Origin of the sequence: Enterobacter cloacae complex sp. 2022EL-00788, from assembly GCF_026627565.1 — a bacterium.
Classification (GTDB): Bacteria; Pseudomonadota; Gammaproteobacteria; order Enterobacterales; family Enterobacteriaceae; genus Enterobacter; species Enterobacter pasteurii.
Genome location: NZ_JAPNMC010000014.1, coordinates 57,672 through 113,546, shown reverse-complemented (window position 1 = coordinate 113,546; position 55,875 = coordinate 57,672). Strand labels below are relative to the sequence as shown.

59 protein-coding genes and 2 pseudogenes (1 of these 61 cut by a window edge) are annotated in these 55,875 nt (G+C 53.3%); 37 read left to right on the top strand and 24 right to left on the bottom strand.

Translation table 11 applies throughout. The features are described 5' to 3' along the window. Positions 1–5: 5 nt before the first annotated feature. Entirely contained in the window at positions 6–572 is a 567-nt protein-coding gene (locus OWK27_RS19660) for a recombinase family protein (RefSeq protein ID WP_020689228.1), read from the top strand. A 13-nt stretch (positions 573–585) separates the two neighbouring features. Here OWK27_RS19660 and OWK27_RS24390 read toward each other — a convergent pair whose 3' ends face one another. The 3 genes from OWK27_RS24390 to OWK27_RS19650 form a co-directional block, all read right to left on the bottom strand. After that, positions 586–681, bottom strand: coding sequence for a YnaM/YnfT family protein (locus OWK27_RS24390; protein ID WP_353418899.1), 96 nt, complete (start codon positions 679–681; stop codon positions 586–588). Positions 682–1,039: 358 nt separating this feature from the next. After that, a complete protein-coding gene (locus tag OWK27_RS19655; RefSeq protein WP_267591032.1) occupies positions 1,040–1,390 on the bottom strand; it encodes a hypothetical protein in 351 nt (116 codons plus the stop codon). Positions 1,391–1,584: 194 nt separating this feature from the next. Beyond that, positions 1,585–1,812 (bottom strand): hypothetical protein, encoded by a 228-nt coding sequence (locus OWK27_RS19650; RefSeq protein WP_071993718.1) that lies wholly within the window; start codon positions 1,810–1,812, stop codon positions 1,585–1,587. Positions 1,813–1,847: 35 nt separating this feature from the next. Here OWK27_RS19650 and OWK27_RS24305 point away from each other — a divergent pair, with 35 nt between their 5' ends. After that, a complete protein-coding gene (locus tag OWK27_RS24305; RefSeq protein ID WP_319796355.1) occupies positions 1,848–2,126 on the top strand; it encodes a YnfU family zinc-binding protein in 279 nt (92 codons plus the stop codon). A gap of 245 nt (positions 2,127–2,371) precedes the next feature. On the opposite strand, the gene OWK27_RS19640 is transcribed toward OWK27_RS24305, so the two are convergent. Further along, complete coding sequence (locus OWK27_RS19640; RefSeq protein ID WP_047352218.1) at positions 2,372–2,590, bottom strand: cold shock domain-containing protein; 219 nt, start codon at positions 2,588–2,590, stop codon at positions 2,372–2,374. A 283-nt stretch (positions 2,591–2,873) separates the two neighbouring features. On the opposite strand from OWK27_RS19640, the gene cspF reads away from it, so the two are divergent. Next, positions 2,874–3,086, top strand: a complete 213-nt coding sequence (gene cspF, locus OWK27_RS19635; protein WP_072058474.1) for a cold shock-like protein CspF — start codon at positions 2,874–2,876, stop codon at positions 3,084–3,086. Positions 3,087–3,136: 50 nt separating this feature from the next. Here cspF and OWK27_RS19630 read toward each other — a convergent pair whose 3' ends face one another. From OWK27_RS19630 to pspF, 4 genes are all read right to left on the bottom strand, one after another. Continuing rightward, the gene (locus OWK27_RS19630; RefSeq protein ID WP_194385742.1) at positions 3,137–3,811 is read right to left on the bottom strand and encodes an SOS response-associated peptidase; all 675 of its coding nucleotides are present in this window, start codon (positions 3,809–3,811) and stop codon (positions 3,137–3,139) included. Between the two features lie 204 nt (positions 3,812–4,015). Then, positions 4,016–4,981 carry a putrescine export ABC transporter permease SapB gene (gene sapB / locus OWK27_RS19625; RefSeq protein WP_148419688.1) on the bottom strand — a complete coding sequence of 322 codons (966 nt, stop codon included), beginning with the start codon at positions 4,979–4,981 and terminating at the stop codon, positions 4,016–4,018. Further along, the gene (gene sapA, locus OWK27_RS19620) at positions 4,978–6,618 is read right to left on the bottom strand and encodes an ABC transporter substrate-binding protein SapA (RefSeq protein ID WP_148419689.1); all 1,641 of its coding nucleotides are present in this window, start codon (positions 6,616–6,618) and stop codon (positions 4,978–4,980) included. The genes sapB and sapA overlap by 4 nt, the downstream gene beginning before the upstream one ends. A gap of 88 nt (positions 6,619–6,706) precedes the next feature. Further along, the gene (gene pspF / locus OWK27_RS19615) at positions 6,707–7,684 is read right to left on the bottom strand and encodes a phage shock protein operon transcriptional activator (RefSeq protein WP_176610173.1); all 978 of its coding nucleotides are present in this window, start codon (positions 7,682–7,684) and stop codon (positions 6,707–6,709) included. Between the two features lie 166 nt (positions 7,685–7,850). On the opposite strand from pspF, the gene pspA reads away from it, so the two are divergent. From pspA to OWK27_RS19540, 15 genes and pseudogenes are all read left to right on the top strand, one after another. Further along, a complete protein-coding gene (pspA, locus tag OWK27_RS19610) occupies positions 7,851–8,519 on the top strand; it encodes a phage shock protein PspA (protein ID WP_267591031.1) in 669 nt (222 codons plus the stop codon). 49 nt (positions 8,520–8,568) lie between these two features. Then, on the top strand, positions 8,569–8,793 hold the full coding sequence (gene pspB / locus OWK27_RS19605) for an envelope stress response membrane protein PspB (RefSeq protein WP_148419692.1): 225 nt from the start codon (positions 8,569–8,571) through the stop codon (positions 8,791–8,793). Beyond that, complete coding sequence (gene pspC, locus OWK27_RS19600; RefSeq protein ID WP_148419693.1) at positions 8,793–9,152, top strand: envelope stress response membrane protein PspC; 360 nt, start codon at positions 8,793–8,795, stop codon at positions 9,150–9,152. The genes pspB and pspC overlap by 1 nt, the downstream gene beginning before the upstream one ends. A 12-nt stretch (positions 9,153–9,164) precedes the next feature. Beyond that, positions 9,165–9,389, top strand: a complete 225-nt coding sequence (pspD, locus tag OWK27_RS19595) for a phage shock protein PspD (protein WP_148419694.1) — start codon at positions 9,165–9,167, stop codon at positions 9,387–9,389. 184 nt (positions 9,390–9,573) lie between these two features. Then, positions 9,574–11,271 (top strand): sugar phosphorylase, encoded by a 1,698-nt coding sequence (locus tag OWK27_RS19590; RefSeq protein WP_277932185.1) that lies wholly within the window; start codon positions 9,574–9,576, stop codon positions 11,269–11,271. A gap of 13 nt (positions 11,272–11,284) precedes the next feature. Further along, on the top strand, positions 11,285–12,577 hold the full coding sequence (locus tag OWK27_RS19585; RefSeq protein WP_148419696.1) for an ABC transporter substrate-binding protein: 1,293 nt from the start codon (positions 11,285–11,287) through the stop codon (positions 12,575–12,577). Between the two features lie 21 nt (positions 12,578–12,598). After that, complete coding sequence (locus OWK27_RS19580) at positions 12,599–13,480, top strand: carbohydrate ABC transporter permease (RefSeq protein WP_193355284.1); 882 nt, start codon at positions 12,599–12,601, stop codon at positions 13,478–13,480. Next, entirely contained in the window at positions 13,467–14,309 is an 843-nt protein-coding gene (locus OWK27_RS19575) for a carbohydrate ABC transporter permease (protein ID WP_120158286.1), read from the top strand. The genes OWK27_RS19580 and OWK27_RS19575 overlap by 14 nt, the downstream gene beginning before the upstream one ends. Positions 14,310–14,337: 28 nt before the next feature. Continuing rightward, positions 14,338–15,390: a zinc-dependent alcohol dehydrogenase gene (locus OWK27_RS19570; protein WP_267591030.1), complete on the top strand. Its 1,053-nt coding sequence runs from the start codon at positions 14,338–14,340 to the stop codon at positions 15,388–15,390. Positions 15,391–15,407: 17 nt separating this feature from the next. Then, positions 15,408–16,196 (top strand): annotated as a pseudogene (locus OWK27_RS19565) (sugar phosphate isomerase/epimerase family protein). A gap of 11 nt (positions 16,197–16,207) precedes the next feature. Then, entirely contained in the window at positions 16,208–17,266 is a 1,059-nt protein-coding gene (locus OWK27_RS19560) for a Gfo/Idh/MocA family protein (RefSeq protein ID WP_267591029.1), read from the top strand. Further along, positions 17,260–19,539, top strand: a complete 2,280-nt coding sequence (locus OWK27_RS19555; protein WP_267591028.1) for a glycoside hydrolase family 65 protein — start codon at positions 17,260–17,262, stop codon at positions 19,537–19,539. Before OWK27_RS19560 ends, OWK27_RS19555 begins: the two co-directional genes overlap by 7 nt. Beyond that, positions 19,529–20,194 carry a beta-phosphoglucomutase gene (gene pgmB / locus OWK27_RS19550; RefSeq protein WP_193355279.1) on the top strand — a complete coding sequence of 222 codons (666 nt, stop codon included), beginning with the start codon at positions 19,529–19,531 and terminating at the stop codon, positions 20,192–20,194. Before OWK27_RS19555 ends, pgmB begins: the two co-directional genes overlap by 11 nt. 13 nt (positions 20,195–20,207) lie before the next feature. Beyond that, a complete protein-coding gene (locus tag OWK27_RS19545; protein WP_176611208.1) occupies positions 20,208–21,290 on the top strand; it encodes an ABC transporter ATP-binding protein in 1,083 nt (360 codons plus the stop codon). A 65-nt stretch (positions 21,291–21,355) separates the two neighbouring features. Continuing rightward, positions 21,356–22,270 carry an OmpG family monomeric porin gene (locus OWK27_RS19540; RefSeq protein ID WP_176610180.1) on the top strand — a complete coding sequence of 305 codons (915 nt, stop codon included), beginning with the start codon at positions 21,356–21,358 and terminating at the stop codon, positions 22,268–22,270. 33 nt (positions 22,271–22,303) lie between these two features. On the opposite strand, the gene OWK27_RS19535 is transcribed toward OWK27_RS19540, so the two are convergent. Further along, complete coding sequence (locus OWK27_RS19535; protein WP_176610181.1) at positions 22,304–23,314, bottom strand: LacI family DNA-binding transcriptional regulator; 1,011 nt, start codon at positions 23,312–23,314, stop codon at positions 22,304–22,306. 155 nt (positions 23,315–23,469) lie between these two features. Between OWK27_RS19535 and OWK27_RS19530 the strand changes: the two genes are divergently transcribed. The 3 genes from OWK27_RS19530 to tyrR all read left to right on the top strand — a co-directional run bounded on the left by OWK27_RS19530 (position 23,470) and on the right by tyrR (position 27,569). Then, positions 23,470–24,867 (top strand): YcjX family protein, encoded by a 1,398-nt coding sequence (locus tag OWK27_RS19530; protein ID WP_148419706.1) that lies wholly within the window; start codon positions 23,470–23,472, stop codon positions 24,865–24,867. Continuing rightward, positions 24,864–25,916 carry a YcjF family protein gene (locus OWK27_RS19525; protein ID WP_267591027.1) on the top strand — a complete coding sequence of 351 codons (1,053 nt, stop codon included), beginning with the start codon at positions 24,864–24,866 and terminating at the stop codon, positions 25,914–25,916. Before OWK27_RS19530 ends, OWK27_RS19525 begins: the two co-directional genes overlap by 4 nt. A gap of 111 nt (positions 25,917–26,027) precedes the next feature. After that, positions 26,028–27,569, top strand: a complete 1,542-nt coding sequence (tyrR, locus tag OWK27_RS19520) for a transcriptional regulator TyrR (RefSeq protein ID WP_148419708.1) — start codon at positions 26,028–26,030, stop codon at positions 27,567–27,569. A 34-nt stretch (positions 27,570–27,603) separates the two neighbouring features. Here the strand turns inward: tyrR and tpx are convergent, their stop codons facing one another. After that, positions 27,604–28,110 (bottom strand): thiol peroxidase, encoded by a 507-nt coding sequence (gene tpx / locus OWK27_RS19515; RefSeq protein ID WP_176610182.1) that lies wholly within the window; start codon positions 28,108–28,110, stop codon positions 27,604–27,606. Between the two features lie 106 nt (positions 28,111–28,216). Between tpx and ycjG the strand changes: the two genes are divergently transcribed. Next, on the top strand, positions 28,217–29,182 hold the full coding sequence (gene ycjG, locus OWK27_RS19510; protein ID WP_267591026.1) for an L-Ala-D/L-Glu epimerase: 966 nt from the start codon (positions 28,217–28,219) through the stop codon (positions 29,180–29,182). On the opposite strand, the gene mpaA is transcribed toward ycjG, so the two are convergent. Next, a complete protein-coding gene (mpaA, locus tag OWK27_RS19505; protein WP_267591025.1) occupies positions 29,173–29,886 on the bottom strand; it encodes a murein tripeptide amidase MpaA in 714 nt (237 codons plus the stop codon). The two genes, ycjG and mpaA, sit on opposite strands and share 10 nt — an antisense overlap. 183 nt (positions 29,887–30,069) lie before the next feature. Between mpaA and OWK27_RS19500 the strand changes: the two genes are divergently transcribed. The 5 genes from OWK27_RS19500 (at position 30,070) to dbpA (ending at position 36,151) form a co-directional block, all read left to right on the top strand. Further along, complete coding sequence (locus OWK27_RS19500; RefSeq protein ID WP_242172599.1) at positions 30,070–31,686, top strand: peptide ABC transporter substrate-binding protein; 1,617 nt, start codon at positions 30,070–30,072, stop codon at positions 31,684–31,686. A gap of 402 nt (positions 31,687–32,088) precedes the next feature. After that, complete coding sequence (locus tag OWK27_RS19495; RefSeq protein ID WP_267591024.1) at positions 32,089–33,219, top strand: methyl-accepting chemotaxis protein; 1,131 nt, start codon at positions 32,089–32,091, stop codon at positions 33,217–33,219. 90 nt (positions 33,220–33,309) lie between these two features. Then, positions 33,310–34,293, top strand: a complete 984-nt coding sequence (gene zntB, locus OWK27_RS19490; protein WP_148419714.1) for a zinc transporter ZntB — start codon at positions 33,310–33,312, stop codon at positions 34,291–34,293. 280 nt (positions 34,294–34,573) lie between these two features. Beyond that, positions 34,574–34,720 carry a hypothetical protein gene (locus tag OWK27_RS19485; RefSeq protein ID WP_324291176.1) on the top strand — a complete coding sequence of 49 codons (147 nt, stop codon included), beginning with the start codon at positions 34,574–34,576 and terminating at the stop codon, positions 34,718–34,720. 57 nt (positions 34,721–34,777) lie between these two features. Continuing rightward, positions 34,778–36,151 (top strand): ATP-dependent RNA helicase DbpA, encoded by a 1,374-nt coding sequence (gene dbpA / locus OWK27_RS19480; RefSeq protein WP_267591022.1) that lies wholly within the window; start codon positions 34,778–34,780, stop codon positions 36,149–36,151. Between the two features lie 43 nt (positions 36,152–36,194). Here dbpA and ttcA read toward each other — a convergent pair whose 3' ends face one another. Together ttcA and OWK27_RS19470 are read right to left on the bottom strand one after the other, a co-directional pair. Next, positions 36,195–37,130: a tRNA 2-thiocytidine(32) synthetase TtcA gene (ttcA, locus tag OWK27_RS19475; protein WP_267591021.1), complete on the bottom strand. Its 936-nt coding sequence runs from the start codon at positions 37,128–37,130 to the stop codon at positions 36,195–36,197. A gap of 38 nt (positions 37,131–37,168) precedes the next feature. Then, a pseudogene (locus OWK27_RS19470) lies at positions 37,169–37,417 on the bottom strand (tyrosine-type recombinase/integrase); the annotation flags it as partial. 585 nt (positions 37,418–38,002) lie between these two features. On the opposite strand from OWK27_RS19470, the gene OWK27_RS19465 reads away from it, so the two are divergent. After that, positions 38,003–38,134, top strand: a complete 132-nt coding sequence (locus OWK27_RS19465) for a hypothetical protein (RefSeq protein ID WP_255517716.1) — start codon at positions 38,003–38,005, stop codon at positions 38,132–38,134. A 143-nt stretch (positions 38,135–38,277) separates the two neighbouring features. On the opposite strand, the gene OWK27_RS19460 is transcribed toward OWK27_RS19465, so the two are convergent. Then, the gene (locus OWK27_RS19460) at positions 38,278–39,174 is read right to left on the bottom strand and encodes a LysR family transcriptional regulator (RefSeq protein ID WP_267591033.1); all 897 of its coding nucleotides are present in this window, start codon (positions 39,172–39,174) and stop codon (positions 38,278–38,280) included. An 86-nt stretch (positions 39,175–39,260) separates the two neighbouring features. Here OWK27_RS19460 and OWK27_RS19455 point away from each other — a divergent pair, with 86 nt between their 5' ends. The 3 genes from OWK27_RS19455 to OWK27_RS19445 all read left to right on the top strand — a co-directional run bounded on the left by OWK27_RS19455 (position 39,261) and on the right by OWK27_RS19445 (position 40,797). Continuing rightward, entirely contained in the window at positions 39,261–40,031 is a 771-nt protein-coding gene (locus OWK27_RS19455) for an NAD(P)H-dependent oxidoreductase (RefSeq protein WP_267591020.1), read from the top strand. A 142-nt stretch (positions 40,032–40,173) separates the two neighbouring features. Then, a complete protein-coding gene (locus OWK27_RS19450; RefSeq protein WP_003856931.1) occupies positions 40,174–40,371 on the top strand; it encodes a hypothetical protein in 198 nt (65 codons plus the stop codon). A gap of 3 nt (positions 40,372–40,374) precedes the next feature. Next, positions 40,375–40,797, top strand: a complete 423-nt coding sequence (locus OWK27_RS19445) for a GFA family protein (RefSeq protein WP_267591019.1) — start codon at positions 40,375–40,377, stop codon at positions 40,795–40,797. Positions 40,798–40,831: 34 nt separating this feature from the next. Here OWK27_RS19445 and ompC read toward each other — a convergent pair whose 3' ends face one another. Then, positions 40,832–41,941, bottom strand: a complete 1,110-nt coding sequence (ompC, locus tag OWK27_RS19440) for a porin OmpC (protein WP_267591018.1) — start codon at positions 41,939–41,941, stop codon at positions 40,832–40,834. 388 nt (positions 41,942–42,329) lie between these two features. Then, complete coding sequence (gene nifJ / locus OWK27_RS19435; RefSeq protein ID WP_267591017.1) at positions 42,330–45,854, bottom strand: pyruvate:ferredoxin (flavodoxin) oxidoreductase; 3,525 nt, start codon at positions 45,852–45,854, stop codon at positions 42,330–42,332. 271 nt (positions 45,855–46,125) lie between these two features. Here nifJ and OWK27_RS19430 point away from each other — a divergent pair, with 271 nt between their 5' ends. Beyond that, a complete protein-coding gene (locus OWK27_RS19430; protein ID WP_148419747.1) occupies positions 46,126–46,392 on the top strand; it encodes a DUF333 domain-containing protein in 267 nt (88 codons plus the stop codon). Position 46,393: 1 nt separating this feature from the next. Here the strand turns inward: OWK27_RS19430 and hslJ are convergent, their stop codons facing one another. The 4 genes from hslJ to OWK27_RS19410 form a co-directional block, all read right to left on the bottom strand. Beyond that, positions 46,394–46,831 (bottom strand): heat shock protein HslJ, encoded by a 438-nt coding sequence (gene hslJ / locus OWK27_RS19425; RefSeq protein WP_148419748.1) that lies wholly within the window; start codon positions 46,829–46,831, stop codon positions 46,394–46,396. A 123-nt stretch (positions 46,832–46,954) separates the two neighbouring features. Continuing rightward, positions 46,955–47,083, bottom strand: coding sequence for a DUF2474 domain-containing protein (locus OWK27_RS19420; protein ID WP_017693358.1), 129 nt, complete (start codon positions 47,081–47,083; stop codon positions 46,955–46,957). Beyond that, complete coding sequence (gene cydB, locus OWK27_RS19415) at positions 47,083–48,093, bottom strand: cytochrome d ubiquinol oxidase subunit II (RefSeq protein ID WP_267591016.1); 1,011 nt, start codon at positions 48,091–48,093, stop codon at positions 47,083–47,085. The genes OWK27_RS19420 and cydB overlap by 1 nt, the downstream gene beginning before the upstream one ends. A 5-nt stretch (positions 48,094–48,098) precedes the next feature. After that, complete coding sequence (locus tag OWK27_RS19410; protein ID WP_267591015.1) at positions 48,099–49,493, bottom strand: cytochrome ubiquinol oxidase subunit I; 1,395 nt, start codon at positions 49,491–49,493, stop codon at positions 48,099–48,101. Between the two features lie 392 nt (positions 49,494–49,885). On the opposite strand from OWK27_RS19410, the gene OWK27_RS19405 reads away from it, so the two are divergent. From OWK27_RS19405 to patD, 3 genes are all read left to right on the top strand, one after another. Beyond that, positions 49,886–50,074 carry a cold-shock protein gene (locus tag OWK27_RS19405; RefSeq protein WP_148419751.1) on the top strand — a complete coding sequence of 63 codons (189 nt, stop codon included), beginning with the start codon at positions 49,886–49,888 and terminating at the stop codon, positions 50,072–50,074. A gap of 82 nt (positions 50,075–50,156) precedes the next feature. Then, entirely contained in the window at positions 50,157–51,581 is a 1,425-nt protein-coding gene (locus OWK27_RS19400; protein WP_176610235.1) for a PLP-dependent aminotransferase family protein, read from the top strand. 139 nt (positions 51,582–51,720) lie between these two features. After that, on the top strand, positions 51,721–53,145 hold the full coding sequence (gene patD / locus OWK27_RS19395) for an aminobutyraldehyde dehydrogenase (RefSeq protein ID WP_176610236.1): 1,425 nt from the start codon (positions 51,721–51,723) through the stop codon (positions 53,143–53,145). A 36-nt stretch (positions 53,146–53,181) separates the two neighbouring features. Here patD and OWK27_RS19390 read toward each other — a convergent pair whose 3' ends face one another. Genes OWK27_RS19390 through OWK27_RS19380 form a run of 3 tightly spaced genes read right to left on the bottom strand, consistent with a single transcriptional unit; the run spans position 53,182 to position 54,075 of the window. Further along, a complete protein-coding gene (locus OWK27_RS19390; RefSeq protein ID WP_003856955.1) occupies positions 53,182–53,364 on the bottom strand; it encodes a DUF1869 domain-containing protein in 183 nt (60 codons plus the stop codon). A gap of 3 nt (positions 53,365–53,367) precedes the next feature. After that, positions 53,368–53,721, bottom strand: coding sequence for a DUF1971 domain-containing protein (locus OWK27_RS19385; protein ID WP_267591014.1), 354 nt, complete (start codon positions 53,719–53,721; stop codon positions 53,368–53,370). A 27-nt stretch (positions 53,722–53,748) separates the two neighbouring features. Further along, positions 53,749–54,075 carry a DUF1971 domain-containing protein gene (locus OWK27_RS19380; RefSeq protein WP_148419755.1) on the bottom strand — a complete coding sequence of 109 codons (327 nt, stop codon included), beginning with the start codon at positions 54,073–54,075 and terminating at the stop codon, positions 53,749–53,751. Between the two features lie 244 nt (positions 54,076–54,319). On the opposite strand from OWK27_RS19380, the gene OWK27_RS19375 reads away from it, so the two are divergent. Further along, the gene (locus OWK27_RS19375) at positions 54,320–54,493 is read left to right on the top strand and encodes a GhoT/OrtT family toxin (protein WP_148419756.1); all 174 of its coding nucleotides are present in this window, start codon (positions 54,320–54,322) and stop codon (positions 54,491–54,493) included. Positions 54,494–54,579: 86 nt separating this feature from the next. After that, a complete protein-coding gene (locus OWK27_RS19370; protein WP_252003780.1) occupies positions 54,580–55,338 on the top strand; it encodes an alpha/beta fold hydrolase in 759 nt (252 codons plus the stop codon). A 32-nt stretch (positions 55,339–55,370) separates the two neighbouring features. Here the strand turns inward: OWK27_RS19370 and OWK27_RS19365 are convergent, their stop codons facing one another. After that, positions 55,371–55,875: the final stretch of a virulence factor SrfC family protein gene (locus OWK27_RS19365; RefSeq protein ID WP_252003779.1), read on the bottom strand. 1,670 nt of this gene lie beyond the right edge of the window; 505 of the gene's 2,175 nt are visible here — the last part of the coding sequence; its start codon lies off the right edge, out of view; the stop codon is at positions 55,371–55,373.

The following is a 55,875-nucleotide window of genomic DNA, read 5'->3' as shown; positions in this document are numbered from 1 at the left end:
AAAATATGCAAATTGGCTATGTAAGGGTGTCAACAAATGACCAAAATACGGATCTTCAGCGGCAAGCGCTCGAACGCGCAGGATGTGAACAAATTTTCGAAGAAAAAATGAGCGGAACAGTGGCTAACAGGCCAGCGCTGAAAAAGCTTCTTAAGACGCTGAAAGAGGGAGATACGCTGGTTGTGTGGAAGCTTGATCGCCTTGGGCGAAGCATGAGGAACCTGGTATTGCTGGTCGACGAACTACGGCAGCGTGGCATCCACTTCAAAAGTCTTACGGACAGCATCGACACTTCCAGCCCAATGGGGCGGTTTATCTTTCATATCATGTCAGCTCTGGCCGAGATGGAGAGGGAGTTAATTGTGGAGCGCACCCGCGCTGGGTTAGCCGCAGCTCGTGAGAAAGGGCGAATTGGTGGCAGGCGCCCGAAGCTGACAGAAGAGCAATGGGCACAGGCAGGGCGACTGATTGAGAAAGGCGTCGACAGAAAGAAGGTGGCGATCATTTATGATGTAGCATTATGCACTCTTTATAAGAAATTCCCAGTGAATAAGGCTGTTACTGAGACTTGACTACATATTACAGTTAATCAGGATTGTTAGATACACTGATTCCTATTTTTACCAAACTGAATGTCATTAAAGCCAGAACTAAAGCTACGATAGTAAAGGTGATTAGCATTTCCATGAGTACCTTTTCTGATTAGAGTATATTTTGGACAGCAGGAATCTTCGAACGTTCCGAACAGTAAAAAATGTGACGGAAAGGAGATGGAAGGGGATTCAGTTCCGAAATCCATCGAATGCAATGCGAGTTATGGTTGGTAACCCTAATGTGATAAATCAGAACCAATCATCTGCGAAGTGACTGAATGAACGCTAAAAAACTATTCTTGCGAACGAGTTTAAGTATACTGGTAGGCTGCTCTTATCAAGAGATTGACATAAAGATATAATTAGAAGCAAGAGAAAGTTATGACAAATACATAAGCCATAAAAACATCACATATTCAATATCTTGTCTGTTTTTTTATGCTAAATCACTGTAGATGTGATTTTTTCTCTTTGAGTCTGGATACAAAGGAAAGCGTCTTTTCTTTAGGGGAAATCATTAAAAAAACCGTAGTGGGTTTTTTCTCTAATTTCCTGATTCTATTAAGTTTACCATAAAGTCTTTGTTTTAACTTGTCTGCACCATCTTTTTCAGACTCCCACTCTAAGACTGCTTGGTTTTCCAACCCAATGTATGTGTTTACTGGAAATTTAACTCCTCTTTCAGACTTATCTGAGTATTCGCGGTCATGTAAGAATTTTAAAATTAGAACAGGGGGGGGGTGATCAAACTCATTCGTTTCAATAATTATTAATACCTTGTAACTTATGATTTGCATAAGGGTCTCGTGTGCATGATTAGCCGAATGAAGCGGTGTGTTGGTTAAATATACAATATTACTTGTTTTTTTGATTTAACGGATTCTATCGTATGCAATCTTAAAAAAAAGCCTGCGTTTAGCAGGCGGTAATAATGAACACTGCTATTGTAATTATGATTTTTTACACTGGTATTGCCTGTGTATCTGGGATATTAAAGATACTTCTGGGCTGCATCTAGTATTTCCTGAGAAGTAAGTTCTCGATCTGATGCAACATAGACAACTTCATGGTCACCTGTTAAAGAGGGAAAACCGGCTGACATGATCTGAAGGTTTACCTCTTCTCCATTAGGATATTCTTCGCGTATTGACGTCACGCCTTTTAGTACAGTGATAACTTTACTTGGTTTACCATTAAAGAAAATGATTACTTTTTTCATATATCCAACTGTATTTGAAAGCTTTTTGAGATTCGATGCTGTTCAAAAGGGTTTGGCTTATTCACGTTATGTCACCTCTCTCGAAATTAAAACAAGCATTATGCCGCCTTTACGTGTACTGTAGCGGTCCATTTGAACTGGAGAAGTCTATGACTGCACGTAAAAACACTCATTCCCGCCGAAATTATTTAGTAAAATGCCCTTGTCCAATCTGCTCAAAAGATTCCGAACATAGTTACAATCGTGTACAAAAGGGGGCTCAGTTGTTGTGCCCATACTGCAGCGCTTTGTTCAAATCTTCTCAGCGATTCTAAAAAAACAGTAATACAATAAATAAGAAGTGATGCTTTTGGAGGCTGCCTAACCTCTTACGCACTTTAATGTTTTATAAGCAGTTAGCTTCTGCTTTTAGACTGTTCATGCAGCAGACCTGCATTTCATCACATCGGTCAGCAAACTTCATGGTAAGTAAATATGCTGGCCTGTTGTAATGATGTGCGTACCGACTAATCATTGGCCTCTGATAAAATCATGCTGGCTTAAGTAATCCATTTAAAAATCATCTATCGCAGAGCGTTACATTGGCAGCGGTTGGCCCTTTAGTGCCAGCTATGATAGCGAATTTGACTTTTTGTCCTTCAAAGAGAGTATTAAATTTTTCTCCCTGCAGAGAAGAAGTGTGAACAAGAACGTCTTTACTTCCATCGAGTGGGGAGATAAAGCCAAATCCCTTATCGTCGTTAAACCACTTAACAAGACCGATTATTTTAGATGACATATAACCTCTGTTTGAAAATTTCAAACTAACAAGCTCATGAAAAGAAATATATGATGGTACACGTATAGACTCAAGAGGAGGTGATATCAGAGATAACGCCTGGTTATGAGGGTAGCTTTTGAAAATTTAGATTCATCATCGCAACGAATCAGCCAAACCATTAAGGCACGTGTTGAATGAATAAGCAAATTTTATTTTAGCCTTCCAGAAGGCCGTTAAAATAAGAATAGCTATTTCTAACTGGTCCTGTATAGTCAAATCTTTATTATAAATAGGAAAATAGTTGTCTCGTAAAATGACAGGAATCGTCAAAAGTTTTGACTTCAAGAGTGGAAAGGGGTTAATCATCCCATCAGATGGCAGAAAAGATGTTTTTTTACATGTTTCCGCATTAAGCAATAGCGAAAGCCAAACGTTAAAGCCTGGTGTTCGCGTTGAATTCTATCGTATAAATGGGCTTAGTGGTCCTATGGCTGCAAATATATTTCTTTCGTAAAATAAGATAATGCTGGATCAGATATAAGTGCACATCAAAAGTACATCAGATCATATATCTATTTGATCTATCAATTTTCTCCCCTGATTTTTTACATTTCCCACTTCACGGGTCACTGCATGCCAGGTAAACATCTCAGCTGGCACAGAGCCGTCAGATGCAATCTCTTCCGCTTCTTTCCCGCCTATATCCTGGCGCGTCCATTCCCGGGCCGCTTCCGGCGACAGAACCAGTGGCCGTCGGTCGTGAATGTCGACCAGTCCTTTGTCAGCTGCAGACGTTACTATCAGAAAGCCTTCTGCATCATCGCCGCGCTCGAATGGTGTACTGCCGATCGCCGCCATGAAAATGGGCTGGCCATCTGCCCGGTGAATAAAGTAGGGCTGTTTCTTGTCGCCTTCCTTTTTCCATTCGAACCATCCATCGGCGAAGCAGATCGCACGGCCATGCTGCCAGAGGGGCTTAAACATCCTGCTGGTTGCAGCGGTTTCGACACGCGCATTAATCAGTGGCGGTTTATCCCACCACCCGGGCGCGTAACCCCAGAAAACAGGATCGAGGTGCAACTGCTCGTCTCGTTCGCTCAACAGCAGGACTTTAGTACCGGGAGCCACGTTGTACCGACCAATAGGTTCAGGGTCATAGGCAATGTCACGATCAGCTCCGTCGGCCAGGTAAGCCAGATACTCTTCACGGGTTTGAGCTTGTGCAAAACGTCCGCACATTATTACCTCCAGTCGTCAAACTGAAAGTATAGAAGAAACGAAGAGGGGGCGAAATCGATAGCTCCAACAGCCCATGTTTCGATTGAGACTGTTGGAGCAAAAAAAACAATGTGTACAAGTTTGCGTATTAAAACTCAAAATAGATAGCAGATTTATTATCTATCACATTGATTTAAAATGAAAATACATGTATTCCTATAGCCGCTATCGTAAGGCATACCATTCCTTATGCTTCAACGGGTTGGCCATGGCACCCAAAATATCGGAAACAACGTTAACAATGATGACCAGGGAGCCAATCACCATCACCCCGGCGGAGATAGCCGCATAGTCCTGCTGGCGGATCGCATTAATCATCCAGCGCCCAAGGCCCGGCCAGCTGAAGACCATCTCGGTGATCATTGCCAGCGTCAGCATGGTTGAGAATTGCAGCCCGAGACGCGGAATAACCGGCGGCAGCGCGTTGTGCAGCACGTGGCGGCGTAAAATCGTCAGGCGAGACAGGCCGCGCGTGGCGGCGGCTTTTACATAGTTTTGGTCAAAGACGTCAATGGTGCTGATACGCATCAGGCGGATCACTTCGGTCGTCGGCGCGACGGCCAGCGTCAGGACCGGCAGCACCATGTGGCGCAGGGCGCTCACGATCATCTCATCGCGCCAGACTGAATCTGAAAGCCAGGCGTCAACGATGGCGAACCCGCTCACCGTTTGCACGTTATAGAGCAGATCGAAACGGCCGGCCACCGGCAGCCAGCCTAGCGTCAGCGAGAAGAAGAGGGTGAGCAGCAGCGCCAGCCAGAAAATGGGGATGGAGAAGCCAATCAGGGCAAGGGCGCTGATAAACTTATCCTGCCATTTATTGCGATATATTCCTGCCAGCATCCCCACCGGAATGCCTACGATAAGGGCAAAGCCGAAGGCCAGAATACAGAGCTCCATGGTGGCCGGAAAAACGACCTTCAGCTGCTCGGATATGAGCTGTCCGTTGATGCTGGACACGCCGAAATCCCAGTGTAGCAGGCCGTTAAACCAGAACAGCCAGGCGTCCAGGAGCGAAGAGCCCTGAAGCGGGGCGTGAGGGGTAAAGTAGCTAAGGCTGAAGCCGACAAAGGTTAGCAAGAACAGCGTGACCAGCAGCAACAGCAGCCGACGCAGGGTAAATATAATCATGGTTTCTTCACCTCTTGTTCTTTCTCACGGGTTACGCCCGCGAAGGAGGCATTACCAAACGGGCTCAGTACCAGCCCTTTAATATCGTAACGGTAGGCCTGAAGGCGCAGGGAAGAGGCAAGCGGCAGCACGGGGAGTTCTCTGGCCAGAATATCTTGCGCTTCGTCGTAGGCTTCTATGCGCGAGGCAAGCTGCTGTGAGGCCAGCGCTTTTTGCAGTACGGCATCAAATTCCCGGTTACACCAGTGGGCGTAGTTGGTCTGGGAGTTTATCGCCGCACAGCTCAGCAGCGGACGGAAGAAGCTGTCCGGGTCGTTACTGTCCGTAGACCAGCCGGCCAGGGTTAAGTCGTGATTCATGTCCATCAGGCGCGCCTCCTGGAAGCGGCCTTCAACAGGAACGATGATCACCTTCACGCCCACCTGCGCCATATCAGCCTGCAATAGCTCGGCGGTTTTCAGCGGGCTGGGGTTCCAGGCCTGGGAGCTGGTAGGCACCCACAGTTGCAGCGTCAGGTTTTCCGCCCCCAGCGCCTTAAGCTGTTCTCGCGCTTTCGCCGGATTATATTCCGTGATCTTCGCCTCGCCGTCGTAGGCCCACGAGGCGCGCGGCAGAATAGAGGCGGCGGTTTCCGCGGTACCGTAATAAATCGACTGCATCAGACGCTGGTTATTGATCGCCAGCGCCAGCGCATGGCGCACGGCCGGATTATTGAGCGGCGGCTTATCGGTGTTAAACGCCAGATAGGCAATGTTCATCCCGGGACGCAGGGTCAGGCGCAGGCGAGGATCGTCACGCAGAATGGTCAGCTGGCTGGCCGCAGGCCAGGCAAGGACGTCACACTCGCCGGTTAGAAGCTTGGAGAGCCGGCCGGTGCCGCCTGAACCCAGATCGACTATGACCTGCGGCATAAGCGGCTTGCCGCGCCAGAAGCGCTCGTGACGCTGCAGGCGAATGTATTGTCCTGCGCGGTACTCGCCCAACTGGAACGGACCTGTACCCACAGGCTCTCGGTCGAGGCGTTCCTGACGCCCCGTCTTCGTCAACCGATCCGCATATTCGGCAGACATGATGGAGGCATAGTGCGTCGCCAGGTGCCAGAGAAATGAGGCGTCCGGGCGCGTCAGGCGAAACTCAACCGTGTGGTTATCCAGCTTGCGGACGCTTTTAACCGTATCGGCGAACTGCAGGCTGTCGAAATAGGGGAAGTTGTCGCCATTGACGTTATGCCACGGATGATTGCGGTTGAAAATGCGCTGGAAGGTAAAAACCACGTCATCCGCGTTGAGCTTGCGGGTTGGAGTAAACCAGGGTGTGTGCTGAAAGGCGACATCATCGCGCAGGCGGAAGCGGTAGGTCGCACCGTTATCCATCACTTCCCAGCTTTCGGCAAGCTCAGGCACCAGCCGATAGGTATAGGGATCCACATCGAGCAGGCGATCGTAAAGCTGCGCGGCCAGCGTATCGACAATCAGGCCGCTGCCCGCTTTTTGCGGATTAAAGGTATCAACTTGCCCGCTGACGCAATAGACGAAACCGCTATCGCGGATATCAGGGGGCACAGGACGTTCGGGCGCAGCAAAGGCCAGATTGCTGAACAGACCGAGTGCAAACAGGGACGATAAAACCAGGCGCATATTTTTTAAGGTTTTTAGATTCGATCTGCAAAGTGTATCGCACTTACGCCTGCTTCGTAAAAATGTCTGGGGATAAGTGCTGATAATGTCAGCGCATTTGATGCTTTTTGAGCAATGCCCTTAGCTGATGGTAGGTCAGCCCCAGAAGTTCAGCCGCCCGTTTCTGGTTATATTTCGCCTCTGTCAGGCTTTGCTCAAGCAACTGCTGTTCCTGATGGTGCTGATATTGACGCAAATCGAGCGGTAACGTCGGGCCTTCATGCAGCGCAGCCGGTGCCGGGGGCGGTTTAACGCTGCGCTTGAAGGGATCGAGAATAATGTTGTCCAGCTCGGTGTCGCTGCTCCCGTGACGGTAAACGGAGCGCTCCACGACGTTTTTCAGTTCCCGAATGTTGCCCGGCCAGCGGTAGCCGAGCAGGGTCTCGGTGGCCTGTTCGCTGAAGCCGGGGAACAGCGGCAGCCCCAGCTCCCGGCACATCTGAATCGCGAACTGATCGGCCAGCAGCATAATATCGCTGCGTCGCTCGCGCAGCGGCGGCAGCTGCACGACGTCAAAAGCCAGCCTGTCCAGCAGGTCGGCGCGGAATTTGTCCTCTGCCACCATTGCGGGAAGATCGGCATTGGTGGCGCACACGAGGCGAACGTTCACCTGCAGAGGCTGGCTTCCGCCAACGCGCTCAAGCTCGCCGTACTCGATGACGCGCAGCAGCTTTTCCTGCACCAGCATCGGCGCGGTTGCCAGCTCGTCAAGGAAGAGGGTGCCGCCGTCGGCACGCTCAAAACGGCCCGGATGGCGTTTTTGCGCGCCGGTAAAGGCACCGGCTTCGTGCCCAAACAGCTCCGTATCGAGCAGATTCTCGTTCAGCGCCGCGCAGTTCAGCGAAATAAAGGGGCCGTCCCAGCGCCCTGACAAATAGTGCAGTCGGTTGGCGATGAGTTCCTTCCCCGTTCCGCGCTCGCCGATAATCAGCACCGGTTTGTTGAGGGGCGCAAGGCGGGAAACCTGCTCAAGTACTTCCAGGAAGCTGTTGGCTTCGCCAAGCAAATTGTCTTTGTATTCAGCCATGATGAAATTAACCACTCCTTAGCGATATTCACCAGGTGAGGATAGTCTCTGGATGGATAAATATCAATCACATTGAATGAAATCAATAAGATAAAAAGTTGGCATGGGATTTGTATTAACTATTCAGCAGGGCATCGCCCGATAACAGAACTATGAGGATTGAATTATGGGTATTTTTTCTCGTTTTGCCGACATCGTGAACGCCAACATTAACTCGCTGCTGGAAAAAGCGGAAGATCCGCAGAAGCTGGTGCGCCTGATGATTCAGGAGATGGAGGACACGCTGGTTGAAGTGCGTTCCACCTCCGCTCGCGCGCTGGCTGAGAAAAAGCAGTTAACGCGTCGTATCGAGCAGGCGACCACTCAGCTCAGCGAGTGGCAGGAAAAAGCCGAACTGGCGCTGCGTAAAGATAAAGAAGATCTGGCGCGCGCTGCGCTGATTGAGAAGCAGAAGCTGACCGACATGGTTGCCACGCTGGAACATGAAGTGACGCTGGTGGATGATACGCTGGCGCGTATGAAGAAAGAGATTGGCGAGCTTGAAAACAAGCTGAGCGAGACCCGCGCGCGTCAACAGGCGCTGGCGCTGCGCCATCAGGCGGCCAGCTCGTCCCGCGACGTGCGTCGTCAGCTGGACAGCGGTAAGCTGGACGAAGCGATGGCGCGTTTTGAATCGTTTGAACGCCGTATCGACCACATGGAAGCGGAAGCGGAAAGCCACAGCATCGGTAAGCAGAAAACCCTGGATCAGCAGTTTGCTGACCTGAAAGCCGACGATGAAATTAGCGAGCAGCTGGCTGCGCTGAAGGCCAAAATGAAGCAAGACAACCAGTAATAATTTCTGCGGCACCTGAGCGTGCCGCATCGTAAGACAAGGAGTACACATGAGCGCGCTTTTTCTGGCTATACCCCTGACAATTTTCGTGCTGTTTGTTCTGCCCATCTGGCTATGGCTGCACTACAGCAACCGCTCTGCACGCGGGGAGCTGTCGCAAAGTGAACAGCAGCGGCTGGCGCAGCTCTCTGCGGAGGCGAATAAAATGCGCGAACGTATTCAGGCGCTGGAAGCTATCCTGGATGCGGAACACCCAAACTGGAGGGACCGTTAATGGCTGGACTGAATCTGAATAAAAAACTGTGGCGTATCCCGCAAAAGGGCATGGTGCGGGGCGTATGCGCCGGGCTGGCCCACTATCTGGACGTCCCGGTAAAGCTGGTGCGCGTGGTCACCGTGCTGTCGATTTTCTTCGGCCTGGCGTTTATCACCCTGGTGGCATATATCATTCTGTCGTTTGTGCTCGACCCCATGCCGGAAGGCGAACTGGATGCTGAGGGCATGCCAACCAGCAGCGATCTCCTCAATGCGGTGGATGAACAGCTGAGTGCAGGGGAGAAGCGGTTGCGCGAGATGGAACGTTATGTCACCTCCGACACCTTTACGCTGAGAAGCCGTTTTCGTCAGCTTTAAGAGAGACTCTACATGAAACAACACTGGCAACAGGCCGGTCAGAAGGTAAAACCCGGCCTGAAAATCGCAGGTAAACTGGTTCTGATGACGGCGCTACGTTATGGCCCGGCAGGCGTGGCGGGCTGGGCGATCAAGTCTGTTGCCCGTAAACCGGTCAGAATGGTGCTGGCGGTCGCGCTCGAACCCCTGTTAAAGAAACTCGCTAAACGCGTTTCCCGTCGTTACCTCTCACGCTAATTATCCTTCCGAATAAGCCCTTTCTCGCAGAGAGAGGGCGCGAAACTCCCCTCGGCTTTTTTTCTTTCTTTGCGGCAGCTCACATTACTGCGTTGAGTTGCTTTAAGAATCTCTTTTTCCGTCCCCAGGTCCGTTGACAGATATTTTTCATGGGAGTAGATTGCCACTCCGTGGGACCGCTACCATGGAAAATAATGTGAACGCAAAAATTAAAAATCTTATCAATCATATTTACGGTGAATCATTTTCTGATGCACACCTTGACGTGCTATTAACTAAGCTTGAACAAGCGGCTGTTAATATTACGGAAAAGCGTAAATCCGGCTGGGATGAAAAAGATGTCGTCCTGATTACCTATGCCGATCAGTTCTCCGCGAAAGGGGAGAAAGCGCTGCCGATATTTACCCGTTTCTATAATGAATGGCTTTCTCGTACTTTTTCCCATGTCCATCTCTTGCCTTTTTATCCGTGGTCCTCAGATGACGGATTTTCCGTCATTGATTATCACTGCGTCGCGCCTGAAACCGGAACCTGGCGAGATGTTGCGGAGCTAAAACAGTCAGCCAGCTTAATGTTTGACTTCGTTTGCAACCATATGTCAGCTAAAAGCGAATGGTTTGCTAATTATCTGGCGCAGAAGCCAGGCTTTGAAGATTTCTTTATTTCTGTCGACCCCGATACCGATTTATCCGCCGTGACCCGTCCGCGCGCGTTACCGCTGCTGACGCCGTTTACCCTTCATGACGGAAGCGTACGTCACCTGTGGACAACCTTCAGCGATGACCAAATCGATCTCAATTTCGCCTCACCGCAGGTGCTGATTGCGATGGTCGATGTCCTGCTCCATTATCTTGAGGAAGGGGCGCGCTATATCCGTCTGGACGCGGTCGGGTTTATGTGGAAAATCCCGGGAACGAGCTGCATTCATCTGGAACAAACCCATTGCCTTATCCAGCTGTTCCGCGCCATTACCGACGCCGTGGCACCGGGAACGGTGATCATCACCGAGACGAATGTTCCGCACAAAGACAATATTTCGTACTTTGGTGATGGTGAAAATGAAGCCCAGATGGTTTACCAATTCTCATTACCACCGCTGGTGCTGCATGCCGTTCATCGTCAGGATGTAAAAGCCCTCTGCCAGTGGGCGGGTTCGCTGGCGCTGCCTTCAGCACATACCACGTGGTTCAACTTCCTGGCCTCTCATGATGGTATCGGGCTGAATCCGTTACGCGGCATTTTGCCGGAATCAGAGATCCTCTCGCTGGTTGAAAATCTTCAGCAGGAAGGGGCGCTGGTCAACTGGAAAAATAACCCCGACGGAACGCGAAGCCCTTATGAAATCAATGTCACCTATCTTGATGCGCTAAGCGCGCAAGACAGCTCCGATGAGGAGCGCATTACACGATTTATTCTGGCGCATGCGGTGTTGTTAAGTTTCCCTGGCGTACCGGCTGTTTATATTCAAAGCATACTTGGATCGCGTAATGATTACGAAGGCGTTGAGCGTCTCGGATATAACCGCGCGATAAACAGGAAGAAATACGCCGCTGGTGAGGTTGATCGGGAGCTTAATAATAAGAATAGTATTCGACATCAAATCTATTCTCGTTTAACCAGCCTAATCGCGATTCGCCGCGGAGAGCGCGCTTTCCATCCTGATAGCCAGGCAATTTTTGAAGCGGTGGGTGAACAAATTCTTAAAATTGTTCGCGTTGCTGAAAACGGGGAACGGATTACAGCATTATTTAATTTTAGTAATAAAATGCAGGCCGTTAATGAACCCGCGCTGTCCGGTATGGAATTATTATCTCAATATAAGATTAGCGGTACGGATCTGACCCTCAATCCATGGCAGGTAATGTGGATTAAAGAAAACTAAAAAGGACCCTAAAATGAAAATGCCCAAAATTGTGCTGTTATCAGCACTGGTTTCGTGCGCCCTGTTATCGGGCTGTAAGGACGACAAATCATCTCAGGTCACCATCGAGTTCATGCACTCGTCGGTAGAACAGGAGCGTCAGGCGGTCATCACGAAGCTGATCGAAAAATTCGAGAAAGAGAACCCTTCTATTACGGTGAAGCAGGTACCCGTTGAGGAAGATGCCTATAACACCAAGGTTATTACGTTGGCCCGTACCGGTGCGCTACCGGAAGTGATTGAGGTCAGCCATGACTACGCCAAAGTGATGGATAAAGAGCAACTGCTGGATCGTAAAGCGATTGGCCAGGCCATCAAAGCCGTGGGCGAGGAGACCTTCTACGACGGTATCCTGCGCGTTGTTCGCACCGAAGATGGCAGCGCATGGACGGGTGTGCCTGTTAGCGCGTGGCTATCCGGCGTCTGGTATCACAAAGACGCCCTCGCGGCGGCGGGAATCGAGGAGCCGCACAACTGGGAACAGCTGCTGAAGGCCAGCCAGGCGCTGAATGATCCGGCCAAAAAACATTACGGTATCGCGCTTCCTACCGCGGAAAGCGTTATGACCGAGCAGGCTTTCTCCCAGTTTGCCCTGTCAGGCGGCGGCAACGTCTTTGATGCAAACGGCAACGTTGACATCGATACCCCTGAAATGTCGAAAGCCCTGGCGTTCTATAAGGCACTGGCGGCAACCACCATGCCAGGTTCGAACGATGTCATGGAGATCAAAGATGCTTTCATGAATGGTTCCGCGCCTATGGCCGTTTATTCCACCTATATCCTGCCTGCCGTTTACAAAGATGGCACCCCGGCCAACCTGGGATTTGTCGTCCCGACGGAAAAATCTTCCGCCGTTTACGGGATGGTCACATCGTTGACCATCACCACAGGCCAGACCGAAGAGGAAACGCAGGCGGCCGAGAAATTCGTCACCTGGATGGAGCAGGCGCAGAACGCCTCTGACTGGGTGATGATGTCACCGGGCGCGGCGCTGCCGGTGAATAAGCTGGTTGTCGGCACGGAGAGCTGGAAAAACAACGACGTGATCAAAGCCTTTGGCCAGTTGCCTTACGAACTGATTGCGCAGTTCCCGAACGTGCAGGTGTTTGGTGCCGTGGGCGACAAAAACTTTACCCGCATGGGCGACGTTACCGGCTCCGGCATTATCAGCTCCATGGTGCATAACGTGACGGTGGGGCAAAAAGATCTCGATGAGACCTTAAGCAACAGCCAGAAAAAACTGACTGACCTGATATCACAACGATAGGAGCGCTTTGCGAAGGGAATTATGAAGACGTTGTTTTCTGGTCGTTCAGATATGCCTTTCGCCATGCTGCTGTTGGCCCCCAGCCTGATTCTGCTGGGGGGCCTGGTGGCCTGGCCAATGATTTCCAACATTGAAATCAGTTTTTTACGTTTGCCGCTGAACCCGCGTATTGATGCGGCGTTCGTCGGCCTGGATAACTATGTCCGCATTCTCGGCGACGCTGCCTTCTGGCACTCCCTGTGGATGACGTTCTGGTACACGGCGCTGGTGGTGATCGGCAGCACCGGGCTGGGGCTGGCCGTGGCGATCTTCTTTAACCGGGAATTCCGTATGCGGAAAACGGCGCGTTCGCTGGTGATTTTATCCTACGTGACGCCGTCTATATCGCTCGTATTTGCCTGGAAATACATGTTCAACAACGGCTACGGGATTGTGAACTATCTGGGCGTTGACCTGCTGCATCTTTATGAGCAGGCGCCGCTGTGGTTTGACAACCCGGGCAGCAGCTTTGTGCTGGTCGTGTTGTTCGCCATCTGGCGCTACTTCCCGTATGCCTTTATCTCATTCCTGGCGATTCTTCAGACGATTGATAAATCGTTGTACGAAGCGGCAGAGATGGACGGAGCCAACGCCTGGCAGCGTTTTCGTATCGTTACGCTGCCCGCCATCATGCCGGTGCTGGCAACGGTGGTCACGCTGAGAACCATCTGGATGTTTTACATGTTTGCGGATGTTTATCTGCTGACGACCAAGGTCGATATTCTGGGCGTGTATCTCTACAAAACAGCATTTGCCTTCAATGACCTGGGTAAAGCAGCCGCCATTTCCGTTGTGCTGTTTGTGATCATCTTCGCCGTCATTCTGCTGACCAGAAAAAGGGTAAACCTCAATGGCAACAAATAAACGCGTTCTGGGCCGTATCGGATTTTATCTGGGGCTGGCGGTATTTCTGATTATTACGCTGTTTCCGTTTTTCGTCATGCTGATGACATCGTTCAAGAGCGCGAAAGAGGCGATATCGCTGCATCCGACCATTCTGCCGCAGGAGTGGACGCTACAGCATTACGTCGACATTTTTAACCCACTTATATTCCCGTTTGTGGATTACTTCCGTAACAGCATGGTGGTGTCGCTGACCTCATCGGTCATTGCGGTGTTTCTCGGCACGCTTGGCGCTTATGCGTTGTCCAAACTGCGCTTTAAAGGGCGCACAACGATCAATGCCAGCTTTTACACCGTTTATATGTTCTCCGGGATCCTGCTGGTGGTGCCGCTGTTCAAAATCATCACCGCGCTCGGCATTTATGATACCGAGCTGGCGCTAATCATCACCATGGTGACCCAGACGCTGCCGACGGCGGTATTTATGCTGCGCAGCTATTTCGACACCATCCCGGACGAAATTGAAGAAGCCGCGATGATGGATGGCCTGAATCGCCTGCAAATCATCTTCCGCATCACCGTGCCGCTGGCGATCTCCGGTCTCGTGTCGGTCTTTGTCTACTGCTTTATGGTGGCGTGGAATGACTATCTGTTCGCCTCTATTTTCCTGTCCAGCGCCAGCAACTTCACGCTGCCGGTAGGGCTGAACACGCTCTTCAGTACGCCAGATTACATCTGGGGTCGGATGATGGCGGCATCGCTGGTGACGGCACTTCCGGTCGTCATTATGTATGCCCTGTCTGAACGTTTCATTAAAAGTGGTTTGACCGCCGGCGGCGTGAAGGGCTGAGGCGGCCGATTTTAACAAGGAGTGAGTCATGAAAAAGTTAGTTGCGACAGCGCCTCGTGTAGCGGCGCTGGTGGAATATGAAGATCGTCCCGTTGCAGCGCATGAAGTAAAAATTCGTGCCCGTTTTGGCGCGCCGAAGCACGGTACCGAAGTGGTGGATTTCCGCGCGGCAAGCCCGTTTATCGATGAGGAATTCAACGCCGAGTGGCAGATGTTTACGCCACGTGAAGAGGGCGCAGCCCGCGGTATCGAATTTGGTAAGTTCCAGCTGGGGAACATGATCGTCGGCGACATTATCGAATGTGGTGCTGAGGTCACGGAATACCAGATCGGCGACAGCGTCTGCTGCTACGGTCCGCTGCAGGAAACGGTCATCGTTAATGCGGTCAATAACTATAAGCTGCGCAGAATGCCGCAGGGCGCCTCCTGGAAAAACGCCGTTTGCTACGATCCGGCACAGTTCGCCATGAGCGGCGTGCGTGATGCCAACGTCCGCGTAGGGGATTTCGTTGTGGTGGTCGGCCTGGGCGCGATTGGCCAGATCGCGATTCAACTGGCGAAAAAAGCCGGTGCGTCAGTGGTCATCGGCGTTGATCCTATCGAACACCGCTGTGAAATCGCTCGTCGTCACGGTGCGGACCATTGCCTGAACCCAATCGGTACCGATGTCGGTCTGGAAATTAAGAAACTGACCGGCAAGCAGGGCGCGGACGTGATCGTTGAAACCAGCGGTTTTGCGGACGCGTTACAGTCTGCGCTGCGCGGACTCGCCTACGGCGGAACCATCTCCTACGTGGCTTTCGCCAAGCCGTTTGCGGCCGGCTTCAACCTTGGACGTGAGGCGCACTTCAATAACGCGAAAATTGTGTTTTCCCGCGCGTGTAGCGAACCCAACCCGGATTATCCACGCTGGAGCCGCAAGCGTATTGAAGAGACCTGCTGGGAACTGCTGATGAACGGCTATCTCAATTGTGAAGATCTGATCGATCCGGTCGTGACCTTCACCACCAGCCCGGAAAGCTATATGAAGTATGTCGATCGGCATCCTGAACTCAGTATCAAAATGGGCGTCACTTTTTAAGCTAAGGAAAGCAAACCATGAAAATCGCAACACAAAACCAGGCCTTTTTCCCAACCAATATCCTGGAAAAGTTCGAGTACATCAAAGCGATGGGTTTTGATGGCTACGAAATTGACGGCCGCCTGCTGGTTGAAAACCTCGATGAGGTGAAAGCGGCTATCAAAGCCACTGGCCTGCCGGTTACGACGGCATGCGGCGGATACGATGGCTGGATTGGTGATTTTATCGAAGAACGCCGTCTCAACGGGCTACAACAGATTGAACGCATTCTGGAAGCACTGGCCTAAGTGGGCGGGAAGGGCATTATCGTGCCTGCTGCCTGGGGGATGTTTACCTTCCGCCTGCCGCCGATGACCTCTCCGCGCAGCCTCGACGGTGACCGGAAAGCCGTAAGTGCCTCCCTGCGCTGGCTGGATGAAGTAGCCGCGCGCACCGGTACCACCGTCTACCTTGAACCGCTGAACCGCTATCAGGACCATATGATCAACACCCTGGCAGACGCGCGTCGTTATATTGAAGAAAACGACCTGAAGCACGTGCAGATCATCGGCGATTTCTATCATATGAACATTGAAGAAGACTCGCTGACCGATGCCCTGCACAACAACCGCGATCTGCTGGGTCATGTACACATTGCGGATAATCATCGCTATCAGCCGGGCAGCGGCAGCCTCGATTTTGCCAGCCTGTTCGATCGGCTGCGTGCCGATAACTATCAGGGATATGTGGTGTACGAGTGCCGCGTTCGTGCCGACGATCCGGCTCAGGCTTATCAGGATTCACTCACCTATTTGCGTGAATGCTAAGGATGACAAGCGTGATGAGTGCTTCTACACCTTCGCCTCTGCGCGTCGCCATTATTGGTGCCGGCCAGGTCGCGGACAAAGTGCATGCCTCGTATTACGCCTCGCGCAGTGATGTTCAGATGGTGGCTGTCATGGACAGCCGCCTCGAGCAGGCACAGGCGTTCGCGGACTATTATGCTATTCCATCGGCATGGCATGACGCGCACGAGATGCTGCAGGTTGTAAAACCGGATGTGGTGAGCGTCTGTTCGCCTAACCGATTCCATTTCGAACATGTGATGGCGGCCCTCGAGGCTGGCTGCCATGTGATGTGTGAAAAGCCGCCGGCGATGACGCCGCAGCAGGCCGACCAGATGCGCATCGCCGCGCGCAAGGCGGGCAAAGTGCTGGCATATGATTTTCACCATCGCTTTGCCCTGGATACCCAGCTGCTGCGTAATGCGGTCATTAACGGCACGCTGGGCGAAGTTTATTTCACCTCCGCGCAGGCGCTGCGTCGCTGCGGCGTACCGGGATGGGGCGTTTTTACGAATAAAGCGTTGCAGGGCGGTGGGCCACTGATCGATATCGGCATTCATATGCTGGATGCCGCAATGTACGTGCTGGGTTTCCCGAGCGTGAAGCGGGTAACCGCGCACAGCTTTCAGAAGCTAGGGAACCAGAAACACAGCGGCCAGTTCGGTGAGTGGGATCCCGCGCAGTTCACCGTCGAAGATGCGCTTTTCGGGACAATTGAGTTCAGCAATGGCAGCGTTCTGCGTCTGGATACCTCCTTCGCGCTTAATATTCGCGAGCAGTCCATCATGAATATCTCATTCTGTGGTGATAAGGCAGGCGCAACGCTGTTCCCGGCACACATTTACAACGACGAAGCCGGTGTTTTGCAGACGCTAACGCAGCGTGAAGAAGCAGACGATCGGCGTCATCTGCGCAGTATGGATGCTTTCGTGCGCCACGTGATGGGCGAGCCGGTTATGATCGCCGATGCGGAACAGGGGCTGGTGATCCAGCAGTTAGTCGCAGCGTTATATAAAGCGGCGGAAACAGGGGAAAGCGTGACGTTATGCTGATCCAGTCTGTATTAACCGACCCGGGCTTTTGCCCGCATAGCCTGAATAAGTACGCGTCCATAATGGCCTGCGGTAACGGCTATATGGGCGTTCGCGCCACGCATGAAGAAGATTACACCCAGCAGACCAGAGGCATGTATCTGGCGGGCCTGTACCATCGTGCGGGGCGCAATGAAACGAACGAGCTGGTCAATCTGCCCGATATTACAGGCATCGATATTGAACTGGACGGCATCAATTTTACGCTGCTGTCCGGCGAAATCCTTGACTGGCACCGTGAACTGGCCTTCGCCAGCGGGGAACTGCGCCGCAGCGTTCTCTGGTGCTCGCCGGAGGGAAAACGCTATCGCCTGGAAAGCCGTCGCTTTGTCTCGCTGGACCAGCTGCCGCTGGTCGCCATGCAGCTTTCCATCACGCCAGTTGATGCGGATTCTCGCGTTGTTCTGAAAACCGGAATCGACGCGACCCAAACCAACAGCGGGAAGCAGCATCTGGATGAAATATCCGTCAGAGTTTTCGATGAGCACTATATGCAGGGCATGTATGAAACGCAGGATCGCGTTTCTGACGTGGTGATTTCGGCCTGCTGCCGACTGTCTAAAAATAGCGACAGCTGCTTTACCGCCAAAAATCGACGCGTCATGGCGCACCACGCGCTGACCGTTAATAAAGGTGACACCGTAACTTTTGAAAAGCTGGTCTGGGTTACCCACCGGAGTGATAAAGCCCTTTCGCAAGATTCGTTTGCCCGCCATTCGCTGGCTGAGTTAAAGGCGTGTGCAGAAAGGGGTTACGCAGCGTTGCTAAAGCGTTCCGTCAGCGCCTGGGAAAGGGTCTGGCTCGACTGTCGCGTTGAGGTTGAGTCGTCTGAACATCAGGATCAGATGGCGCTGGATTACGCCGTCTGGCATCTGACGACAATGACGCCAGCCCACAGCGAACGAAGCAGCATCGGCGCAAAAGGGCTGACGGGCGAGGGGTACAAAGGGCACGTATTCTGGGATACCGAGATTTTCCTGCTGCCTTTTCATCTGTTTACGCGCCCGCAGATTGCCCGCAACCTGCTGCGCTATCGCTGGCTTAACCTTTCAGGCGCCCGTGAAAAAGCCCGCCGTAACGGTTGGCCGGGGGCGTTGTACCCGTGGGAAAGCGCCGCCAGCGGACAAGAGGAGACGCCTGAGTTTGCCGCAATCAACATCCGCACCGGGGTACGCCAGAAGGTCGCTTCCGCGCTCGCTGAACACCATATCGTGGCGGATATTGCCTGGGCCGTCGTCGCTTACTGGCAGGCGACGCACGATGATGCCTTTATGCGTAATGAAGGCCTGACGCTGCTGATGGAAACCGCTTCCTTCTGGATGGGGCGCGCGACGGAAACGAATGGTCGCCTTGAGATCCATGACGTGATCGGCCCTGACGAATATACCGAGCATGTCAACAACAACGCCTACACCAACTATCTGGCCTGGCACAACGTAGCCTGCGCGCGCCAGTTTATGTCGATGTTTGGGCGGGAAGATGCGCGATTCACGGACAATGCCGCACGGTTCCTGGCGCGCCTGTGGCTGCCTGAGGCTAATGCAGACGGGGTTATCCCACAGGATGACACCTTTATGGCAAAACCGGCGATTGACCTGACCCGCTATAAAGCGAATGCGGGTAAACAGACCATCCTGCTCGATTACTCCCGCGCGGAAGTCAATGAGATGCAGATCCTAAAGCAGGCCGATGTTGTGATGCTTAACTACCTGCTGCCGGAGCGGTTTACGCCGGAACAATGTGCCGCCAATCTGGCCTTCTATGAGCCACGCACCATCCATGATTCGTCGCTGAGCAAAGCCATCCACGGGATTGTTCTCGCGCGCTGCGGTGACACCGAAGGAGCGTACGCCTTCTGGCGCGACGGTATCGCTATCGATTTGGGTGACGATCCGCACAGCAGCGATGACGGTATTCATGCCGCGGCTACCGGTGCGATCTGGTCCGGTGCCATTCAGGGGTTTGCTGGCCTGCAAATCATCGAAGGGGAGTTGCACCTTGCGCCGACGCTGCCCGCTCGCTGGAGCAGGCTTGCCTTCCCGCTGCGGTGGCGGGACGCCACAGTGCATTTCACCTGTGAAGATGGCCGGTTAACTATCGAAACTACTGCACCTGTCAGGTTGACCCTGTGGGGCAAAACGCTGGATATAACGGGACGGAAGGTCTGCGCTTATAAGGACTTTCTTGCATCCGTTAATGGGACCGCTACCACGGAGGGGCGCCATGACGCTTAACGCTGTTGTATTTGATTTGGACGGTGTGATTACCGATACCGCACACCTTCACTTTCTTGCCTGGCGTGCCGTAGCGCAGGAGATCGGCATCACCTTCGACGAGGTGTTTAACGAACAGCTGAAGGGGATTAGCCGTATGGATTCCCTCCAGCGCATCCTGAAGCATGGGGGGAAAGCGGGGATGTTCAGCGATGAGCAGCGTGAGGCTCTTGCGGCAAAGAAAAACGCGCTCTATGTCCAGTCGCTGTCATCGCTGACGCAGGATTCGCTGCTGCCGGGTATACGCGACGTGCTGGCGGATATCCGTGCGGCGAAGGTCAAAATTGGGCTGGCGTCAGTATCGCTCAACGCCCCGGGGATCTTACATGCGCTGGGCATTCATCAGGCGTTCGATTTTTGCGCGGATGCCTCGCGGATCCGCCGTTCAAAGCCGGATCCGGAGATCTTCCTCGCGGCCTGTGCAGGGCTGAACGTACGTCCTGAAGAGGCTATCGGTATCGAAGATGCCGCAGCAGGCGTTGAGGCAATCAACGCCGCAGGAATGCTGTCGGTCGGGATTGGGCCTGGCCTGAACCATGCGGGATTACAACTTCATTCAACGCGGGAACTGACCTGGAAATGCCTGACGGCGTTCTGGGCATCCCGGGCGCATTGATAAGGAATTAATGATGGCTCAACTGTCTCTGAAACACATTCAGAAAATCTATGATAACCAGGTTCACGTGGTAAAGGATTTCAACCTCGAAATTGAAGACAAAGAATTTATAGTCTTTGTCGGTCCGTCGGGCTGCGGTAAATCCACGACGTTGCGCATGATTGCCGGACTTGAGGAGATCAGCGCGGGTGAACTGATCGTTGACGGGGTATGCATGAACGATGTGCCTGCCAAGTCCCGCGATATCGCCATGGTTTTTCAGAACTACGCGCTTTATCCGCATATGACGGTCTACGACAACATGGCGTTTGGCCTGAAAATGCAAAAAATCGCGCCATCCGTCATTGAAGAACGCGTCAGCTGGGCGGCACAAATCCTCGGGTTACGTGACTACCTCCAGCGTAAACCAGGCGCCTTGTCCGGCGGTCAGCGCCAGCGCGTGGCGCTGGGCAGGGCTATCGTACGCGAAGCCGGGGTATTCCTGATGGACGAACCGCTGTCTAACCTTGATGCCAAGCTTCGTGTGCAGATGCGTGCCGAAATCAGCAAGCTGCACCAGAAGCTTAACACCACCATGATTTACGTGACGCACGACCAGACGGAAGCCATGACGATGGCAACCCGTATCGTGATCTTAAAAGACGGCATCATTCAGCAGGTAGGTGCGCCGAAGCAGGTGTACAACGAGCCGGCAAATATGTTTGTGGCAGGGTTCATCGGCTCACCGGCGATGAATTTTATTCGCGGTGCAATCGACGATCGCTATTTCGTGACGGAAACGCTGCGTCTGGAGATCCCTGAAGACAAGCTGGCTGAGCTGAATGCGCAGGGCTACCAGCGTAAGGCGGTCGTCTTTGGCATCCGTCCGGAAGACATTCTCACCCCGCAGAGCAGCGGGGGAGAGATCACGGCAAAAGTCAGCGTCGCCGAACTGACCGGGGCGGAGTTTATGCTGTATGCCACCGTGGGCGGGCATGAACTGGTTGTCCGAGCAGGGGCGGCAAATGACTACATAGCGGGAGATAATATCGGCATCCAGTTCGATATGAATAAATGCCATTTCTTCGATGCTGATACTGAATTAGCTATTAGATAAGAAAGGTGTTCGCCGGAAATGAAAGTTTCCGGTTTTTTGTTAGTTAATTATAAAGGAATATTTTAATGAGTACTCTACTAAGAAGTGCTGCGCTCGTTCTGTGCGCAGGGGTTAGCTGCGCGCAAGCAACAGAAACAGCAAAACGCTGGGAGTTTAATATTGGTGCCATGTATGAAATTGAAAACGTCGAAGGACAGGGCGACGATAAAGATGGATTATATGAACCTTCCGTGTGGTTTAACGCCACGTACGATGCGTGGACCATTTCACTTGCCATGTATCAGGAAGGTCCGGTTGATTACAGCAGCATGACGCGCGGTACCTATTTTGACCGTCCAGAATTTGAATTACGGTATCGCTTCATTGGCACCGATGATTTTACGCTGGGTCTTACGGGTGGTTTCCGCAATTATGGATATCATTTTAAAGATGAGCACGGGGCAAAAGACGGTAGTGCCAATATGCAGCGCTACAAAATTCAGCCGGACTGGGACCTGAAATTAACCGATGACTGGCGTTTTGGCGGTTGGTTTGCCATGTATCAGTTTGCAAATGACCTGGGAAAAACCGGCTATTCTGACAGCCGTGTCGAAACGGAAACCGGCTTTACCTGGACAATAAATGAAACCGTCTCTGCAAAGGTTAATTACTATTTAGAGCGTGGTTTTAATATGGACAGTTCACGTAATAACGGTGAATTTTCCACGCAGGAAATTCGCGCGTACCTGCCTGTTTCATTAGGTCAGACGACACTGACGCCTTATACCCGTCTTGGGCTTGACCGCTGGTCAAACTGGGACTGGCAGGACGATCCAACCCGTGAAGGGCATGACTTCAATCGCCTGGGGCTGCTCTATGCTTATGACTTCGCAAATGGCGTATCCATGACGCTGGAATATGCCTACGAATGGGAAAATCACGACGAAGGAGATAGCGATCGCTTCCACTATGCGGGTGTCGGCGTGAATTACGCGTTCTGATAACCGGTTACCAGGGGCGAATGCCCCTGGTTTTTAGCGCAGCGAAGCCGCATCTGAAAAATGCGTTTCGACCAGTACCTTATGTGGCGCAGCTTTACCCGCAATGCACCTGAACAGCAGGTCGCAGCTCTCTTCACCCAGCTTTCTCGTCGGAATATCAAAACCGCCGGGCGCAGGGGTCAAAATGAGAGACAGCATCGGGTCGCTGTATCCCGCTATGGCGACCTGTTCAGGGATCGTCAGATTCAGCTCATCCGCGGCACGATAGAGGCTCAGCAATTTCATGCTGTCCGTGGCAAAAACCGCGTCAGGCGGGTTACCAGAAGAGAGCAATTTACACGCCGCCTGAAGTGCACTTTCATGGGTATATCCGCCATCAATAACCCAGTCCGGGTTAATAGCAAATCCCTGTTGTTCAAGGCTGGATTTATAACCCGCGAGACGATCGATTGAAACGTGATAATCAAGCGGGGCATGCAGGCAGGCAATTTTCGTTCGCCCATGCCTGATAAAAGAATCTGTCAGTATGGCGCTGTCGTGGAAATTGTCCGTATCGACAGAGTATATATTCTGATAATCACCTTCCACTTTACCAATAACGACTACCGGCACACCGTATTCATCCAGCGTGGCGAAAAAAGATTCGTTAGCCGGTGAGCTCAGCATGACGATCCCTTTGATCATCTTCTGCTTTATTTTACCCACGCACTTTTGTAGATCGTCTTCACTGCTTCTTGAGGTTTGTAAAATGACGTCAAAACCTTCTTCTTCCGCTTTTGCCGTGATGGCATGCAGTACGTCAGAGAAAAAAGGATTGCCTGCGGTAGTTTTGGTTGAGCGGGTCGAAATAACCATAATGGCGTCAAAGCCAGAAGAGGTAAGCGCGCGGGCAAGTTTATTAGGTTGATAATTTAATTCTTCTATCGCCTTCAACACTTTTTCACGCGCCTCGGGAGATATATTCGTTTGTTTATTCAGAACGCGCGACACGGTTGATTTCGAAACGCCAGCAACGCGTGCAATATCATAGATCGTGGGTGACATACACCTTACTCACTCCAGACGGACAGCAATGGCGCCCATCTTACTGGAGAGAAAACGGCAATAGCAATAATTAAGAATTGATAATCAACGATCTGCCCCAATTTATTGTATTCTGAAGTGACTCTTTTCCGGCTTCCAGGCAATGAAGGATGGCGATGAAGCGACTTAAAAACGAATTCAATTCTCTGGTGAACCGTGGCGTTGATCGGCATCTGCGTCTGGCCGTGACGGGGCTGAGCCGCAGCGGTAAGACCGCATTTATTACGGCAATGGTCAATCAGCTTTTGAACCTGCATGCCGGGGCACGGCTGCCGCTGCTTAGCGCGGTGCGCGAGGAGCGGCTGTTGGGCGTGAAACGTGTGCCGCAGCGTGATTTTGGCATCCCCCGCTTCACCTATGATGAAGGGCTGGCGCAGCTGTACGGACAGCCACCCGCCTGGCCTACGCCGACGCGTGGCGTGAGCGAGATTCGTCTTGCGCTTCGTTTTCGCTCTAACGAATCGCTGATGCGCCATTTTAAAGAGACGTCCACGCTCTATCTTGAAATTGTGGATTATCCTGGCGAATGGCTGCTCGATTTACCCATGCTGGCGCAGGACTACCTGAGCTGGTCCCGACAGATGACCGGTCTGTTGCAGGGGCAGCGTGCGGACTGGTCGACAAAATGGCGGCAACTTTGCGAAGGGCTGGATCCGCTGGCGCCAGCGGATGAAAACCGTCTGGCAGCGATAGCCGAGGCCTGGACGGACTACCTGCACCAGTGCAAGCAGGAGGGGCTGCATTTTATCCAGCCGGGTCGGTTTGTTTTGCCGGGAGATTTAGCCGGTGCCCCCGCGCTGCAGTTTTTCCCGTGGCCGGACGTTGACGGCATTGGTGAAGTGAAGCTGGCGCAGGCGGACAAAACCACCAACGCCGGCATGCTCCGGGACAGGTACAATTACTACTGTGAAAAAGTCGTTAAAGGTTTTTATAAAAATCACTTTTTACGTTTTGACCGTCAGATAGTGCTGGTGGATTGCCTGCAACCGCTCAACAGCGGGCCGCAGGCGTTCAACGATATGCGACTGGCGCTGACGCAGCTGATGCAGAGTTTTCATTACGGCCAGCGAACGCTGTTTCGCCGCTTGTTCTCTCCGGTGATCGACAAGCTGCTGTTTGCCGCGACAAAGGCCGATCACGTGACGGTCGATCAGCACGCCAATATGGTTTCCCTGCTGCAACAGCTGGTGCAGGATGCCTGGCAGAATGCGGCTTTCGAAGGGATCGGTATGGATTGTCTGGGGCTGGCGTCCGTACAGGCCACCCAGAGTGGGCTGATCGACGTGAATGGCGAGAAAATCCCGGCATTACGCGGTAATCGCCTCAGCGATGGTGAACCGCTCACGGTCTATCCGGGGGAAGTCCCGGCGCGTCTGCCGGGCCAGGCCTTCTGGCAAAATCAGGGTTTTCAGTTTGAAGCCTTCCGTCCACAGGTGATGAACGTTGACCAGCCACTGCCGCACATCCGCCTGGATGCAGCGCTGGAGTTTTTGATTGGAGATAAATTGCGATGACGGAACCGTTAAAGCCACGCATTGATTTTACTGGCCAGCTTGAGCAGACACCGGAGGAGGCGTTCAAAACGGCGCACACCTTCAGCGGCCCGCAGGCCGACAATTTTGCGCCGGTGCTGGCAGAAGAGCCGCTGGTTGAAGAGGGGCAGGCGGAAGCGGTCGTTGACGCGGCGCTGCGCCCGAAACGCAGCCTGTGGCGCAGGATGGTCAGCGCCGGGCTGGTCCTTTTCGGTGCGAGCGTAATCGGGCAGGGCGTACAGTGGGGCATCAATGCCTGGCAGACGCAGGACTGGGTGGCACTCGGCGGCTGTGCAGCCGGGGCACTGATCGTTGGTGCGGGCGTTGGGTCAGTGGTCACCGAGTGGCGACGGCTCTGGCGTTTGCGACAGCGTGCCCACGAACGTGATGAAGCGCGGGATCTTCTTCACAGCCACGGCACGGGCAAAGGGCGTACTTTTTGTGAAAAGCTGGCGGCTCAGGCCGGAATAGATCATTCTCATCCGGCGCTTCAGCGCTGGTACGCGGCGATCCACGAAACGCAGAACGATCGGGAAGTGGTCACGCTCTATGCCCATATTGTTCAGCCGGTGCTGGATGCGCAGGCACGGCGTGAAATAAGCCGGTCAGCCGCAGAATCCACGCTGATGATTGCCGTTAGCCCGCTGGCAATGGTGGATATGGCCTTTATTGCCTGGCGCAACCTGCGCCTGATCAACCGCATCGCCAGACTGTATGGCATTGAGCTTGGCTATTACAGCCGGCTGCGCCTGTTCAAGCTGGTATTGCTGAATATCGCCTTCGCCGGGGCCAGCGAACTGGTGCGCGAGGTAGGAATGGACTGGATGTCGCAGGATCTCGCGGCACGTCTGTCCGCGCGAGCGGCGCAGGGGATCGGTGCCGGTCTGCTGACGGCACGCCTGGGAATCAAAGCGATGGAGGTTTGTCGTCCTTTACCCTGGATTGACGGCGACAAGCCGCGGTTAGGCGATTTCCGGCGCGAGCTGATTGGCCAGCTCAAGGATACGCTTAACAAAAAACCTGCTCAGTGAGGTTTTGTTTACTAATCGTGCTGGCTGTCAATATTTGTTGACAGCCACCTTCCCGAACACCGCGATCTGACATATCATTTTACTGTTAATGGCTTAAACGGTGAATTTCCCATGCGTCTGGAAGTCTTTTGTGAGGACCGTCTCGGTCTGACCCGCGAGTTACTCGATCTTCTTGTTTTACGTAGCATTGATTTACGTGGCATTGAGATCGACCCTGTCGGGCGAATTTACCTCAATTTTGCCGAAATTGAATTTAATACCTTTAGCAGCCTGATGGCGGAAATCCGCCGTATCGCTGGCGTTACGGATGTACGCACCATTCCATGGATGCCGTCCGAGCGTGAACACCTGGCCCTGAGCGCGCTGCTGGAAGCGATGCCGGAGCCGTTCCTGTCCCTCGATCTGAAAAATAAAGTCGAGCGCGTCAACCAGGCCAGCTGCCAGCTGTTTGCGCAGAGCCAGGAAAAAATCATCGGCCACCACGCCACGCAGCTGATCCCTGGCTTTAATTTCCAGCGCTGGCTGGAGAGTAGCCCGCAAAACACCCACAGCGAACACGTGGCGATCAACGGACAGAATTTCCTGATGGAGATCACGCCGGTCTACCTGAAAGGGGAAAACGACGCGCGCGTGCTGACCGGAGCCGTGATCATGCTGCGCTCCACCGTGCGCATGGGCCGCCAGTTGCAGAATCTTTCAAGCCAGGATGTCGGTGCCTTCAGCCAGATCATTGCGGTAAGCCCGAAGATGCGTCACGTGGTTGAGCAGGCGCGCAAGCTGGCAAATCTGACCGCACCGCTGCTTATCACCGGCGATACCGGTACGGGAAAAGATCTGCTGGCGCATGCCGTGCATCTGGCCAGCCCGCGTGCGGCGAAACCCTATCTGGCGCTTAACTGCGCTTCTATCCCGGAAGACGCGGTTGAAAGCGAACTGTTCGGCCATGCGCCGGAAGGTAAAAAAGGCTTTTTTGAACAGGCTAACGGCGGCTCGGTGCTGCTGGACGAGATTGGCGAAATGTCTCCACGCATGCAGGCGAAGCTGCTGCGTTTTCTGAATGACGGCACCTTCCGCCGCGTAGGGGAAGATCATGAAGTGCACGTTGACGTGCGCGTGATATGCGCCACCCAGAAAAACCTGGTGGAGCTGGTTCAGAAGGGCGTCTTCCGGGAAGACCTATACTATCGCCTGAACGTTCTGACCCTTAATATTCCGCCGCTGCGCGATTGCCCGCAGGACATCATGCCGTTGACGGAGCTGTTCGTGGCCCGTTTTGCCGATGAGCAGGGCGTTCCGCGTCCGAAGCTCTCCGCCGATTTGGGCACCGTACTGACCCGCTACGGCTGGCCGGGCAATATTCGTCAGCTGAAAAACGCGGTCTACCGTGCGTTGACCCAGCTGGAAGGATATGAACTGCGACCGCAGGATATTTTATTGCCGGATTACGATGCCGGAACGGTATCGGTGGGCGAAGAGGCAATGGAAGGCTCGCTGGACGATATCACCAGCCGTTTCGAGCGCTCGGTATTGACGCAGCTTTATCGTAGCTATCCGAGCACCCGCAAGCTGGCTAAGCGCCTTGGGGTGTCGCATACCGCGATTGCCAATAAGCTGCGCGAGTACGGATTGAGTCAGAAGAAGGGTGAAGAATAAATAAAAAAGCCTCTTTGCAGAGGCTTTTTTACGATTACGCTTTCAGGGCGTCGAGTGCCGCGGTGTAATCCGGTTCGGTGGTGATTTCATTTACCAGCTGGCTGAAAACAACGTTGTCGTTTTCATCAATGACCAGCACCGCGCGCGCGGCCAGGCCTTTCAGCGCACCTTCGGAAATGCCAACACCGTACTTCTCCAGGAAATCCGGGCTGCGCAGGGTGGAAAGGGTGATGACGTTGCTCAGGCCTTCAGCGCCGCAGAAGCGGGACTGGGCAAACGGCAGGTCAGCAGAAATGCACAGCACCACGGTGTTGTCCATTTCGGTCGCCAGCTGGTTGAATTTACGCACGGACGCGGCGCAGACGCCGGTGTCGATGCTTGGGAAAATGTTCAGGACTTTGCGTTTGCCGGCAAACTGGCTCAACGTGACGTCAGACAGATCTTTAGCAACCAGAGTGAAAGGCTGTGCTTTGCTGCCGGACTGTGGAATGGAACCTGCAACAGCAACCGGGTTGCCCTGGAAATGAACGAGTTGTGACATGGATATCTTCCTGTTTACAAATAGTTAACGTCGTGGCTAGTGTATGTCATCCGCAGTTAGCACGGCAAACCAATTTTACGCCTTACCGGCCTGCAAGGAGTCAGTGATGAGAAGCGTTAAGGTCTATGAAGAAGCCTGGCCACTGCATACCCCATTTGTGATCTCGCGCGGCAGCCGTAATGAGGCCCGTGTGGTGGTGGTTGAATGTGAAGAGGACGGCGTGAAGGGCGTCGGGGAATGTACGCCCTATCCACGCTACGGTGAAAGCCTGGCGTCGGTGATGGCGCAGATAATGACGGTTGTGCCCGATCTTCAGACCGGCCTTACGCGTGAAGCGCTCCAGCAGCGCTTACCGGCTGGCGCAGCCCGCAATGCTATCGACTGTGCTCTCTGGAGCCTTGAGGCGGCGAAACAGGGCAAAATGCTGCCTTCACTTCTTAACGTTACGCTTCCAGACTCGATCGTCACCGCGCAAACGGTAGTTATAGGTGAACCGGAGCAAATGGCGGCCAGCGCCCAGGCGCTGTATGCCACGGGCGCGACGTTGTTAAAAGTAAAGCTCGACGACCGTATGATAAGCGAACGCATGGTCGCCATTCGCGCCGCGGTGCCTGAGGCAACCCTGATCGTCGACGCGAACGAATCATGGCACAGCGAAGGGCTGGCAGCGCGCTGTCAGCTGCTGGCCGACCTGGGCGTTGCGATGCTTGAGCAGCCTTTACCCGCGGAAGATGATGCCGCGCTGGCAAATTTCATTCATCCGCTTCCGGTATGTGCTGATGAGAGTTGCCATACTCGCGAAAGCCTGTCGGCCCTGAAGGGCCGCTACGAGATGGTGAACATTAAGCTCGATAAAACCGGTGGATTAACCGAAGCTCTTGCTCTGGCAAAGGACGCGCAGGCGCAAGGATTTACCTTAATGCTGGGCTGTATGCTCTGCACGTCCAGGGCGATTGGCGCAGCGCTCCCGCTGGCGAACAGCGTGCGTTTTGCCGATCTGGATGGCCCAACCTGGCTCGCGGTTGATGTATCACCCGCCCTGAATTTCACCTCCGGCGTGCTTCACCTCTGAGGCTGCCAGCGCAGGAGATCCGTCATTGCCCGCAGGTATTTTTCGCTCGCTTCGTCCGAGGAGATGGGCGGAAACTCTGCGGTGATACAGTGCAGGCCGAGGTCGGCGCACCAGCTGCCAAACGATCCGGGAGTTTCATAGCCGACGCTGGTCACCAGAGGAAGGACAAACGCATCTGCGAGCCACTGCCCGAGCGCCGTATGGCGAGGATCTTCAATACAGGCGAGCGGATCGTGGAAAGAGACAACCCAGGCCGGGTGGATCTTATGAATAAGCTGGCATAACGCCTGAGTCTCGGGTTCGGAGCCGGGCTTGTCGCCCGTAAGCAGGACCACATCTCGCTCCTGCGCCGAACTGTTCCAGCGGTACACCGTTTCACCGGCGCGCCAGTTTGCCGCCGGGAAGTTCCTGTTAAGGTCAACCCCCCGCGCATTCGCCCGTAGCCCAAGCTGACAGCCGTCCGGATTAACGGTCAAAATCACATGATGACGCCGCAAGTCGGGAGCCAGCGTACGCAGCGCGCAGGAGAGCGTCACGATGGACGAATTTTCGTCGCCATGCGTCCCCGCAATAATCAAGCCGCTGTTGCGATCGGCCTCGGGAGCGGGAAACCAGATTAATGGAGCGCCTAAAAAGGAGCGGCCATAATGTTCAGTACCGGGCGGAAAGGCGCCGCGTTCCGTTCGTGGTCGGGTGGTTGCCATAGTAAACCCTGATGATGAAATCGCTTCTGGCAGTGTTGTGCAAAACCCGCGCTTAATCAAATAGTTTCCTTTCGTGTAGAAATTTGCCTGACATCAACTTTCAGGAGGAAGCATTTGCATTTCTCCGTTTCGAAACAAATAATTACGCATCTGCCTGTTACCTGAAATCATTAAGGGGATCGTATGAAGCATCCTGTTTCGCTTCTTTGTACTGCGCTGTGGCTGTGCGGGCTCTCATCACTTTCATATGCCGCGGATGTTCCCCAGGGAACGGTTCTGGCGCAAAAACAGGAGCTGGTTCGACATATCAAAGATGAACCCGCTTCCCTCGATCCGGCAAAAGCGGTGGGATTACCGGAAATTCAGGTGATCCGCGACCTTTATGAAGGGCTGGTGAATCAAAATGAAAAAGGGGAGCTGGTGCCGGGAGTAGCGACGCGCTGGCAAAGCAATGATAACCGGATCTGGACGTTTACCCTGCGAGACAACGCGAAGTGGTCTGACGGTAGCCCGGTGACGGCGCAGGATTTTGTTTACAGCTGGCGTCGTCTGGTTGACCCGAAAACGACCTCACCTTTCGCCTGGTTTGCGGCGCTGGCTGGAATTAACAACGCTCAGGCCATAATCGATGGCAAAGCTGCACCAGACACCCTTGGCGTAACGGCGGTCGATGCGAAAACGCTGCGCGTTCAGCTCGACAAGCCCCTGCCGTGGTTCAGCAATCTTACGGCTAACTTTGCGTTCTATCCTGTCCAAAAGGCCAACGTCGAAAGCGGTAAAGAGTGGACACGTCCAGGCGCGCTCATCGGTAATGGTGCGTATGTGCTGAAAGATCGTGTGGTTAATGAAAAACTGGTAGTTGAGCCGAATCCTCATTACTGGGATAACGCCAAAACGGTGCTTCAGAAAGTGACTTTCGTGCCGATCAATCAGGAGTCATCAGCAACGAAACGTTATCTGGCGGGCGATATTGATATAACCGAATCGTTCCCAAAAAACATGTATCAGAAGCTGCTTAAGGATATCCCTGGGCAGGTATACACGCCGCCGCAGCTGGGTACCTACTACTACGCGTTTAACACGCAAAAAGGCCCAACCGCTGATGCCCGCGTGCGTCTGGCGCTCAGCATGACTATCGACCGGCGGATCATGGCGGAAAAAGTGCTGGGAACTGGCGAGAAGCCGGCCTGGCATTTCACTCCCGATGTGACTGCCGGTTTCACGCCGGAAACCTCGCCATTTGAGCAGATGTCGCAACAGGAGCTGAATGCTCAGGCGAAAACGTTATTGCAGGCAGCAGGCTATGGCCCGCAGCGCCCGTTAAAATTAACGCTGCTCTACAACACGTCCGAAAACCATCAAAAAATTGCGATTGCGGTTGCATCCATGTGGAAAAAAAACCTGGGCGTTGACGTCAAGTTGCAGAATCAGGAGTGGAAAACCTACATCGACAGCCGCAACACCGGGAATTTTGACGTCATCCGTGCGTCATGGGTAGGGGACTATAACGAGCCGTCGACTTTCCTGTCGCTGCTCACCTCCTCCCATAGCGGGAATATCTCGCGCTTCAACGATCCGGCGTACGACAAGATTATTAATCAGGCGACGCTTGAAACCACTGAAAAAGCGCGTAATGCCGACTACAACATGGCGGAGAAGATCCTGACAGAAAAGGCACCTATTGCTCCGATTTATCAATACACCAATGGCCGCCTCATTAAGCCCTGGGTCAAAGGATATCCAATAAATAACCCAGAGGACGTGGCGTACAGTCGTACTATGTACATTGAAAAGCACTAGAATCGAAAGAGTAGGGCGCGGTGCGATTACGATAGCTGTTAATCGCATTAGCGCCCGAAGCCATCCTGCAATCGTTTAACAATAGTGAACTAAAACTTTAAAAGGTATGTACGCTATCCCATGCAGCATGTATATATTACCAGTGCTAACTTATTAAGCGTCACTAAACAATATGACTTAAAGGTATTACTTCTTAAATATACCGCTAACGTTTTTTGCGGATGCATTATAACAAAGCTGATATCTTTTAATTTGCCTTAAGGCAGCATGTTACGGCTGTTTAAATTAAATAACTGAATTTAAACAGCAAAAAAGTAATCTAGTAACGAACCTGAGGACAAAATTACCCGGCAATGCTATAACCCTTATTGCCAACCCAAATATAAAGCCGCAGGAAACAGTATGCTAAAAAATATTAGTGTCAGGACGTTTATTACCTATTTTCTTTTATGTGTATTTTTGGTAAGTGATGGAGTGATAACAATATTCTCAGGCAGCTTGCCGCTTTTAATTGCTGTTATTATTGTTCAATCTGTCGCCTTATTTTTACTCTGGGCGTACATGACAAAATACCTTGTGACGCCGATCAATACGGTGAAAAAAAGTATTGAAGAAGTCACGTCGGGTAACCTGGGGGGGGCGATTCCCGAGTTCGGTAACAACTGTGCGGGGCGGCTGATCCCGGGAATTAATAGTCTCTCCAGCAATATCGCAACGCTGGTGCGTGAGATCCGCGCGTCGTCGCATACTGCCATGACGCTTTCTGAACAGCTCTCTTCCCGCAGCGCGGAGCTTTCCGTCAAAACAGAACAGCAGTCAGCCTCTCTGGTCCAAACGGCGGCCAGCATGGAACAGATGGCTGCGAGTACCAAAAATAATGCAGACAATACCCGTTTAGCCAGCGAGCAGGCGAATGCTGCGACTATGCGGGCGCGTAAGGGCGGGGAGTTAATGGGGCAGGTTGCAAACAATATGCAATCGATAACCGAATGTGCCCAGCAGATGACGGAAATTATCTCGCTGATTGACGGTATCGCTTTCCAGACCAATATTCTGGCGCTTAATGCCGCTGTGGAAGCGGCAAGAGCCGGTGACCATGGTAAAGGGTTTTCCGTCGTGGCCGGTGAGGTCCGAAGCCTGGCACATCGCAGCGCCGAAGCGGCAAAAAATATTAAATCATTAATTGAAGTCACCAGCCATAACGTGACCCAGGGCGTCACGGTAGTATCGGAGGCGGAAAAAAATATGCATGACATCGTAGCCGGCTCGGGCAATGTCAGCAGACTGATGGATCACATTTCCGCCTCTACGTCGGAACAGGAAAAAGGCATTTCACAAATAACTCAGGCACTATCAGAGCTTGAGCGCGTCACGCAGAGCAACGTCTCGATGGTAGAAGAACTTAATGGTTCATCAGACGTGCTGCGCAATCAGGTGATTGAACTACAAACGCGAACGCGTAACTTCCGCCTGAATAATGAATACCAGCCTGACGATGCGCTAAAGCGCCGCAAGTGGGCGGTGAATTCCTGAGCATATTCAGGACCATGCCTCACATAATTATTGCTTAACCCTCGGCGAAAGCTAGACTGACACCGGAAGAGTTAAAACGGTGGAGGCGCTGTGGAAAGCATAAAAGGGTCTGAGGTTAACGTTCCTGACGCAGTTTTTGCGTGGGTGTTTGATGGACGTGGTGGCGCTAGACCGCTGGAAGATACGGATGAAATCGACAGTGAACATCCATGCTGGCTGCATCTCAACTACACCCATCCAGACAGCGCAGACTGGCTCGCATCCACGCCGCTGTTGCCTAATAACGTCCGGGATGCGCTGGCGGGAGAAAGCCTCAGGCCGCGCGTCAGCCGGATGGGTGAGGGCACGTTAATTACGTTGCGGTGTATTAATGGCAGCACGGATGAACGTCCGGATCAGCTTGTGGCAATGCGTGTATATATGGATGAACGCCTGATTGTCTCCACCCGCCAGCGAAAGGTGCTGGCGCTTGATGACGTTATTAACGATCTGAAAGAGGGCACGGGACCAACGGATTGCGGCAGCTGGCTGGTTGATGTATGCGATGCGTTGACCGATCACGCCAGCGAGTTTATTGAAGAACTCCACGATAAAATCATCGATCTGGAAGATAATCTTCTCGATCAGCAAATCCCCCCACGAGGCTTTCTGGCGCTGTTGCGTAAGCAACTTATCGTCATGCGCCGCTACATGACTCCGCAGCGCGACGTTTACGCGCGTCTGGCCAGCGAACGCCTGAGCTGGATGAATGACGATCAGCGCCGCAGAATGCAGGATATCGCTGACCGGCTCGGCAGAGGGCTGGACGAGATCGACGCCTGTATCGCCAGAACGGCGGTCATGGCGGACGAAATAGCACAGGTGATGCAGGAGTCTTTAGCAAGAAGAACGTACACCATGTCGCTAATGGCGATGGTCTTTTTACCGAGCACGTTCCTAACCGGGCTATTTGGCGTCAATCTGGGGGGGATCCCCGGCGGGGAATACCATTACGGCTTCACCACATTTTGCGTCATGTTAGTGGTTTTAATTGGCGGTGTTGCGTGGTGGTTGCATCGCAGTAAATGGCTGTAAATTTACGCTTTTATGATGCATTGTCTGCTTCAAAACGACATTTTAATTGAGCGAAGTCAATAAACTCCGGCCCTCTAAGGTGCAATATTACTCCCGCAGGTGAATGCAACGTCAAGCGATGGGCGTTGCGCTCCATATTGTCTTACTTCCTTTTTTTGAATTACTGCATAGCACAATTGATTCGTACGACGCCGACTTCATAGTCGGCTTTTTTTTGCCTCCTGTTTCTCAGCGTCTACCCTTTAGGGGACAACACCAAAACCTGGAGGAAAAGATGAGTATGCTACTTACCCTGCACCTGGTGAAGACGCGTCAGTCCGATCCGGTGCCAACCGATCCGACCCCAATGCCTGACCCCATCCCCCGTCCGCAGCCGATGCCGGACCCGCCACCGGATGAAGAGCCGATTAAATTGTCGCATCGTTAGCGGAGATCTGCGAGGATACGCGCCATCTGACCGTAATCTTTACCACGAGAGTATATTGTGACCGCTTTTTCCACGCTGAATGTTCTGCCTGCTGCCCAACTCACTAACCTGAATGAGTTGGGCTACCTGACTATGACACCTGTCCAGGCCGCTGCCCTGCCAGCCATCCTCGAAGGCCGTGACGTGCGCGTGCAGGCTAAAACCGGCAGTGGTAAAACGGCTGCATTCGGTCTTGGCCTGTTACAGCACATCGATGTAACCCTGTTTCAGACCCAGTCTCTTATTCTCTGCCCAACGCGCGAGCTGGCCGATCAGGTGGCGGGCGAGCTGCGTCGCCTGGCGCGCTTTTTACCGAACACCAAAATTTTAACGCTATGCGGTGGACAACCTTTTGGTGCGCAGCGCGATTCTCTTCAGCACGCGCCGCATATCATTGTGGCGACGCCGGGTCGTCTGCTCGATCATCTGCAAAAAGGCACCGTTTCACTTGATGCGCTGCAAACGCTGGTGATGGATGAAGCAGACCGCATGCTGGATATGGGATTCAGCGACGCGATTGACGACGTGATCCGCTTCGCGCCTGCCTCTCGTCAAACGCTGCTCTTTTCTGCTACCTGGCCCGAGTCCATTGCGGCGATCAGCGGGCGCGTGCAGAAAGATCCGATTACCATCGAAATTGATACCGTTGATGCATTGCCAGCAATTGAACAGCAGTTCTATGAAACGTCGCAGCAGGGCAAAATTCCGCTGCTGCAAAAATTACTGAGCCAGCACCAGCCCGCGTCCTGCGTGGTGTTCTGTAACACCAAAAAAGATTGTCAGGCGGTGTGTGATGCCCTGAATGAAGCCGGGCAGAGTGCGTTACCGCTGCACGGCGATCTGGAGCAGCGCGATCGCGATCAGACCCTGGTGCGTTTCGCTAACGGCAGTGCTCGCGTGCTGGTTGCCACGGACGTGGCGGCCCGTGGGCTGGACATTAAATCTCTTGAGCTGGTGGTCAATTTTGAGCTGGCATGGGATCCAGAGGTGCATGTACACCGTATCGGACGCACGGCGCGTGCCGGCAACAGCGGTCTTGCTATCAGCTTCTGCGCGCCTGAAGAGGCTCAGCGCGCCAACATTCTTGCAGAAATGCTGCAAATGAAACTCAACTGGGTGAGCGCACCAGGCCACACCAGCGTTGTTCCGCTTGTGGCGGAGATGGTTACCCTTTGTATCGACGGCGGCAAGAAAGCCAAAATGCGTCCGGGTGACGTACTGGGGGCGTTAACAGGGGATATCGGTCTGGATGGGGCAGATATTGGTAAAATTACGGTCCATCCGGCACATGTCTACGTGGCGGTTCGCCAGCCGGTTGCTCACAAAGCCTGGAAACAATTGCAGAACGGGAAAATTAAAGGGAAAACCTGTCGCGTTCGTCTGCTGAAGTAAGCTAAAGAAGCGTCTCAGAAGCGGTTTCTGAGACGCTGTAAGGTTATTTTACTTCCACCACGTTCAGGCGTAGTTCATCGAATTGCGCATCATCTTCTTCCGGCTGCCAGCCGGCAGGCTGCATCGGGATCTCTTCGCGGTCAAACGCCAGGTCGCCACCGTTTATCACTTCTGAACCATGGTTGATGCCTTTAAAATCGAACAGCTCGACGTCGGCCAGGTGCGAAGGAACCACATTCTGCATGGCGCTGAACATCGTCTCGATACGACCCGGATAGCGTTTATCCCAGTCACGCAGCATGTCGCCAATCACCTGACGCTGCAGGTTAGGCTGAGATCCGCACAGGTTGCATGGAATGATAGGGAAGGCTTTGGCCTGTGAGAAACGCTCGATGTCTTTCTCGCGACAGTAGGCGAGCGGGCGGATGACGATGTGTTTGCCGTCATCACTCATCAGCTTCGGCGGCATGCCCTTCATTTTGCCGCCGTAGAACATGTTCAGGAACAGCGTTTGCAGAATGTCGTCACGGTGGTGGCCCAGCGCGATTTTGGTTGCGCCCAGCTCCGTCGCGGTACGGTACAGAATGCCGCGGCGCAGACGGGAGCAGAGCGAGCAGGTCGTTTTGCCTTCAGGGATCTTCTCTTTAACAATACCGTAGGTATTCTCTTCTACGATCTTGTATTCAACGCCCAGTTTCTCCAGGTACTCCGGCAGGATATGCTCCGGAAAGCCCGGCTGTTTCTGGTCGAGATTGACCGCCACCAGGGAAAAGTTCACCGGTGCGCTTTGCTGAAGATTACGCAGGATCTCCAGCATGGTATAGCTATCTTTACCCCCTGACAGGCACACCATAATACGGTCGCCTTCTTCAATCATGTTGAAGTCTGCAATGGCTTCGCCCACGTTACGGCGCAGTCGCTTTTGCAGCTTGTTCAGGTTGTATTGTTCTTTCTTTGTATTTGATTGATTTTCTTGCATTTATTACTACCTTCGGAGCCAATAGGGGCAAAAATTTTTCAGCGTGCGAGCTTATCGTTAAGCATCAGCACCTGTTCGCCATTCATTTCTTCAATCCACGCACTGTAGACTTCATAAACCATTTGCGCGTTTTCATGCCCCATCTGGCTGGCTATGAAAGACGGGTTAGCGCCGGCAGATAAAAGCCAGCAGGCAAAAGTATGCCGCGTATGGTACGGATTCCGGCGGCGAATGCCAGCACGTTTTACAGCGGCGTTAGATCCGGCGCCGATGCTCGTTAAAGCGTAACAGGCTTCCAGCACTGGGAGTCACCGAGAAAGCGGCCGAGGCTATCAAAGAAACGCGGTTACCGGTCGTTACTAAAAGTGGCTGGTTCAGATAATTTTGATGACGGTTCCGGCTTCTTTTAACTTTGTGTAAGTAAAACCTACGGCTCCGTAAAAAGAGATGCAAAGGAATATTAAAGCGAAGAGCATTACGTAAAAACTGACGTCTCCCTTTACCGAAAACTGATAAATTGCATAAAAGCAAAGTAAGACGAAGGCTGCCAGGCAGGAGAGTGCAATAGCGGAATAAAGAAAAATCATGAGCAGGTCGTCCTGACGTTAACTTTTGTCAAACCATTCTATCTTCAGCCAGGCGTAATACCAACCTCCAGCATTGCTACACGCGTTTGAAATATTGCGTTTACATCGCGTTAGAGCTGCCTGTTGACCTCCCGTTTAAATGGGACTGTTAGCGCTAAACTGACCGCAAACACGTCGTTACCTTGTGTCAGGATGAAAGCAGCATTCCCTTACTCCACGTGAAGTTTGGGGATAACGTATGGAGTGTCTACACTTAAGGTTTACGCGGTAGAAATGGAGGTGAACATGACTGACCGGCCAGTAAATGGCGACCATCCTGATTTTAGCCCCGTCCCGGATAGCCACGATAAGGATGGAAGCAAGCCAAAAGACGACCCTGGCTCAGCGCCCGAATCGGGCGATAAAGAACCAGAGTGATAAGAAGCCGCCTTCGGGCGGTTTTTCTTTGCATCGTCCAGGGGCTGCGATCTCATGAGTACAGACGCGGAGGAGTCTAAAACGATGGTCGTTCTTTCCAGCATAAACTGACAAGCTTTTAAGGTGTAAGCACCGATTGATGCTTATACCGATGAGGCGATTTTCTCACGAAACCACATATGGGCGCGATCGCGATGGACCCGCTCAGGCCAGAGCATAACCATTTCAAATCCGGACACCTCAACAGGTGGTTCAACAGTTTGCAGCGCATTGTTTTCACACACCAGCCGCCATGGGGCCATGGCGACCATATCTGAACTCTCCAGCACCGCACAGAGAAGCAGAAAACCTGGCACAGACATTGAGACACGACGCGTCATACCTCGTTCGGCCAATACGGTATCTGTCGCACCGTGAAAGCCTCCGCCTTCTGGTGAGACAATGACGTGTTCAAGCTGACAGAATTTCTCAAGCGACAGGGGTTTTTGCAGGTGGGGGTTGCCCGCACGACCAACAAGTACATAGCGCTCAGTGAACAGTGTTCGACTATATAAATTTTGCGGAGCTTCGTCCCTGGTCATAAAGGCCAGGTCAATTTCTCCCCGATCGGCTTTCCTGGACGCTTGCGAGGGAAGCATATGTACTACTGCAATACGTGTAGCTGGCGCAGCATCGCGTAATGCTTTCAGGGCTGGACGCAGGATAGTTAAGACACCGTAATCAAAGGCGGCGACGTGCCAGTGGTGAGTTGCCTGCGCTGGGTTGAAGACACCCGTTGGGGAGATGACCTCTTCGAGTGCTGCTAATGCATGTCGCAGTGGTTCACGAAGCTCATCAGCCCGAAGGGTTGGGCGCATCCCCCGTGGACCCGGTATGAGTAACGGATCCTCGAATACCTTCCGAAGTCGGGCGAGTTGCACGCTTACGGTGGGTTGAGAAAGATGCAAACGCTCGGCAGCACGGGTGACATTATGTTCGGTCAGAAGCGCGTTAAGCGTAACCAGCAGGTTTAAATCAAGATTCCTTAAGGTATTAACCATCATAATGCCAGCCATTTTATAAATTCATTTTAACTATATCAGACGCGGAATTAATGTGTTGCTTCCAACTGATTGGGAGCGAAAAAATGAATGTACTTCTTGTCTACGCCCAGCCCGAAACCACCTCTTTAACACGTCATCTTGTCCACATAGCGACGCAGGTATTAACCGCGCAGGGCCACTGTGTCGTGCATTCGGATCTCCACAAGATGGGGTGGAAAGCTGTATTTGATTCCCAGGACTTCCCTGAACGAATTAATCCTGAACGTTTTTCCTATATTCAGGAGTCTGCGCATGCTTTTGCTCATGGACGCCAGACCTCAGATGTTGAACAAGAGCAGCGTAAAGTTTTGGCCTCAGATGCGGTTATCTTCCTTTTCCCATTATGGTGGTTCAGTATGCCTGCCATTATGAAAGGCTGGATAGAGCGGGTGTGGGCCTACGGTCTTGCATATGGCTATCAGAATAAGGGCAACGCGTATCGTTATGGTGAAGGCGGTTTTAAAGGCAAACGGGCATTGCTTGCTGTTTCGATTGGCGGGCCAGAACGTGATTATTCACCCAGAGGCATCAATGGCGATTTAGCGCAATTATTATTTCCGATCACCCATGGCACGCTCTTTTATACCGGAATGGAGGTATTACCCACGTTTGCTGTTTACGGTAGCGGCCAGCTTTACGCTAATGCTATACGTGAACTGGAGACCAGCTGGCGAAGTCGTCTGGAGAATCTCTTTAACGATGCGCCGATCCCTTTTCGTTCACAAAATTCAGGGGAGTACCCGGACCGGCATGTACTGGCGGAACACATTGCACCGGGTATGTCTGGACTTGCCGTTCATCTTGAGGATGACTGACTGGCGAGCCCCAAAGGCAAACCCTATTTTTTTCAGGCAAGTCGAAAATCTCTGACAGTTATGGCATGGATCCCATTAACGATAGCCAGCACGCTTTATTTTACTCCTGCTACTCTTTTGAAGGGTACAAGGGAGCGCTTCAATGAAGAATAAAGACGAACAAACAGGGTTGGTTGGGCTGGCTATTGGCGCCGCCGTTATTGGTCTGGTTTCATCCCAGAAGATCATCAACCGGGAAAGTATTGTCGATGAGCTGGTAAGGCTCGGCAGGCAGAAGGGAGATGGCGTTGAGGATGAAGTCTTTTTGAAAGCTGCTGAATTAGTGAGAAAAGGGGTATAAGCGATGGCTGAAATTGGTCATGCACGGTGCCATTGTGGTGCGGTGCAGTTTACGGTTGAGCTGACGGAAGGTCTGAAAACCGCACGTCGCTGTAGCTGCTCTTTTTGCCGGATGCGGGGTGCGGTGGTGGTCTCTGCACCGTTAACGGGTATTACGGTGACTCAGGGCGAAGACAGGCTCACGGAATACCGCTTCAACACCGGCACGGCGCGCCATTTCTTCTGTGCGGTGTGCGGAATTTATACGTTCCATCAAAGACGTTCCAACCCTAACGAGTATGGGGTAAACGTTGCATGTCTTGAAAACGTCACGCCATTTGATTTCCCGGAAGTGGTGGTGATGGATGGGGTAAATCATCCGATGGACGGTGATAGCGGGGTATTTGGCTATCTCTCTTTTCGCAAAGAAGAAACTCAACATAAATAAACGTTAGCCCGCAGATTTCTGCGGGCTAATGCCATTAGAACTGGTAAACCAGGCCTAACGCTACGACGTCATCAGTACCGATGCCGTTGTTTTTGTAGAATGCGTCATCTTCATCCAGCAGGTTGATTTTATAATCAACATAGGTGGACATGTTTTTGTTGAAATAGTAGGTAGCACCTACGTCAGCATATTTCACCAGGTCTTTGTCGTCCTGGCCATTGCCCAGGTCTTTACCTTTGGACTGTAAATAGGAAATAGCCGGACGCAGGCCGAAATCGAACTGATATTGTGCGGTCACTTCAACGTTCTGGGTTTTATTGGCAACTGCGTCTGCGTTATCACCATATGGCGTCATATTACGGGTTTCGGAATACATCGCCGCCAGGTAGATATTGTTAGCATCGTATTTAAGGCCCGCAGTCCATGCATCCGCTTTGTCACCGCCCGCACGGGTAGACGTTACCTGATCGTTGGTACGGTCAGATGACGCATATGCCGCACCCGCGCGGAAGCCCATGCCAAAATCATAGGTCGCAGAAATACCGTAACCGTCGCCGTTCTCATGGCGAATATCGCGGCCGTTGTTGGTGCCTTCCTGATTATTGCTGGCGTCTTCGTTATTACCCTGATACTGAACCGCAAAGTTCAGACCCTGCACCAGACCGTAGAAGTCGGTGTTGCGGTAGGTCGCCACGCCGTTTGCACGACCGGTCATAAAGTTGTCGGCGTAGGTATATGAGTCGCCACCAAATTCCGGCAGCATGTCGGTCCAGCCTTCCACATCGTACAGTACGCCATAGTTACGGCCATAATCGAACGAGCCATAGTCGCCCACCTTCACGCCGGCGAAGGCCAGACGCGTCCAGGACTGGTTATCAGAGCCTTCGGTGTTGTTCGCCTGAATATTGTATTCCCACTGCGCATAGCCGGTCATCATGTCGTTGATTTGGGTTTCACCTTTGAAGCCCAGACGCATGTAGGTTTGATCACCGTCTTTAGACGTATCGTCGGAGAAATAGTGCAGGCCATCTACTTTTCCATACAGATCAAGTTTATTACCATCTTTATTATAAATTTCAGCCGCATGAGTTGCGCCAGCCATTAACAGAGCGGGGATCATCAGTGCCAGTACTTTTCTTTGCATTTTGATTATTCCTGTGTCGTTATTTTTTTTAATTGCTTAGTGAACTTTCCGGGCTGGAAAGATGTCCCATGCTAAATCACTCCGATAATGAATAATAAAATATAATTGTTACTGGGTAAGTAAAATCTAAACTAAATGATGCTATTGAAATGGTGATTCACTCCATGAATGTTTTTAGTTGAATAATACAAAATAAAAATTATTAATTGCTGAGTAAACAGGGTAATCTCCACGCCGTTATATGCCTTTAAGATTTCTTTTCCATAATTCACGTGAATATTGTTTAAATCGTATACGCAATTTTCACCGATTGTCTGGATGAGCCCGATGTACCTGCATCGGGCTTTTTTTTAGGCAAAAAAATGCCCGGACATACCGGGCAAGTTTATTATTCGCTGGTTGATTTTTCCGCTTTCCCCGCCATCTGCGCCAGGAAGTCATAACGCTTCTGGAGATCTGCTGCCGCATCCTTCCACAGCTGTTCAGCCACCTCTGGCTGTTGAGCGTTCAGCCTGCGGAAGCGCTGCTCCTGGAGTAACGTCTCAGCAAGGGCGTCTGACGGCGGACGTGAATCCAGCGCCAGCGGCAATTTACCTTCATCTGCACGGCGTGGATCAAAGCGGTACAGCGGCCAGAATCCCGTTGCGGTGAGCTGGCGCATCTGGTCATGGCTGAGTGCCAAATCGTAGCCGTGCTCTTCGCATGGGCTGTACGCGATAATCAGCGACGGGCCAGGATAAGCTTCCGCTTCCTGAATGGCTTTTACCGTCTGGTTGAGCTGTGCGCCAAGCGAAATCTGCGCCACGTAAACATGGCCATACATCATCATGCTGACGCCCAGATCCTTACGCGCCTTGCGCTTGCCGTGCTCGCCGAATTTCGTGACGGCACCCAGCGGGGTCGCTTTTGAGGCCTGTCCGCCAGTGTTTGAATAGCACTGGGTGTCGAGCACAAGAATATTGACGTTTTCGGTCAGGCTCAGCACATGATCCAGGCCGCCAAAGCCAATATCGTAGGCCCACCCGTCGCCGCCAATCAGCCAGATCGATTTTTCCACCAGCGCGTCGGCATCGTTCAGCAGCTGTTCGGCCCCCTCAACGCCCTGAAGCGCCTTGCGCAGTTCAGCAACCTGTTCGCGCCGAACCTCAGGCGTGGCCTCCGCATGCAGCGCGTCGTTTAGTTCAGCCGGAATGCTATCGGCAAACTGCGCCAGCAGACGCATTACGCGGGCACGGTGCTGATCGACCGTCAGGCGGAATCCCAGCCCAAATTCGGCGTTATCCTCGAAAAGGGAGTTTGCCCACGCCGGACCGCGGCCGTTAGCGTCCGTGGTATAAGGGGTGGACGGCAGGTTCCCCCCGTAGATTGACGAACAGCCGGTCGCGTTGGCTATCAGCATACGGTCGCCGTAAAGCTGCGTGAGCAGTTTGATATACGGTGTTTCACCGCAGCCGGAACACGCTCCGGAGTACTCAAAGAGCGGCGTAATAAGCTGAGAGGTACGAATATCAATGCGCTCCAGCTTGCTGCGATCGATCTCAGGCAGGTTGAGGAAGAAGTCATAGTTCACTTTCTCCTCCTCAACGTGCTCCAGGCGCGACATCATATTGATGGCTTTGATTTCCGGGTTCTGACGATCTTTCGCCGGACACACTTCCACGCACAGGTTACAGCCGGTGCAGTCTTCCGGCGCAACCTGAAGAACATATTTCTGACCACGCATGTCGCGGGATTTTACATCCAGCGAGTGCAGGCTTTCCGGAGCGGCGGACATCGCTTCTGGTGATACCACCTTGGCGCGAATGGCCGAGTGCGGACAGGCGGCCACGCAGTGGTTGCACTGCGTGCACAGCTCTTCTTTCCAGATGGGGATCGCTTCGGCGATATTGCGTTTCTCCCAGCGGGTCGTGCCCATCGGCCAGGTGCCGTCCGGCGGCAGCGCGGATACGGGGAGGGCATCGCCCAGCCCCGCGAGCATCGCCGCGGTAACGGTTTTGACGAAGTCCGGCGCGGCGTCTGACACCACCGGCGGCCGGTTCGGGCTGCTGGCGTTGACCGGCTGCAACGGCACCTCGAACAGCGACTCGCGGGCCAGCGCCAGCGCCTGCCAGTTGCGCTCAACCAGCTCCTGGCCTTTACTGCTGTAGCTTTTAGCAATCGCCCCCTGCAGCGCCGTAAACGCGCTGTCGCCCGGCAAAATATTGGTCAGGTGGAAGAAGGCCATCTGCATTACGGTATTAATACGCGCGGCGAGACCACACTCGCGGGCAATTTTTGCCGCGTTAATCACGTACAGACGCGCCTGTTTCTGGTTCAGCACCGCCTGAACCTCCTGCGGCAGACGTCCCCAGACCTCATCGGCGCTGTACGGGGTGTTAATCAGGAAAATACCGCCGGGCTTCAGGCGCTCGGCCATCTGGTATTTATCGATGAACTGAAGCTGGTGGCAGCCAACAAAATCCGCCTGAGAGATAAGGTAGGCCGAGCGAATCGGATGCTCGCTGACGCGCAGGTGGGATACGGTGAGACCGCCCGCTTTTTTGGAGTCGTAGACGAAATACCCCTGCGCATACCACGGCGTGGCGTTACCGATAATTTTAATGTTGTTCTTGGTGGCCGAGACGCTGCCGTCACTGCCCAGGCCGTAAAACAGCGCTTCCAGTTTTGCGGTCGAGGGCAGGGTGTTTTCCGGCAACGCAAGGGAGAGGTTGGTCACGTCATCATAAATGCCGACCGTAAAACGCGGCTTCGGTTTTGCTTCGTTCAGTTCAGCAAACACGGCCAGCACGCATTCAGGCCCGAACTCTTTGGAAGACAAACCGTATCGGCCGCCGATTACGCGGGGCAACGTTTCACGCTCGCCGCCGTTAAACGCCTCTGCAAGGGCGGTCATCACATCAAGATAGAGCGGCTCAGCCTGTGCGCCAGGCTCTTTGGTGCGATCGAGTACCGCCACGGCGCGCGCGCTGTCCGGCAGGGCGGAGAGCAGGTGTTTTGCCGAGAACGGACGATAAAGGCGAACTTTTAGCACGCCAACCTTTTCGCCACGCGTCAGCAGCTCATCGACCACCTCTTCGCAGGTGCCGATGGCCGAGCCCATCAGAACGACTACGCGTTCAGCCTGCGGATGTCCGTAGTATTCAAACGGCTTATATTCGCGCCCCGTCGCAGCGGCAAAATCATCCATCGCACGTTCAACGTGGTCATACACCGCGTTGTACCACGGGTTTGTCGCCTCGCGGGACTGGAAATAGGTATCAGGGTTCGCAGAGGTACCACGGATCACCGGATGTTCAGGGTTGAGGGCACGGGCGCGATGGGCGTCAATGTCCGCCTGCGGCAGCAGGTTGAGGATGGTGTCATCCGGCAGCGGAACGATTTTATTGATTTCGTGGGAGGTGCGGAAACCGTCAAAGAAATGAATGAACGGCACGCGGCTTTTCAGCGTAGCGATATGGGAAATCAGCGCAAAGTCCTGGGCTTCCTGCACGCTGCTGGCGCAGAGCATGGCGCAGCCGGTTTGACGTACGGCCATCACGTCCGAGTGATCGCCAAAAATTGAGAGGGCGTGAGTGGCAACGGTGCGTGCGGCCACGTGCAGGACAAACGGCGTTAATTGTCCTGCCAGCTTGTAAAGCGTGGGGATCATCAGCAGCAGCCCCTGCGATGACGTAAAGGAGGTCGACAGCGCACCGGTCTGCAGCGCGCCGTGCACGGTGGCAATCGCGCCGGCTTCAGACTGCATCTCCACGACGCGCGGGACATCGCCCCAGACGTTTTTTAATCCATTGCCAGCCCAGGCGTCCGCCTGTTCAGCCATCGTTGAGCTTGGCGTGATGGGATAGATGGCGATAACTTCGCTGGTACGAAACGCAACAGACGCGACTGCACCATTGCCGTCAATAGTTTGCATAGGACAACACCCTTACATTGCGCAAAAAAAGAGGGGCCGTAAAACGACAACAGACCCTGAATATTATCTGTGTATTTTAGCAAACCCGGGGTTTTAGGATTTTCGCTTTTGTGTCCTGGTTATTCGCCGTACCAATGAGTAGATCAAGATTTGGGCTAAAAAATTGCGAGAAATTGTTTCAGAGGCGCATAAATACGCACATCCGCTCTCGACGATGCGGCGCCTGATGCCTATTATGCATAGGTTTCGCTTAAATGATGGGGAGGAAGATATGCGTTCAGCATTTTGGGTAGGGTGTGCCGCGTTACTGTTATCGGCATGCAGCAGTGAACCTGTACAGCAGGCGACAGCGGCACACGTTACGCCGGGTATGAGAGCGGCCATGTCCAGCTCCGGGCAGGCCAACTGCGCCATGATCGGCGGTTCGCTATCCGTCGCCCGCCAGCTCGACGGTTCCGCCATCGGGATGTGCGCGTTGCCTAACGGCAAACGCTGCAGCGAACAGTCGCTTGCCGTGGGTTCGTGCGGAAGCTACTGAGTTATTCTACTCGCTTAAACATCAGTGATTTATCGGCTGTCGCCAGCGTTAGCTGGTCTTCGGTCAGGTCTACCTGCGCGCCTTTGCGCAGCATATCGGCGAGGGTCTGATCCAGCTCATTAAGCTGCGGCTCGGTGCAAAGTTTACGGGTCATCGCCAGCGTTTTGACCTTCAGCTCGCCTTCGGACAATTTCCCCTGTCCGTTGAAGCCGTTGCACATGGTGCCGGAGACGACAATGTTGTTAATCAGGCTGATGTTGGGCTGCGCGCTGAAGCGGATTTCAGGCTGCATTTTCCCGACGTTTACCGCTTTACCATCAACATTTTCCAGCACGAAACGGTGATTCTCTAACCGATCGGCCTGAACGGAGGCTTTGCCGGGATTAACGCATCCAGCCAGTGCAAGGCTGAGTAAACTTATTGCCGCGAGCTTTTTCATTTTTCTTCTCGAACTATCAATGCTGTAAATATTATTCGAGTGTAACGATACCCCCTGCGGCGTTAATGGGTTTTATCTGAAAGTGCGAGAAGGGACCGGGCGGCGGCGCGCCCGGTCAGTGAATTAGTGAGATTTAAATCCTGCCGCTGCCATCAGCATTTTGAAGAGCATACTTACGCAGGCCAGCGCCAGCACGCTGCCTCCCCAGATGATGGCAAGCCACATCAAACGTTTCCATACAGGTTGTTGCATCAGTGATAACCCTCCCCATGCTGTACTTTTCCGCGAAAAACGTAATAGCTCCAGAAGGTGTAGACCAGAATAACGGGAATGATCAACAGTGCGCCCACCAGCATAAAGCCCTGGCTTTGAGTTGGCGCGGCGGCTTCCCACAGGGTGATGGACGGCGGAATGATATGCGGCCAGATGCTGATCCCAAGCCCGCTGAACCCGAGAAAAACCAGACCTAACGTCGTGATAAACGGCAGATTATGGCTGGCAGGATTATTCAGGCAGCGCCACTGTAGCAGGCCCAGGATCGCAACCAGCGCGGGGACCGGCAGAAGATAAAACAGGTTTGGCAGCGTGAACCAGCGCGCGGCAATGGCCGGCTGCGCCAGAGGCGTCCAGAGGCTGATCGCTGCAATAAATACCAGAAGGAGGAGCAAAAGCCCTTTTGATATCCGGCGCATCCGCCGTTGCAGGGCATGCTCGCTTTTCATCACCAGCCAGGTGGATCCTAACAGCGCATAAGCCACCACAAGACCCGCGCCGCAGAAGAGATTAAACGGCGTTAACCAGTCAAACGGGCCGCCACCGTAAGCGCGACCGGTTACGCTGAACCCCTGGATAACAGCGCCAACGATGATGCCCTGGGTGAAGGTCGCGAGAATGGAGCCGCCGATAAAGGCCTTATCCCAGAACGGGCGATGTGCCGGGGTTGCCTTGAAGCGAAATTCAAAGGCGACACCGCGAAATATAAGTCCGATCAGCATTAACGTCAGCGGAATGGTCAGCGCGTCGATGATAACCGCATAGGCGAGGGGAAATGCGCCAAACAGCGCCGCACCGCCAAGCACCAGCCAGGTTTCGTTTCCGTCCCAGACCGGAGCGACGCTGTTGACCATCACGTCGCGATCGTCGGCATTTTGCGTAGCGGGAAACAGGATGCCAATCCCCAGGTCAAAGCCATCCATCACGATATACATCAGCGTGGCGAAAACGATGATAACGAACCAGATAATGGAAAGATCGATACCCATTACGGTTACTCCTTAAATTCAGTGGTGACGGCGGAAAGCGGACGGGCAGGGCGGCCATCGGACTCGGTGGCAAAAGATTCGTGGGGCTGCGGTCCTTTTTTAATCAGCCGCACCATATAGCTGTAGCCCACGCCGAACACCGAGGTATAAACCACGAAGAAGGCCAGTAAACTGACGCTCATATGCAGATCTCCATGCGCGGAGACCGCATCCTGCGTGCGCTGTAGCCCGTAGACGACCCACGGCTGACGGCCAACCTCCGTTGTCACCCATCCGGCGAGGATTGCGATCAGCCCCGACGGCCCCATCAGCAGGGCAAACCTCAGGAAAGGGCGAGAGACATACAGGCGTTGCTTATAGCGCAGCCAGACCGCCATCACGCCCAGGAGCAGCATCAACATGCCCAAGCCGGCCATAATGCGAAAAGACCAGAAAACGATAGTGGAGTTGGGTCGATCCTCTTTCGCAAAATCTTTTAAGGCCGGAACCTGTTTATCGAGGCTGTGGGTCAGGATCAGGCTGCCGAGAGCGGGGATCTCCAGTCCAAAGCGGGTACGCTCCTGATCCATATCCGGCCAGCCAAACAGCAGCAGCGGAGTGGGTTCCCCCGGGGGATTCTCCCAGTGTCCCTCGATGGCGGCTATTTTTGCAGGCTGATGCTTTAAGGTATTCAAACCGTGCATATCACCCACCAGTGCCTGTACGGGCGCCACAATCAGCGTCATCCACAATGCCATGGAGAACATGGCACGAATGGCGGGGGTGTTGTTTCCACGCAGCAGATGCCAGGCCGCAGACGCGCCGACAAACAGCGCGCTGCTGAGGAAGGCAGCAATCGACATGTGCAGCAGGCGGTAGGGGAAGGAGGGGTTAAAGACAACGGCAAACCAGTCCACCGGAACGACCTGACCGTTAATAATTTCGTATCCCTGGGGCGTCTGCATCCAGCTGTTCGAGGCGAGGATCCAGAAGGTCGAAATGATAGTTCCCAGCGCAACCATGCAGGTTGAGAAAAAGTGCAGTCCTGGCCCTACCTTATTCCAGCCAAACAGCATCACGCCGAGGAACCCGGCTTCGAGGAAGAAGGCGGTAAGTACTTCATAGGTCAGCAGGGGGCCGGTAATACTGCCCGCGAACTGCGAAAATCCGCTCCAGTTGGTGCCGAACTGATAAGCCATCACCAGGCCGGACACCACGCCCATGCCGAAGTTAACGGCGAAGATCTTCGACCAAAAATGGTACAGCGAACGCCAGACGGGATTTTTTGTTTTCAGCCACAGCCCTTCCAGCACGGCGAGATAGCTCGCCAGGCCGATGGTGATGGCCGGAAAAATAATATGAAAGGATACGGTAAAGGCGAACTGTATTCGCGCAAGATGAAACGCATCTAAACCAAACATGCACAGCCTCAAATTTAAATGGTGTGATGTTATGGTAAAGGGGCAATGAGTAAGGTATCAGAAGCAGAAAATTAAAATTTAACTATAACAGTTGAGTAAAAACCCAGGCTTTAGTTACCTGTTATAGTTAACTGGAGTGAATAAAAAATTTCTTTTTATGATTTTTACGCATTAAACCGCTTGCTTTGTCGTCAGCAACATGCGTTAATGGCCTTCTGGTTTTGCATCCAAATAAATATCTGACGTAGTTTTATAAAGCAGTTCTCATCACGTTGTGCCTCTCCGCAGCCTCTCTTGGGTCTTTATCTACTTTCCGATTCGTTTTGTATCGAACCACTATTGCCCGTTCGGCTCATGAGTAATTTACGTTTTTACGTTTACAGGAGAATCCTATGACTTCTTATATCCATTTTCGCTGCCCTTGCTGTCATGGCTCGCAGTACCGCACCTCAGCTTTTGACGTGTCTGATAAAAATCCTTTCGGCGCGAAGTGCATTTTCTGCAAATCGTCGATGATCACGCTCGACCATCTGGCCGCAGCGCGTTCCGCGCAGAATCACGTTACCGAGTACCGCAAGTAATTATCCGCATTTCCCATAACAGTTAGCAAAATCTTCTCTTTTTCTCCTGCTGATATACACTGTCAGCAATAAGGAGAATCTGATGAAAAAATACCAGCGTCTGGCGCAACAAATTATCTCGCAGATTGAACTTGGCGTATGGTTGCCGGGCGATAAGCTGCCTTCACTGCGAGAGCAGGTGGCAAGCAGCGGCATGAGCTTTATGACCGTTGGCCACGCGTATCAGATGCTGGAAAGTCAGGGGCGCATTGTCGCCAGACCGCAGTCGGGCTACTACGTTGCCGCGCGCCCGACCTCCCACCAGCCTGCACCGCCCGCTCAGGTGATGCGCGACGAAGTGGTAGACATTAATACCTACATCTTCGACGTGTTACAGGCCAGCCGCGATCCCTCGGTAGTCCCGTTTGCCTCTGCGTTTCCCGATCCGCGTCTTTTCCCGCTTCAGCAGCTCAACCGATCGCTGGCCAGCGTCAGTAAAACGGCCACCGCCATGAGCGTGATTGAAAACCTGCCGCCGGGTAACGTTGACTTACGCCATGCTATCGCCCGCCGCTACGCCCAGCAGGGGATGAACATCTCCCCGGATGAGATCGTGATCACCGCCGGGGCGCTCGAGGCGCTCAACCTCAGCCTGCAGGCCGTCACCGAGCCGGGAGACTGGGTCATCGTTGAAAACCCCTGTTTTTATGGCGCGCTTCAGGCCCTTGAACGCCTGAAGCTGAAAGCCTTGTCCATCGCCACTGACGTGCGTGAAGGCATCGATCTTAACGCGCTAGAGCAGGCGTTAAGCGATTATCCGGTTAAAGCCTGCTGGCTGATGACTAACAGCCAGAATCCGCTGGGATTCACCCTGAGCGCAGAGAAGAAGGCCCGGCTGGTGGCCTTGTTAACGCGGCATAACGTCACGCTGATTGAAGACGATGTTTACAGCGAACTCTACTTTGGCCGTGAAAAACCTTTGCCTGCGAAGGCCTGGGACAAGCAGGACATGACGCTGCACTGTTCATCCTTCTCCAAGTGCCTGGTGGCCGGTTTTCGCATCGGCTGGGTGGCGGCAGGAAAACATGCCCGGCGTATTCAGCAGCTACAGCTGATGAGTACCTTATCCACCAGCTCCCCTATGCAGCTGGCGCTGGTGGACTATCTGTCCACCAAACGTTACGACGCCCACCTCCGCCGCCTGCGGCGCACGCTCGCCGAGCGCAAGCAGCATGCCTGGCAGACGCTTCTGCGCCATATGCCTGCCGGTGTCAAAATCCATCATAACGACAGCGGCTACTTTTTATGGCTGGAGCTGCCGGAACGGCTCGACGCAGGACGGCTCAGCGAAAAGGCGTTAGCCCATCAAATCAGCATTGCCCCCGGCAAAATGTTTTCCACCTCCGATACCTGGGCGCCGTTTTTCCGCTTTAACACCTCATGGGGCTGGGGGGAGCGGGAGGAACAGGCTGTCGCCCGGCTGGGTGAAGTCATTCGCGAAATGATGCTGGCTCCAGTCACACCCTGATGAAAATTCCTGAAGCGACAGGGTACGCGGTCTACCTTTAGTTAGGGAGCGCCGACTTGATGCGTGACGTTGTCACGCATTAGCCCGGCAATACGCGTGCTGACAGCGAAAATAATGTCGACTTCAACAGGACAATGCTATGCAAAATCTACTGCTGATTAATGGTGAACTGGTGGCCGGCGAAGGCGAGGCGCAGGCGGTTTACAATCCTGCCACGGGTGAGGTGTTGCTGGAGATTGCTGAGGCGTCGGCCGCTCAGGTGGATGCTGCCGTCCAGGCTGCCGATCGTGCTTTCGCTGAGTGGGGCCAGACGACGCCGAAAACGCGCGCCGAATGCCTGCTGAAGCTGGCGGATGTAATCGAAGCCAATGCCGACGCGTTCGCGCAGCTGGAATCACTTAACTGCGGGAAACCGCTGCATTGTGCCCTGGGGGATGAAATTCCGGCCGTCGTCGATGTGTTTCGCTTCTTTGCCGGGGCCGCCCGCTGCCTGAATGGCCTGGCCGCGGGTGAATACCTTGAGGGACATACCTCAATGATCCGTCGCGATCCGGTAGGCGTTGTCGCCTCCATTGCCCCGTGGAACTATCCGCTGATGATGGCGGCGTGGAAGCTGGCGCCCGCGCTGGCCGCCGGAAACTGCGTGGTGATCAAACCTTCGGAAATCACGCCGCTGACGGCGCTGAAGCTGGCGGAACTGGCGAAGGACATCTTCCCGGCAGGGGTGCTGAACGTGCTGTTTGGTCGCGGTAAAACCGTGGGAGATCCGCTGACCGGTCACGAAAAAGTGCGCATGGTTTCGCTTACCGGCTCTATCGCCACCGGGGAACATATCATCGGCCATACCGCTTCCTCTATCAAACGGACCCATATGGAGCTGGGCGGCAAAGCGCCGGTCATCGTCTTTGACGATGCGGATCTGGATGCGGTGGTTGAGGGCGTGCGCACGTTTGGCTTCTACAATGCTGGTCAGGATTGTACCGCTGCCTGTCGTATATACGCCCAGAAGGGGATTTATCCCGCGCTGGTCGAAAAGCTGGGCGCCGCCGTCGCCACGCTGAAGATGGGTGCGCCGGAGGATACGTCTACGGAGCTTGGCCCGCTCAGCTCAGCAGCGCATCTTGCTCGCGTGTGTGCAGCGGTGGACGACGCCAAAGCGCTGAGTCATATCCGCGTGGTCACCGGGGGCGGCAAGAGAGAGGGCGCGGGATATTACTTCCAGCCAACGCTGCTGGCCGGGGCGAGGCAGGATGACGCTATCGTCCAGCGGGAGGTGTTCGGGCCGGTGGTCAGCGTGACGGAGTTTGAGGATGAAGCGCAGGTGCTGGAATGGGCTAACGATTCCCGGTACGGCCTGGCATCCTCCGTCTGGACGAAAGACACAGGGCGTGCGCATCGGCTCAGCGCGCGGTTGCAGTATGGCTGCACCTGGGTCAATACCCATTTTATGCTGGTGAGCGAAATGCCGCACGGCGGTATGAAGTTATCAGGCTACGGCAAGGATATGTCGGTCTACGGGCTTGAGGACTATACGGTTGTGCGACATGTCATGATAAAGCACTAAGCCGTCTTGCCCGGCGCAAACGCCGGGCAGATCTGCCTACCAGCCACACACCTCGTGCTCATTCTCCGTATCGTAGGCGCGAACGGTATTCACCAGGTCCTTCACCACGTCAGCCGCGACGTCGGGGATTAACAGCTCCATCGGCGCTTCTGTCTCATAATCTACCGACACGCCGTTACTGTTGTTTGTAACGGTCACGGTATAGGTTGCCTTACCCATCACTTACTCCTTATGCGTATTAACCACTTTACCAATGCCCGCACCGCTGAGCGTGACGGCAGGATCGGCGAAAAAGTCGATATTAAAATAGGTATCGTCGGTCAACAGCTCAATGCGGTGCCATTTTTGCGGCGGGGAAATCCCGAAGGAACCGGCTTCAATCACCACTTCCAGGTCCGGTTCGGCAGCATCGCTATCGGCGAAGCCATAGTAACGCACCGCGCCCTGCATGACGGACAGACGACCGAAGACGCCAGCTTTCGTGTTGTGATGGGTGAAGAGCGCTTTTGGGGCGGTCTCTTTATTCCAGTACGGCGTCGAGCGGGTGTGAACAAAGTTTTCAGGAATACGTAACATAATAGTTTCCTTCATGTCGTCAGGCGCCTAAAGGGACTTAAGCACCTCTGGTTCAACAAAGAATTCAATATTGAACAACGTGTCGTCGGTCATCACTTCAATATGGTGCCATCTCTCAGGGGGGAAAACGCCGAAATGACCGGCTTCAATGACGAGTTCGCTGTCAGGCTCGGGCGTGAACTGATCGGCATAGCCAAGATAACGCACCGCGCCACGCATCACCGAAAGGCGAGGGTAAACGCCCGGGCGCGTGCCCGTATCGAGGTGACGCTTAAAAATACCGGCGGGTGCCGTCTCTTTGTTCCAGAAAGGTGTGGAACGGGTGTGAATACAACTCTGCGGAATGCGTAGCATGTTTCCTCCCTTAATAGCCTGTGCTAATTAGAACGCGTTCCGCCGGAGTAAATTTATCAAAAAGTGCATTTTTAATGCATGTTATTACCAATAGCCGTTTTGCTTCCCCCCGCGTTGTTACACAAGGTACTCAGTTGTTATTATCCATAATATTTAAGTGGTTATGATGTAACGAAAAAACTTGATCTGCGTCAACATATGCCGCATATTGCGTGCGGTTATTTTTTCGGCTCAGGTAAACAGAATGACGTTGTATCAAAAGATGTTGGTGTTCTACGCAATCATGGCCTTCATCTGCGCATTAATCACCTGGTTCCTGTCAAAAGATCGTAAGCGCATTCGCCTGCTGAGCGCCTTCCTGGTGGGTTCCACCTGGCCGATGAGCTTTCCTGTTGCGCTGTTGATCTCACTTTTCTGAAGCACGTTTCCAGATTCTAAATCAGAACATAGCATTTCAAACATAGAGACTGTATAAATAAACAGTTCGTTGTAAAGGGAGTGCTTATGAACAGTTTTTATTCGCAGCATGCCGGTTGTACTGTGCGCTGGCTCGATCTTCCCGGTTCAGGTGAGCCTGTTGTATTTATCCACGGATTAGGCTGCGCCTCTTCGTATGAGTATCCACGCATTGTCTGTGACACCCGGTTTGGAGATCGCAGAGCCATTCTGATCGATCTTCCCGGCAGCGGTTACAGTGAGAAACCTGAAAAGTACCGTTATCGCACAAGCGAGCAGGCGCAGGTGGTAGTTGAACTGTTAAACCATCTCGGCCTGGACCATTTCTGGCTCTATGGCCATAGCATGGGAGGAAGCATTGCTATTGAAACGGCAGTGCTATTACAGCCGCGCGTTAAGGGATTAATCGTTTCTGAACCCAATTTTCATGCGGGCGGTGGAATATTCAGCCGATCTATTGCGGCCCAAGCAGAACAACGGTTTCTGGAGCAGGGATATAATGAAATGCTTCGCGCAGAAACGTCGCCATGGGCAGGAAGCCTTCAAAGCAGTGCCCCCTGGGCCGTTTGGCGCGGCGCAACGAGCCTGGTAGAGGGGGTAAAACCTGACTGGGAAGACAAGTTCTTGTCGTTAACCTGCCCGATAACGTTAGTTTTCGGTGAATGGTCACTTCCCGATGAAGACTTTAATCGCCTGCAACAAAAAGGCGTGGCGATAAAGATTATCCCCAATGCGGGCCATTCAATGTCATGGGAAAATCCTTCTGCGTTAGCTCAGGCTTTGGCCAACTTCTTTGATGGTGAGTGAGCGTTAGCCCGCACTTCTGCGGGCTGAGATGATTAAGGCAGCAGGGTTAATAATTTCCTGCGCGCAACAGGCTGCACGTCGTGAGGACACTGGTAATCCACGTTCTCAATGGCGCGGGTGTAGAGCGCAACCAGCCAGTCATATACATAGGCTGTCGCCGCATGAACGGGCTGCTCGCCCAGTCGGGTGAGGCGTGGAGAGGCGCTGCTGACCACCGGGGTCACAAAAATTGGCTGTCCTTTACGGATCCGGCTTGCCGGACGCTCAGAGACCGCGGTCAGATCGTATCCCAGCCAGCCGATGAAATTGCCTGTGGCGGCGTGAAGCTGCGCAGCGCTGCTTTTATCCTTTTCCACAATACGTTGCAGCTGATGCGGCAGGTTCAGGCGGTAGCTGGTGACGATAAGCACATCGGCGATGTGCTGTAAAATCGCAGGCTCCAGGCCCAGACGGGCCGCTGCCGCGTCGTTGCGGCTCCACTGACGCAGATGGTTAACCCAGACGCTATGCGCCAGCCGCGCCCTGTCTTTGGTCTGC

Bases quoted from the DNA above. Each gene is read 5' to 3' on its own strand.
- ycjG (WP_267591026.1), top strand. From the start codon at position 28,217: ATGAGAAGCGTTAAGGTCTATGAAGAAGCCTGGCCACTGCATACCCCA.
- OWK27_RS19390 (WP_003856955.1), bottom strand. From the start codon at position 53,364: ATGGGTAAGGCAACCTATACCGTGACCGTTACAAACAACAGTAACGGC.
- OWK27_RS19420 (WP_017693358.1), bottom strand. From the start codon at position 47,083: ATGCAACAACCTGTATGGAAACGTTTGATGTGGCTTGCCATCATCTGG.
- pspB (WP_148419692.1), top strand. From the start codon at position 8,569: ATGAGCGCGCTTTTTCTGGCTATACCCCTGACAATTTTCGTGCTGTTT.
- OWK27_RS19465 (WP_255517716.1), top strand. From the start codon at position 38,003: ATGACTGACCGGCCAGTAAATGGCGACCATCCTGATTTTAGCCCCGTC.
- OWK27_RS19450 (WP_003856931.1), top strand. From the start codon at position 40,174: ATGAAGAATAAAGACGAACAAACAGGGTTGGTTGGGCTGGCTATTGGC.
- OWK27_RS19570 (WP_267591030.1), top strand. From the start codon at position 14,338: ATGAAAAAGTTAGTTGCGACAGCGCCTCGTGTAGCGGCGCTGGTGGAA.
- hslJ (WP_148419748.1), bottom strand. From the start codon at position 46,831: ATGAAAAAGCTCGCGGCAATAAGTTTACTCAGCCTTGCACTGGCTGGA.
- OWK27_RS19630 (WP_194385742.1), bottom strand. From the start codon at position 3,811: ATGTGCGGACGTTTTGCACAAGCTCAAACCCGTGAAGAGTATCTGGCT.
- OWK27_RS19495 (WP_267591024.1), top strand. From the start codon at position 32,089: ATGCTAAAAAATATTAGTGTCAGGACGTTTATTACCTATTTTCTTTTA.
- patD (WP_176610236.1), top strand. From the start codon at position 51,721: ATGCAAAATCTACTGCTGATTAATGGTGAACTGGTGGCCGGCGAAGGC.
- pspA (WP_267591031.1), top strand. From the start codon at position 7,851: ATGGGTATTTTTTCTCGTTTTGCCGACATCGTGAACGCCAACATTAAC.
- cydB (WP_267591016.1), bottom strand. From the start codon at position 48,093: ATGGGTATCGATCTTTCCATTATCTGGTTCGTTATCATCGTTTTCGCC.
- OWK27_RS19405 (WP_148419751.1), top strand. From the start codon at position 49,886: ATGACTTCTTATATCCATTTTCGCTGCCCTTGCTGTCATGGCTCGCAG.
- pspC (WP_148419693.1), top strand. From the start codon at position 8,793: ATGGCTGGACTGAATCTGAATAAAAAACTGTGGCGTATCCCGCAAAAG.
- OWK27_RS19575 (WP_120158286.1), top strand. From the start codon at position 13,467: ATGGCAACAAATAAACGCGTTCTGGGCCGTATCGGATTTTATCTGGGG.
- OWK27_RS19400 (WP_176610235.1), top strand. From the start codon at position 50,157: ATGAAAAAATACCAGCGTCTGGCGCAACAAATTATCTCGCAGATTGAA.
- sapA (WP_148419689.1), bottom strand. From the start codon at position 6,618: ATGCGCCTGGTTTTATCGTCCCTGTTTGCACTCGGTCTGTTCAGCAAT.
- OWK27_RS19535 (WP_176610181.1), bottom strand. From the start codon at position 23,314: ATGTCACCCACGATCTATGATATTGCACGCGTTGCTGGCGTTTCGAAA.
- pspD (WP_148419694.1), top strand. From the start codon at position 9,165: ATGAAACAACACTGGCAACAGGCCGGTCAGAAGGTAAAACCCGGCCTG.
- OWK27_RS19555 (WP_267591028.1), top strand. From the start codon at position 17,260: ATGCTGATCCAGTCTGTATTAACCGACCCGGGCTTTTGCCCGCATAGC.
- OWK27_RS19650 (WP_071993718.1), bottom strand. From the start codon at position 1,812: ATGAAAAAAGTAATCATTTTCTTTAATGGTAAACCAAGTAAAGTTATC.
- OWK27_RS19660 (WP_020689228.1), top strand. From the start codon at position 6: ATGCAAATTGGCTATGTAAGGGTGTCAACAAATGACCAAAATACGGAT.
- OWK27_RS19445 (WP_267591019.1), top strand. From the start codon at position 40,375: ATGGCTGAAATTGGTCATGCACGGTGCCATTGTGGTGCGGTGCAGTTT.
- OWK27_RS19375 (WP_148419756.1), top strand. From the start codon at position 54,320: ATGACGTTGTATCAAAAGATGTTGGTGTTCTACGCAATCATGGCCTTC.
- ttcA (WP_267591021.1), bottom strand. From the start codon at position 37,130: ATGCAAGAAAATCAATCAAATACAAAGAAAGAACAATACAACCTGAAC.
- pgmB (WP_193355279.1), top strand. From the start codon at position 19,529: ATGACGCTTAACGCTGTTGTATTTGATTTGGACGGTGTGATTACCGAT.
- OWK27_RS19370 (WP_252003780.1), top strand. From the start codon at position 54,580: ATGAACAGTTTTTATTCGCAGCATGCCGGTTGTACTGTGCGCTGGCTC.
- OWK27_RS24390 (WP_353418899.1), bottom strand. From the start codon at position 681: ATGCTAATCACCTTTACTATCGTAGCTTTAGTTCTGGCTTTAATGACA.
- OWK27_RS19640 (WP_047352218.1), bottom strand. From the start codon at position 2,590: ATGTCATCTAAAATAATCGGTCTTGTTAAGTGGTTTAACGACGATAAG.
- OWK27_RS19385 (WP_267591014.1), bottom strand. From the start codon at position 53,721: ATGTTACGTATTCCTGAAAACTTTGTTCACACCCGCTCGACGCCGTAC.
- OWK27_RS19500 (WP_242172599.1), top strand. From the start codon at position 30,070: ATGAAGCATCCTGTTTCGCTTCTTTGTACTGCGCTGTGGCTGTGCGGG.
- mpaA (WP_267591025.1), bottom strand. From the start codon at position 29,886: ATGGCAACCACCCGACCACGAACGGAACGCGGCGCCTTTCCGCCCGGT.
- OWK27_RS19545 (WP_176611208.1), top strand. From the start codon at position 20,208: ATGGCTCAACTGTCTCTGAAACACATTCAGAAAATCTATGATAACCAG.
- OWK27_RS19590 (WP_277932185.1), top strand. From the start codon at position 9,574: ATGGAAAATAATGTGAACGCAAAAATTAAAAATCTTATCAATCATATT.
- tyrR (WP_148419708.1), top strand. From the start codon at position 26,028: ATGCGTCTGGAAGTCTTTTGTGAGGACCGTCTCGGTCTGACCCGCGAG.
- OWK27_RS19585 (WP_148419696.1), top strand. From the start codon at position 11,285: ATGAAAATGCCCAAAATTGTGCTGTTATCAGCACTGGTTTCGTGCGCC.
- ompC (WP_267591018.1), bottom strand. From the start codon at position 41,941: ATGCAAAGAAAAGTACTGGCACTGATGATCCCCGCTCTGTTAATGGCT.
- OWK27_RS19455 (WP_267591020.1), top strand. From the start codon at position 39,261: ATGAATGTACTTCTTGTCTACGCCCAGCCCGAAACCACCTCTTTAACA.
- tpx (WP_176610182.1), bottom strand. From the start codon at position 28,110: ATGTCACAACTCGTTCATTTCCAGGGCAACCCGGTTGCTGTTGCAGGT.
- OWK27_RS24305 (WP_319796355.1), top strand. From the start codon at position 1,848: ATGCTGTTCAAAAGGGTTTGGCTTATTCACGTTATGTCACCTCTCTCG.
- OWK27_RS19485 (WP_324291176.1), top strand. From the start codon at position 34,574: ATGCTACTTACCCTGCACCTGGTGAAGACGCGTCAGTCCGATCCGGTG.
- OWK27_RS19655 (WP_267591032.1), bottom strand. From the start codon at position 1,390: ATGCAAATCATAAGTTACAAGGTATTAATAATTATTGAAACGAATGAG.
- OWK27_RS19380 (WP_148419755.1), bottom strand. From the start codon at position 54,075: ATGCTACGCATTCCGCAGAGTTGTATTCACACCCGTTCCACACCTTTC.
- OWK27_RS19410 (WP_267591015.1), bottom strand. From the start codon at position 49,493: ATGTTTGGTTTAGATGCGTTTCATCTTGCGCGAATACAGTTCGCCTTT.
- OWK27_RS19540 (WP_176610180.1), top strand. From the start codon at position 21,356: ATGAGTACTCTACTAAGAAGTGCTGCGCTCGTTCTGTGCGCAGGGGTT.
- sapB (WP_148419688.1), bottom strand. From the start codon at position 4,981: ATGATTATATTTACCCTGCGTCGGCTGCTGTTGCTGCTGGTCACGCTG.
- OWK27_RS19530 (WP_148419706.1), top strand. From the start codon at position 23,470: ATGAAGCGACTTAAAAACGAATTCAATTCTCTGGTGAACCGTGGCGTT.
- OWK27_RS19580 (WP_193355284.1), top strand. From the start codon at position 12,599: ATGAAGACGTTGTTTTCTGGTCGTTCAGATATGCCTTTCGCCATGCTG.
- OWK27_RS19525 (WP_267591027.1), top strand. From the start codon at position 24,864: ATGACGGAACCGTTAAAGCCACGCATTGATTTTACTGGCCAGCTTGAG.
- pspF (WP_176610173.1), bottom strand. From the start codon at position 7,684: ATGGCTGAATACAAAGACAATTTGCTTGGCGAAGCCAACAGCTTCCTG.
- OWK27_RS19460 (WP_267591033.1), bottom strand. From the start codon at position 39,174: ATGGTTAATACCTTAAGGAATCTTGATTTAAACCTGCTGGTTACGCTT.
- nifJ (WP_267591017.1), bottom strand. From the start codon at position 45,854: ATGCAAACTATTGACGGCAATGGTGCAGTCGCGTCTGTTGCGTTTCGT.
- OWK27_RS19430 (WP_148419747.1), top strand. From the start codon at position 46,126: ATGCGTTCAGCATTTTGGGTAGGGTGTGCCGCGTTACTGTTATCGGCA.